Genomic DNA, 46,818 nt, shown 5'->3' on the forward strand with positions numbered 1-46,818 from the left:
AGCGCATGCAGTCGGCCATCGATGGCCTGCGTTTCGTCTTCGACCAACTGTTCGACATCGCCCGGCTGGACGCCGGCAAGCAGCCACCGCGCCCGCAAGCCCTGTCGGTGGACGCCGTGCTGTCGGCATTGAGTGACGAAATGGCGCCTCTGTGCGAGGCCAAGGGCTTGCGCTGGCAATGCCTGCCCGCCGCCGGCATGGGGTGCATGGCCGACCCGGTCTACCTGCAGCGCAGCCTGCGCAACCTGCTGGACAACGCGCTGCGCTACACCGCCCAGGGCGGCGTCCTGCTGCGCGCCCGGCGCCGTGGGCCGCATGTCGTGCTCCAGGTATGGGACACCGGGCCCGGGATCGCGCGCGACTGGCGGGCCCGCATCTTCGACGACCACGTCCAGGGGCACAACGCGCAGCGGCTGCGCAGCGAAGGGCTGGGCCTGGGCCTGGCAGTGGTGCGCCGTATGGCCGAGGCGGGCGGCTACCGCATCGACGTGCGTTCTCGCCCCGGCCGGGGCAGTTGCTTCGCGCTGTGGCTGCCGGCGTGTCCGCCCCCCAAGCCGGCCCCTGGGCCCGCGTGGGGCTCGCTGACTGACTCAGCGGGCGGGCCGACACCGGATGCACCGCCCATCGTGGTGATTGTCGAAGACGACCCCGACGTTCGCGACGCACTCGCCCGGCTGTTGCCCCTGGCTGGCTGGGCCGTGGCGGCCGGCGCCACGTGCGAAGAGGCGGTCGAGGCCGTGGCCGCGCTGGGTCGCATGCCGCACGTGGCGCTGTGCGACCACCGCCTGGCAGGGCCGGACGATGGGCTGGCGGTCATCGCGCGTTTGCGGCACGAGTTCGGCCGCGCCTTGCCCGCGGGCCTGCTGACCGGCGACCTGGACGCGGGCCTGCCCGCCCGCTGTGCGGCCGAGGAGGTGGTGCTGGCTCGCAAGCCCCTGCGGGACGACGCACTGCTGAGCTTGCTGCGCACGCTCATCACACCGCGCTGACCTCCCCAGGTGTACTAGTGGCGCCTCCCCGGCGGGGGAATGGTCAGTCCCGCGACACGGTGGCACGATGAAAGGCCTCTCTGTGTCCCCGCCCCATGCCCCTGCCCCCGCCTCGCCCCTCCCGCTCTCTGCCTCCGGCTCGTGCATGGCTGGCGTGGGTGACGATGGCATGCGTCGCTGCCGTGCTGCTGGGGCTGGCCAGTTGGCTGGGTGCCGGCCGACCGGACACGTGGTGGCAGCGTGCCGGCCCGGAGGCGGGGCTCGGCCTGCTGGCGATCGGGTTGGTGGCCACCGCACGCTTGCTGCGCATGCAGCGCCGCTCCCGCTGAGCGCCGACCCTGGCAAACTGTCGCGGGCTCGCCCCCTCGTTATCAGTGTTTCCCCGGGGATGGCGCCGCCGATCCTCCTCGCGCAGCATGGGTGTCCCGATCATCGCGGACTGCCGTTCCACCCATGCCGTCGACCCCACCCGTGAACACCACCACCCTCGCTCCCGACCGTGCTGCCACGCCCGCCACCATCGGCCTGGGCCGCTGGCTATCAGCCGCACTGCGCACCGCCCCCGACCTGCCCATCCTGGTGCCAGGCATCCTGAAGCTGGCGCTCACCAGACCTCACCACACAGGCTCGATCGGCCTGACCTTCGAGCGCCGCACCGCCCGTCAGCCTCAAGCAGCCGCCCTGCGCTTCGAAGACCGCAGCTGGACGTACGCCGAACTCAACGCCTGGGCCAACCGGGTCGCTCACCGCCTGAAAGAAGCGGGCGTGAAGCCCGGCGATGCCGTCGGGCTGCTGATGGAGAACCGCGCCGAACTGCTCGCCTACACGCTGGGCATCGTCAAGCTCGGCGCCATCACCACACTGCTCAACCACAACCTGCGGGGCGAGTCACTGGCGCACAGCCTGCGCATCACCGGTCCGCGCATCGTGATCGCTGGTGTGGAATGCGAGGCTGCCGTCCGTTCACTGGACGAGGGCCACTCGCCCGGTTACACGCCGACCTGGTGGTGGGACGGCGATGGCCCGGTGCCGGAGGGCGGACTGGACATGCGGGCCTTGCTGCATGGCGCGCCCGAAGCCAATCTGCCCGAAACCGGCCAGATCCTGCTCAAGCAGCCGTGTTTTCACATCTTCACATCGGGTACGACGGGCATGCCCAAGGCCTCGGTGATGTCCCACTACCGCTGGCACCGCTGCATGTATGGCCTGGGCGTGCTCGGCCTGCGCCTGAGGGCCGACGACGTGCTGTATTGCGCCCTGCCCCTGTACCACAACAACGCGCTGACGGTGTCGTGGGGCGCCGCCGTGGGCTCGGGTGCCTGCCTGGCCCTGGCCCGAAAGTTCAGCGCGTCCGGCTTCTGGACCGACGTCCGACGCCATCGCGCCACGGCTTTCACCTACATCGGCGAGCTGTGCCGTTACCTGCTCAACCAGCCGCCCAAACCCGATGATGCCCAGCATGGCGTGCGCGCCATCATCGGCAACGGCCTGCGACCCGACATCTGGGAGGCGTTCCAGCAGCGCTTCGCCATCCAGCACATTGCCGAGTTCTACGCGGCCAGCGAGTGCAACCTGGCCTTTGTCAATGCGCTGAACATGAGCGGCAGTGCCGGCATGTGCCCGCTGTCGTTCGCCATCGTGGGCTTCGATGTGGGCACCGAGCAGCCCATGCGCGACCCGGGTGACGGCCTGATGCGCAAAGTTGACAAGGGCGGCGTCGGGCTGCTGATCACCGAGATCACCGACCGCGCCCCGCTGGATGGCTACACGGATGCCAAGGCCACGGAAGCCAAGGTCTTCCGCAACGTGTTCAAGGCCGGAGACGCCTGGTTCAACACCGGTGATCTGGTGCGCGACCAGGGCTTTGGCCACATCCAGTTCATCGACCGCGTGGGCGACACCTTCCGCTGGAAGGGCGAGAACGTGGCCACCACCGAGGTCGAGGCTGCGCTGTGCCAGCAGGCGGGCATCCAGGAGGCCGTGGTCTACGGCGTGCAGGTCCCTGGTGCCGACGGCCGCGCGGGCATGGCTGCCATCCAACTCGCCGAAGGGGTGAACACCATCGACGGGCCCGCACTGATGACCGGCTTGCGCGAGGCCCTACCCCGCTACGCCATCCCGCTGTTCCTGCGCCTGCGCGATGCGCACGAGGTCACGGCCACATTCAAGCACCGCAAGGTCGAGCTCAAGCGCGAGGGCTTTGACCCCGCTCAGGTGAGTGAGGCCCTGTGGGTGCTGACGCCTGAAGGCTACACCCCCTTGACGCCCAGCCATCTGCAGGCCATCCGGGCCGGTCAGTTCCGTTTCGAATGAGGCGCGCCGCGCCATACCCCCACACGAGGAGACATCCATGAGCAACATCGTCCGCATGGGCTTGCGCACCCTGCGCAAGGTCGCCGCATCGCCACAGCTGGACAAGGCTGGGCTGCGCAGCCCCACCGAGCGCCTGATCTACGAAGGCACCAAGCTGGGCTTCAAGTCCATCGCCACTGCCAGTCGCGGCTTCAAGCTGGTGCAGAGCATGGGCAGCGCACAGCGTCCGCAGCGCAAGGCCGCCACCGATTTGTTCGACCTGCGCCCCGATGACGAGCAGACCATGATGATGGAGGCCATGCGCGTGTTCGCTGACGAACAGCTGCGCCCGGCCGCGCAACAGGCGGATGCCGACAGCGCGATGCCCGCTGCCCTGGCCCAGGCCTTTGCCGAGCTGGGTGTGGCCTCATTGGCGGTGCCCGATGAGCTGGGCGGCTCGGGCTCGTCGTACGCGGTGATGACGCAGGTGCTGATCGCCGAGCAACTGGCCCATGGCGACCTGGCCATGGCCTGGGCCTGCCTGGCACCAGCGGCCGTGAGCCTGAGCCTGCTGCGCTGGGGCAGCGCCCAGCAGCAGGCCACCTACCTGGGCGCCTTCGCAGGCGAACAGCCTCCACCGGCCGCCCTGGCCATCGTCGAGCCCACACCGCTGTTTGATCCGTTTGCGCTGCGCACCGTGGCCCGTCCCGCGCCGGGTGGTGGCTACGTGCTGCAGGGGGAGAAGAGCCTGGTGCCCGGGGTGGACCGTGCCGAGCTGTTCATCGTGGCTGCCGATCTGGAAGGCCAGGGCCCACGCCTGTTCGTGGTCGAGGCCGGCACCGCCGGCCTGAGCAGCGCGGCCGAGCCGGCCATGGGCCTGCGGGCCGCCGCCACCGGCCGTCTCAAGCTCAATGACGTGGCCGTGCCGGCCCATGCCCTGCTGGGCGCCGACCAGCCGAGCGCTTACCGCGAATGCATCCAGCTCGCTCGCCTGGGCTGGTGCGCGCTGAGCATCGGCTGCGCCCAGGCCGTGCTCGACTACCTCATCCCGTATGTGAACGAACGCGTGGCCTTTGGCGAGCCCATCAGCCACCGTCAGTCGGTGGCGTTCGCGGTGTCCAACGTCGCCATTGAGCTTCAGGGCATGCGCCTGCTGACCTGGCGCGCGGCCGAGCTGGCCGACACCTTGGGCGCCGACGACCCGGCCGTGGCCGAGGCCATCACCCTGGCACGCCGCCAGTGCATCGACAAAGGCATGGCCATTGGCAGCGATGGCGTGCAGCTGCTGGGCGGCCACGGCTTCGTGAAGGAACACCCGGCCGAGCGCTGGTACCGCGACCTGCGTGCCTTGGCCGTGATGGAGGGCGGGATGCTGCTGTGAGCCCCAGCCATACCTCCCCCGCTCATCCACCCATTCAGGACACCCGATCATGATCCACCTCGACACCCCCAAGCGCTTTGCGCCGCTGGTCAACCAGGCCCGTGAAGTGGCCCGCCAGGTGCTGCGCCCCATCTCCCGCCAGTACGACCGCGCCGAACATGAGCGGCCGGTTGAACTCGACATGCTGGCCGCCGCCATCAATGGCATGAACGATGCCATGGGCGAAATGGGCGCCGGCGCCACCGGCGTGCGCCGCACCGCACCGCGCAACCCCGACGAGAACACCAACGGCAGCAACCTGTCGACCTGCCTGAGCATCATGGAGCTGTGCTGGGGCGACGTCGGCCTGCTGCTGGCCATGCCTGGCCAGGGCCTGGGCAACGCAGCGATCGCCTCGGTGGCCAACGAAGAACAGCTGGCGCGCTTCAAGGGCCGCTGGGCGGCCATGGCCATCACCGAGCCGGGCTGCGGTTCCGACTCGGCCGCCATCCGCACCACCGCCCGCCTGGACGGCGACCACTACGTGCTCAATGGCGAGAAGATCTACGTGACCTCGGGCGACCGGGCCGATCTGGTCGTGGTCTGGGCCACGCTGGACAAGAGCCTGGGCCGTGCCGCCATCAAGTCCTTCGTGGTCGAGAAAGGCACGCCCGGCTTCGAGCTGGCCCGTCTGGAGCACAAGCTGGGCATCCGCGCCAGCGACACGGCGGCCTTCATCCTGAAAGACTGCCGCGTGCCCAAGGCCAACCTGCTGGGCGACCCCGAGATCCAGGCCGAAAAGAGCTTTGCCGGGGTCATGCAGACCTTCGACAACACCCGCCCGCTGGTGGCCGCCATGGCCGTGGGGCTGGCCAAAGCCTGCCTGGACGAGATCACGCCGCTGATGGCCGAGGCGGGCCTGACACTGGACGCCGACCGCCCCCTGCACCGCCAGCCCCACGCGGAGGCCGAGCTGGTGCGCCTGCGCGCCGACTACGAGGCCGCACGCCTGCTGACCCTGCAGGCCGCCTGGATGGCCGACAACGGCCGCCCCAATTCGCTGGAGGCCTCGATGGCCAAGGCCAAGGCTGGCCGCACCTGTGTGGACATCGCGCTCAAATGCGTGGAGCTGGCGGGCGCCGTGGGCTACAGCGAGGTGTCGCTGCTGGAGAAATGGGCCCGCGATGCCAAGATCCTCGACATCTTCGAAGGCACGCAGCAGATCCAGTTGCTGATCATCGCGCGGCGGTTGCTGGGCAAGTCGTCGGCAGAACTGAAGTAACGCCGTCAACGCGCGTCGGCTCACCGTCGACGCGCGATCTCCTGCACATCAGCTTGCCAGCGTGACAGCCGGCTGGCCGCGCGTTCACGCTGCGCGGGTGTGGTCTGAGCCTGGAAGCGCGACGCAAACCCGCAGCCGGCCTGCACCCACCGGCTCATCTGCGCCTTGCGCGTGGGCTCCTGCGGGTCGATGCCATCCAGCACCAGCGCCTGCAGGCGATGGCTCACCTCGGCGGTCGTCAGCCCGCGCGCTCGCGTCTCTGACAGCAAGGCGACATACCCCACCTGAAAACGTTCGAACTCGGACAGAACCGTGCGCGCGCTGAACGGCAAGGTCTGCACGTCCTGCGCAAGGCGCTCGCGCTGAGCGGCGGTGAAGTCCCCATAGATCCACGAGCCCCATTTCTCCATGAAGGCCACTGCCAGACGGGCCTGCTCATCGGGCGCCTCGGCCACGTAGCTTTCACGGAACTCGTCGTTGATCTCGGCGAAGAAGACTTGCACCCGCCGCTGCTGAGTTGGCCCGAGGTGCACCATCACGGAAGCGGCCAGCGGCGCGGCCCAGGCCACGCCTTGCCTGGCCAGCACGAGATAGGCGTCGCGGCGCTCGCAGGCCAGTGCAGGGCTGACTTCACCCCGCACATCGACGGCCGCTTGGGCCAGCAGTTCGGCCACTCGGGGCATCTGCTCACGTCGATGCTGGGCAAACCACCGTCCGATGGCCGTCTTGGCCATGTCGTACTGGGAAGCAGTGAAATGGTGGGCCACGTTGGTCCGCCACTGCAGGTAGCGGGGTGCCTGCTCGTAAAGCGTCTGCAACAGACTGCAGGCAGAAAACAGCAGCGCCGTCATGACGATGACGACTCGCTGAAGCAAATGAGTTGACGCGCGCTTGGCGCCGCCCGATGCGCATGGCCGATTCATGGTCGGACCCTAGCGCAGTCCAGCCACCATGTCATCCGGGATGTATCTGTCAACCAGCCGGGAGGTCGGTTCGATAAGGCAAAAGCCCCCCACCCACGCAGGGCGGGGGGATCAAACAGGCAACGAAAAAAGAACGAGGCAGGCGATCAGTCGGCTTGCTTGCGCAGGAAGGCCGGGATCTCGATCTCGTCCATGCCATTGCTGGCCAGGGCGTCGACCTTGGCTGCAGCCTGTGTGCGGCCCGAGCGCCAGACGCTCGGGGTGTTCAGGCCGCTGAAGTCGTTGCCGCCCATGGCGCGACCCATGCCCATCGGGGCAGCATGGCCCACCGGCTCGTTCAGCACGGGGATGTTGTCGGTGCCGGTGCGGGCAAAGACCTGCGGGGCGCTGTGCACCACGGTCATCGGTGCCTGCTGGCGACGGGCACCGCTCAGGCCGGTGGCGATCACCGTCACACGCAGCGCGTCGCCCAGGCTTTCGTCGTAGGCGGTGCCGTAGATCACGTGGGCGTCTTCGGCGGCATAGCGACGGATGGTGTTCATCGCGTTGCGCGATTCACTCAGCTTGAAGTTGGCCTTGCCGGCCGCGATCAGCACCAGCACGCCACGCGCACCCGACAGATCAATGCCCTCCAGCAGCGGACAGGCCACGGCGGCCTCGGCGGCCTTGGTGGCACGGTCCGGGCCGGTGGCGGTGGCCGTGCCCATCATGGCCTTGCCCGGCTCGCTCATCACGGTCTTGACGTCTTCGAAGTCGACGTTCACCAGGCCGGGGATGTGGATGATGTCCGAGATGCCGCCCACGGCGTTCTTCAGCACGTCGTTGGCCTTGGCAAAGGCCTCTTCCTGGGTGATGTCATCGCCCAGCACTTCGAGCAGCTTCTCGTTGAGCACGACGATCAGCGAGTCGACATTGGCCTCCAGCTCGGCCAAGCCCTGATCAGCCTGCTTGAGGCGACGGTTGCCTTCGAACTCGAAGGGCTTGGTCACGACGCCCACTGTCAGGATGCCCATCTCCTTGGCCACGCGCGCGATCACCGGTGCTGCACCCGTGCCGGTGCCGCCACCCATGCCGGCGGTGATGAACACCATGTGCGCGCCATCCAGCGAGTTGCGGATTTCGTCAATGGCCTCTTCGGCTGCCGCACGGCCGGCCTCAGGCTTGGCCCCGGCGCCCAGGCCGGAGTTACCCAGCTGCAGGTGCATTTCGGCGCTCGAGCGGTTCAGCGCCTGCGAGTCGGTGTTCGCGCAGATGAACTGCACGCCCTGCACCCCCTGCTGAATCATGTGCTCGACCGCGTTGCCGCCGCCGCCACCGACGCCGATCACCTTGATCTGCGTGCCCATGTCGAAGTTTTCGATCATCTCGATTGCCATGTCGTGCCTCTCTTTTCTCAAGCAGTTGCCAGTCAAAAACGTGTGTGGTCTCAGAAATTGCCAACGAACCAGTCGCGTACGCGTCCAAACAGGGTCTGCACCGACCCGGCCTGTTGCGCCGCCTTGATCCCGCGCGTGCGCGCGAGTCTTGCCTCTTCGAGCAAGCCCATGACGGTGGCCGAGCGCGGGCTGGCCACCATGTCGTACAGCGGGCCCGAGTACAAGGGCGTCCCCTTGCGCACGGGCTTGAGGAAGATGTCTTCGGCCAGCTCCACCATGCCAGGCATGACGGCCGAACCACCCGTCAGGACGATGCCCGACGACAGCAACTCCTCGTAACCGGACTCGCGGATCACCTGGTGAACCAGCGAGAAGATTTCTTCCACGCGCGGCTCGATCACGCCGGCCAGCGCCTGTCGTGAGAGCATGCGCGGTGCGCGGTCGCCCAGTCCGGGCACCTCGACGTGTTCGTTCGGATCGGCCAGCAGCTGCTTGGCCACGCCGTGGTCGACCTTGATGTCTTCGGCGTCCTTGGTGGGCGTGCGCAGCGCCATCGCAATGTCGCTGGTGATCAGGTCCCCAGCGATCGGGATGACCGCCGTGTGGCGCACCGAGCCGTCGGTGAAGATGGACACGTCGGTCGTGCCGGCGCCAATGTCGACCAGGGCCACGCCGAGCGACTTCTCGTCGTCGGTCAGCACGGCGGCGCTGGAAGCGCTGGGGTTGAGAATGAGCTGCTCGACCTCGAGACCGCAGCGGCGGACGCACTTGACGATGTTCTCGGCGGCGCTTTGCGCACCGGTCACGATGTGGACCTTGACCTCCAGGCGGCCGCCACTCATGCCGATGGGCTCTTTGACTTCATGACCGTCAATGATGAACTCCTGCGGCTCAACCAGCAAGAGGCGTTGGTCATTGGGGATGTTGATGGCCTTGGCGGTTTCCACCACACGCTGCACGTCGATGGGCGAGACCTCCTTGTCTCGCACGATGACCATGCCCGTGCTGTTCTGGCCACGGATGTGGCTGCCGGTGATGCCGGTCCACACGCGGCTGATCTTGCAGTCGGCCATGAGCTCGGCTTCTTTCAGCGCCTGCTGGATGGACTGCACGGTGGCATCGATGTTGACCACCACGCCTCGCTTGAGGCCGTGACTGGGCGCCACGCCGAGACCGGCGAGACGCAGGTCACCACCGGGCAAGACCTCGGCCACGACCGCCATCACTTTGGCGGTGCCGATGTCCAGCCCGACGACCAGATCCTTGTATTCCTTGGCCATGGTGTGTGAGGGTTAACGGGTTGAAGGAGCAGAAGGTTGAACAGAGGGCGCAGGACGCCAGGGCCGGCGGGGCTGTCCAGGCGTGGGCTCAGGCATGGTGTGCAGCCCCTGCAGCTTGATGGCGTAGCCTTCCGGATAGCGCAGATCGGCGTACAGCAGCGGGGCGGCGTACGTCCGCGCCAGCATGGGGTAGCTGCGTACGAAGCGCTCGGTTCGTGCCACGACGTCGTCAGCGGCGCCACGGCCCAGCTCCAGACGAGCCTCGTTGTCCAGCCAGGCCGTCCAGCCGCCGCGGTCATTCAGGCGCAGCGTGCGTACCTCGCCCAGCGGCGCCAACACAGGCACGAGACGGCGCAGCATGTCCAGCATCCAGGCCGCCTGGGCCGATCCTGCCTGGGGGCCACCGGCCTGCGATGGCGCATGCAACGTCGGCAAGCCTTCGTCTTCCACATCGCCCAGGTTGGCTTCGAACACCTCACCAAAGGAGTTCACCAGCTCATCGTCGCGTGCATCGTGGTGCCAATAGGCCACGGGCTTGTGCTCTTCCAGGCGCACACGCAGGGTGTCGGGCCATACCCGCCGGACCACCGCCTTGCGCACCCAGGGCAGCGCCTCGAAGGCCGCGCGCGCATCGGCCAAGTTCACACTGAAGTAGCCGCCCTGCAGCCGCGGCACCGCGTTGGCGCGCACCGTCATCAGGTTGTGGCGCTGAAAATCGCCCTCGATCTCGATGTGACGCAGATCGAAGTAAGGCAGGCGCGCCATCGACACGGCGCCCCAGGTCAGCACCATGGCTGCCGCCACCAGCGCGAGCGCGACCGTGGCCAGGTTCATCCAGCGGATGTCCTGGGGCACGTCGTGCGCGACGGGTGCGTGGAGGGCGGCAGCGGCCAGCATGGCGGGCGTCGTTCCAGTCAGCGTTGCAACGCGTCCAGGCTGGCCGAGGCCAGCAACTGCACGCACAGTTGTTCATAGCTCAAGCCAGCCACCTTGGCTGACATGGGCACCAGGGAGTGACCGGTCATGCCCGGCGAGGTGTTGATCTCAAGCAGGAAGGGTTGGCGGTCGCTCTTGCGGATCATCACGTCGGCCCGGGCCCAGCCGCGGCAGCCCAGCGTGCGGAAGGCCCGCACGACCAGACGCTGGATCTCGGTTTCTTCGTCGGCATTCAGGCCGCTCGGACACAGGTACTGCACGACATCGGTGAAGTACTTGTTCTGGTAGTCGTAGTTGCCACCGGGGGCGACGATGCGGATCACCGGCAAGGCCTGCGCCTCGCCATCGACAATCAGCACCGGGCAGGTGGTTTCCTCGCCTTCGATGAACTGCTCGCACAACACTTCGGGGTCGTGCTGGGCGGCCGCGGCATAGGCTGCTGCACACTGCGCGGCATCGGTCACCTTGGTCAGGCCGATGGACGACCCCTCGCGCGCCGGCTTGACGATCATGGGCGCCCCCAGCGCCACCAGCGCCTGCTCGCACTCTGCCGCGCTGGCGACCAGGCGCCAGTCCGGCGTGGGCAGCCCCTCAAATCGCCAAATGCGCTTGGTCATGACCTTGTCCATCGCAATCGACGAGGCCATGACACCCGAGCCGGTGTAAGGGATCTTCAACAGCTCAAGTGCACCCTGCACGGTGCCATCTTCTCCGCCCCGGCCATGCAGCGCGATGAAGCAGCGATCAACGCCTTCTGTCTGCAGTTCCTGCAACGGACGCTGCGCCGGATCGAAGGCGAAGGCGTCGACGCCCTGGGACTGCAAGGCCTGGAGCACACCGGTGCCTGACATGATGGACACATCGCGCTCGGCCGACGAGCCGCCGAACAGCACGGCGACCTTGCCCAGGGAGGCCGGGTTCACCACGGGGGGGTGCAACTGGATGCGGCTCATGTGCCCGCTCCCTTCAACAAATCGGCGGTCTTGCCCGCCACAGCGCCGATCGAGCCGGCGCCCATGCAGATCACCACATCGCCACCGCGTGCGTTGTCTGCGATGGCTTGCGGCAAATCGTTGACGTCGTCCACAAACACCGGCTCCACCTTGCCCTGTACGCGCAGGGCGCGGGTCAGGGCGCGGCCATCCGCCGCCACGATGGGCGCCTCGCCCGCGGCATACACCTCGGTCAGCAGCACCGCATCGGCCGTGCCCATGACCTTGACAAAATCTTCGAAGCAGTCGCGCGTGCGGGTATAGCGGTGGGGTTGGAAGGCCAGCACGATGCGCTGTCCGGGGAAAGCGCCGCGCGCGGCGCTGATCACGGCCGCCATCTCGACCGGATGATGGCCGTAGTCGTCGATCAGCGTCACGCGGCCACCGTCGGCCGTGGGGTGGTCGCCGTAGCGCTGAAATCGACGCCCCACGCCGGTGAACGCTGCCAGCGCCGCGATGATGGGCTCGTCCGGCAGCTCGATCTCGGTGGCCACCGCGATGGCGGCCAGTGCGTTGAGCACGTTGTGGCGCCCTGGCTGGTTCAGCGTCACCTGCATGTCAGGCATCACGGCGCCATTGCGGCGCTGCACGGTGAAGCGCATCTGCCCGCCCGGCAGCGCCTCGATGTCGACCGCACGCACCTGCGCGTCTTCACCGAAGCCATAAGTGACCACCGGACGCGAGATCAGCGGCACGATGCTGCGCACGCCTGGATCGTCGATGCACAGGATGGCCGCGCCGTAGAACGGCATGCGGTGCAGAAAGTCCACAAAGGCCTGCTTGAGCCGCGCGAAGTCGTGGCCGTAGGTGTCCATGTGGTCGGCGTCGATGTTGGTGACGACAGCCAGAATGGGCAACAGGTTCAGGAAGGAGGCGTCCGATTCATCGGCCTCGACCACGATGTACTCGCCCTTGCCCAGAGCCGAATTGGCCCCGGCGCTGTTGAGCTTGCCACCGATCACGAAGGTCGGGTCGACACCGGCTTCGGCCAGAATGCAGGTCACCAGCGAGGTGGTCGTGGTCTTGCCGTGGGTGCCGGCGATCGCGATGCCGCGGCGCAGGCGCATCAGCTCGGCCAGCATCACGGCGCGGGGCACCACGGGCACGCGACGCGCACGCGCCGCGATGACCTCGGGATTGTCGCCCTTGACTGCGGTGGAGACCACCACGGCTTCGGCGCCCTCAATGTGGGCGGCATCGTGGCCGATGTGCACCGTGATGCCCAGCGAGGCCAGACGCCGCGCCGTGGCGCCGTCGGCCTGGTCGGAGCCCGACACGGTGTAGCCCAGGTTGTGCAGGATCTCGGCGATGCCGCTCATGCCGGCGCCGCCGATGCCTACGAAATGGATGTGTTTGACGGCGTGCTTCATGTGGACGCCTTCTTGAGGTTGCGGTTCACGAGTTGTTCCAGCGCGTCGGCCACGGCTGCGGCAGATTGCGGACGGGCGAGCGCGCGGGCCTTTTGGGCCATGGCGAGCAGTTGCGGGCGGCTCAGGCCCTGCAGCGTAGCGGCCAGACGTTCGGCGCTCAGTTCGCTTTGGGGCAGGTGGAGCGCGGCGCCGTGCTGGGCCATGTACTGCGCGTTGTCGCGCTGGTGCGCGGTGGTCGACACCACCAACGGCACGAGCAGACTGGCCACGCCGGCCGCGCACAGCTCGCTCACGGTGATGGCCCCCGCGCGGCACAGGATCACATCGCAATCGGCCAGTCGCTGGGCCATGTTGTTGATGAAGGGCAGCAGCTCGACGTCGCTGCTGGCGTTCAGACCAGCCTTGGCGTAATCGGCCTTGACCGACTCGAGGTTGGCCATACCGGTCTGGTGGGTGATGCGCGGGCGCTGATCCGTGGGGATGCGCGCCAGCGCCTGAGGAATCAGCTCATTGAGCGCACGGGCACCCAGACTGCCGCCCACCACCATGATGCGCAGCGGGCCTTCGCGGCCGGCAAAACGGGCATCGGGTTGCGCAATGGCCTCGATCTCGGCCCGCACGGGGTTGCCGGTCACGCGGGCGACCTTGTGCTGGGCTGCGGGGCCGTCAAAGCCGCAGGCCAGCACGTCGGTGATGGGCAGCAAGGCGCGGTTGCTGAGCAGCATCGCGGCGTCGGCGTTGACCATGACCAGCGGCAGGCCGCGCGCGGCGCTCATCACGCCGCCCGGGAAGCACACATAGCCGCCCATGCCCAGCACCGCATTGGCCTGGCGACGCTTGAGGATGCCGTAGCAATCGGCAAAGGCCTTGAGCAGGCGCACACCGCCAAAGACGGTGTCCTTGAGGCCCTTGCCCCGCAGACCGTTGAAGGCAATGGTGTCCATGGGGATGCCGGTGGGCGGCACCAGCCGGTTTTCCATGCCCGTGGCCGTGCCCAGCCAGCTGACCGTCCAGCCACGGCGCTTCATCTCATCGGCGACAGCCAGGCCGGGCATGATGTGCCCGCCGGTGCCCGCAGCCATGATCACGAGGTGGCGGCTCATGCGCGCCCTCCGCGCATCAACTGCCTGTTTTCAATGTCCACGCGCAGGCAGATGGCCAGGGCGATGCAGTTGAGCAAGATGCCCGAGCCGCCGAAGCTCATCAGCGGCAGGGTCAGGCCTTTGGTGGGCAACACGCCCAGGTTCACGCCCATGTTGATGAAGGACTGGCCGGCCATCCACACGGCCACGCCCTGGGCCACCAGCCCGGAGAACACGCGGTCGAGCGCGATGGCCTGACGGCCGATGTTGAACAGGCGCACCACCAGCCAGAAGAAGGCGATGACCACGGCGGCCACGCCGATGAAGCCCAGCTCTTCGCCGATCACCGCCAGCAGGAAGTCGGTATGGGCCTCGGGCAGGTAGTGCAGTTTCTCGACGCTGGCGCCCAGGCCTTCGCCAAAGATCTCGCCGCGACCGAAGGCGATGAGGGAGTGCGTCAACTGATAGGCCTTGCCCAGGGCGTTCTCTTCGCTCCACGGGTCGAGGTAGGCAAAGATGCGCTCGCGGCGCCATGGGCTGGCCGTGATCATGGTGACGAAGGCACCCAACAACACCGCGGTGATCAGGAAGAACATGCGCCCGTTCACGCCGCCCAGGAACAAGATGGCCATCGCGATCACCGCGATCACCATGAAAGCCCCCATGTCGGGCTCGGCCAGCAGGAGCACGCCGACCAGGCCCACCGCCACTGCCATCGGCGCCACGGCGCGGAAGAAATGCTCCTTGACGTCCATCTTGCGGACCATGTAGTCGGAGGCATACAGCACGATGCCCAGCTTGGCCAGCTCAGAGGGCTGAAAGTTCATCACGCCCAACGGGATCCAGCGGCGCGCACCGTAGACCTCCTTGCCAATCATGGGAATCAGCACGAGCACCAGCAGCACGATCGAGAAGAGGAAGGTCCAGCCTGCGATGCGCTCCCAGGTGGCCATGGGGACCTGAGTCACCACGGCGGCGGCGGCCAACGCAATCACGATGGCCATGGCATGGCGGACCACGAAGTGCGTCGGCGCGTACTTCGCAAAGCGCGGATTGTCCGGCAGGGCGATGGTGGCGGAATAGACCATGACCAGGCCCATGGCGATCAGGCCCAGCACCACCCAGACGAGGGTCTGGTCGAAGCCCATGATGCGGGTGGGCTGCGACGAGGTCACGTTGACGTAGTCACGCACGGGCAGCGCCGCGGCGGCATCGGGGTCACGCCGCCAGGGCATGCGCACGCTGGCCAGCCAGTGGCGCCAGGCGGGGGTGCGGGCCTGTTCGGCGCTCATGCCACCTCTCCCCGGTCAGCGGCAATGGCCTGCACGGTCTCGACAAAGACCTCGGCGCGATGCGCGTAGTTGCGGAACATGTCGAGGCTGGCGCAAGCCGGGCTTAGCAGCACCGCATCGCCAGCATGGGCCTGCTCGAAGCACCAGCGGGTGGCCTCGGGCAGGGAGCTGAAGCGGGCGTGCAGCAGCGCTTCGCCGTCCGAACGCCGCAGTGGCTGCACCACCGCCTCGATCGCAGGGGCATCCTGCCCGATCAGCGCCACGGCGCGGGCATGGCGGGCCAGCGGCTCGGCCAGCGGCGCGAAGTCCTGGCCTTTGCCATCACCGCCCAGAATGACCACCAGCTTGCCAGGCGACAGATCGGCGCCCAGGCCGGCCAGCGCAGCCACGGTGGCGCCCACGTTCGTGCCCTTGCTGTCGTCGATGGCGTCGACGCCAGCAACCGTGGCCACCAGCTCGACGCGGTGGGGCTCGCCGCGGTACTCACGCAGGCCATGCAGCATGGGCGCCAGCGGACAGCCGATGGCTGTTGCCAGCGCCAGTGCCGCCAGGGCGTTCGACGCATTGTGGCGGCCGCGGATGCGCAGCGCATCCGCCGGCATCAGGCGCTGCAGGATGATCTCTTCTTCCTCGTCCTTGCGGCGCTTGACCGTGGGGTCAGCCTCCAGCGCGCGCACGAGCCAAGCCATGCCCGATTCGGTCACCAGACCGAAATCGCCCGGTGCACGGGGGGCATCCAGCCCGAAGCGCACCACGCGGCGATGCACGGTGCGCGCAGCACGACCGCGCACGCCCGATTTGATCACCTGTGGCGGTGGCACCATGGCCTCGACCAGGGGCTCGTCGCGGTTGATCACCATGATGGTGTCGTGTCGGCCATAGATGCGCGACTTGGCCTCGGCATACGCCGCCATGGTGCCGTGCCAGTCGAGGTGGTCCTGCGAGAGGTTGAGCACCACGGCCGCATCCGGCTCGAAGTTGCTCACACCGTCGAGCTGGAAGCTCGACAACTCCAGCACCCACACCTCGGGCAACACGCTGAAAGTGGGTGCAGCCGGCGGAGGCGGTGTCAACACCACAGGCGGCGCGTCGGCGTCGTCGGTTGTCAGCGGCGCGCTCACCGCCTCGGGCAGCGCCTCGTCGGCATCGGGCTGGTCGTCGCCGTCTCCGGCACGCGCTTCGGCCCAATCCTCCGGCAGGTCTGCTGCTGGCTCGCTCACGGCCGCCGCATCCGGCGCACCGTTGCTCGGGGTCAAGGGGGCATCCTGCGGCGGCTCGGCGTCCAGCGCCGTGGCCAGCGTGTCCAGCAGCGTCGGCCCGATGTTGCCCGCCATGGCCACGCGCAGCCCCGCGCGCTCGACCAGCCGCGCCGTCAGCGAGGTCGTCGTGGTCTTGCCGTTGGTGCCGGTGATGGCCAGCACCTTCGGGGCATAGCCCATGTCCGCTTTCAGATCGGCCAGTGCGGACGCAAACAACGACAGTTCTCCGCGTACAGCGATGCCGCGGGCATCGGCCTCGGCCAGCAGGGCCGCCATGTCCGTGGCGTTCGGCGCCAGGCCCGGGCTCTTGAGCACCAGTTGCACACCGTCAAGCAATGCAGGAGCCAGGCCGTGATGCAGCGTGGCGTGCGGCACCTCGCGGGTCAGCGTGGCCGCCTGGGGCGGCGCGCTACGGGTGTCGGTCACGCGCACGGTCGCGCCACACCGGGCGCACCAGCGCGCCATGGCCAGCCCGGAGTCGCCCAGACCCAGGATCAGCACGGTGAGGTTGCGGAGGTGGTGCATGCCGGCTCGCCGATCAACGCAGTTTGAGGGTAGACAGGCCCAGCAGGCACAGCAGCATGGTGATGATCCAGAAGCGGACCACGACCTGCGTCTCTTTCCAGCCAGACTTTTCGAAGTGGTGGTGCAGCGGCGCCATCAGCAGGATGCGACGGCCTTCGCCGTACTTGCGCTTGGTGTACTTGAAGTAGCTGACCTGCACCATGACCGACAGGGCCTCCAGCACGAAGATGCCGCCCATCACGGCCAGCACGATTTCCTGGCGCACGATGACGGCGATGGTGCCGAGCGCGCCACCCAGCGCCAGCGCTCCGACATCGCCCATGAACACCTGCGCCGGGTAGGCGTTGAACCACAGGAAGGCCAGGCCCGCGCCAGACATGGCCGCGCAGAACACCAGCAACTCGCCTGCGCCCGGAATGTGGGGCAACAACAGGTAGCGTGAGAACACGGCATTGCCGGTGACATAAGCGAAGATGCCCAACGCCGCGCCCACCATCACCACCGGCATGATGGCCAGGCCGTCCAGCCCGTCGGTCAGGTTCACTGCGTTGCTGGAGCCCACGATCACGACATAGGTCAGGAAGATGAAGCCCCACACGCCCAGCGGGTAGCTCACGCTCTTGAAGAAAGGCACGATGAGGTCGGCCGCAGGCGGCAACTCTTTCGTGAAGCCCGACGCCACCCAATCGGTGAACAGCTGCATGACCTGCGCGTTGCTGCTGCCTGAAACGGCAAAGGCCAGGAAGAAGGCTGCGACCAGCCCGATCAGCGACTGCCAGAAGTACTTCTCGCGAGATGGCATGCCCTCGGGGTCCTTGAGCACGACCTTGCGCCAGTCATCGACCCAGCCGATGGCCCCGAAACCCAGCGTGACGATTAGCACGATCCACACGAAGCGGTTCGTCCAGTCGAACCACAGCAGTGTCGACAGGCCGATGGACAGCAGGATCAGCGCGCCCCCCATGGTGGGCGTGCCTTTCTTGGCCAGGTGGGTCTGCATGCCGTACTCACGGATGGGCTGGCCGATCTTGAGTTCGGTCAGCCTGCGGATCACCAGCGGGCCCAGGATCAGACCGATCAGCACGGCCGTCATCGCGGCCATGACGGCACGGAAGGTGAGGTACTGGAACACCCGCAGAAAGCTCAGGTCCGCGCTGAGCCCTTGCAGCCACATGGCCAGACTAAGCAGCATGGACCCCTCCTTGCAAGGCGTGAACAACCTGTTCCATCTTCATGAAGCGAGAACCTTTGACCAGGACGGACGCCACCGACGGCGCCCCGGAGGAAGCAGACAAGGCCGAGACGATCTCGGCCGCGTTGGCAAAGTGGCGCGCGCCGCTGCCAAAAGCCTGGGCGGCGTGGGCGCACAGTTCGCCGGCCGTCCAGACATGCGCGATGCCACGTTCGCGGGCATAGGCGCCCACCTCTGCGTGGAAGGCCGGGCCTTGTGAGCCCACCTCGCCCATGTCACCCAGAACCAGCCAGTGCGGCCCGGGTAAGCCCGCCAGCATGTCGATGGCGGCGCGCACGGAGTCGGGATTGGCGTTGTAGCTGTCGTCCACCAGCGTGAGCGTGCGGCCCTCTTGCCGCACGGCGTGCAGTTGCGAGCGGCCCTTGACCGGCTCGAACGCCGACAGGCCCTGCGCCACGGTGGCCAAGGGCACGCCCGCGCCCAGCGCTGCGGCCGTGGCCGCCAGCGCATTGCGCACGTTGTGGGCACCGGCCATGTTCAGGTTGACCTCGGCTTGCTCGCCACGCGCGCGGATGGCGATCCGCCAGTGCGGCCGCGGCGCGGCGTGCCAGCTGGCTTCGCCCGTGACAGCGGCCTCGCCGTCGGTGGCGAAATCGAGCTTGTCGTAGCCATTGGCCAGCTCGCGCCAGATGGGCGCATGGGCATCGTCTGCGGGGTAAACGGCCACGCCGCGGCGTGTCAGCGCCTGCAGCACGCTGCCGTTCTCGCGCGCCACCGCCTCGACGGTGTGCATGAACTCCTGGTGCTCGCGCTGGGCGTTGTTGACCAGGCCCACGGTGGGCGCGGCAATGGCGGCCAGCTGCGCGATCTCGCCTGGGTGGTTCATGCCCAGTTCGACCACGGCGCAGCGGTGCAGGCCCTCACGCAGGCGCAGCAGCGTGAGCGGCACACCGATGTCGTTGTTGAAATTGCCCGCCGTGGCCAGGGCGGCCTCGGCATCCCCCTGCCCGGCCATCCAGGCGCGCAGGATGGCAGCCACCATCTGCGTGACCGTCGTCTTGCCATTGCTGCCGGTCACCGCGATCAGCGGGATGTCGAAGCGCGCACGCCAGCCTGCCGCCAGCATGGCCAGCGCAGCACGCGTGTCGGGCACGGTCAGGCCAGGCAGGCCACAGGTGTCGACCCCGCGCTGGGCGATCACGGCCACGGCGCCGGCCTGTGCGGCCTGGGGCAGGAAGTCGTGCGCATCGAAGCGCTCGCCACGCAGCGCGACAAACAGGTCACCCGACTGCAGCGTGCGCGTGTCGGTGTGCACGCGCAGGACGGGCGTGGCAGGGTCACCGGTCAGCACCGAGCCGGGCAGCAGGCTGTGCGCCAGCCCGAGCGTCATCATCGGCCGCGATGTCATGCTGCCCCTCCACGCCACTGCGCCAGCGCCGCGCGCGCCTCGTCCACGTCCGAGAACAGCGTGCGCACGCCAGCCACTTCCTGGTAGGTTTCGTGGCCCTTGCCGGCGATCAGTACCACGTCCTGCACTGCGGCGTCGCCCACTGCGCGCGCAATGGCGTCGCGCCTGTCAGGCACCACGGCGGCGCGCGCTGGCTCGCTCAGGCCTGCGCGAATTTGCTGGAGGATGGCAAGCGGGTCTTCGCTGCGCGGGTTGTCGCTGGTCAGCAGCACGCGATCGGCCCGCTGCTCGGCAGCCCGGCCCATCAGTGGACGCTTGACCGGATCGCGGTCACCCCCGCAGCCGAACACGCACACCAGCCGACCTGAGCGGGCCTGCGCCACCGGTTGGAGCGCCTCCAGCGCCTTCTCCAGCGCATCAGGGGTGTGCGCGTAATCGACCACGACCAGCGGGGTCTGACCCGCGGCGTCGGGCGAGTCGACGGTCTGCATGCGGCCGGGCACCGCGTGCAGGCCCGCGCAGGCACGCACCGCCGTGGCCAGATCGTGGCCCAGTGCACGCAGCGCCCCCAACACCGCCAGCAGGTTCGACACGTTGAAGCTGCCGATCACGGGCGCAGCCAGTTCGGCCTGGGCCAGCACCCTCAGGTCAGCATCACGCTCGACCACCGTGAAGGCAATGCCGCGCGAGCGATGGTGCAACTCACAGGCCTGCAGGCGCACATCCGGCCGCAAACCGTACGTCCAGACAGACAACCCTTGCGCAGCCAGCTCGGCGGCCAGCGGCAGGCCCTGTGGATCATCGGCGTTGAGAACCGCCGCCCGCAGGCCCGGCCAATTGAACAGCGCCCGCTTGGCCCGCCAATAGGCGTCCATCGTGCCGTGGTAGTCGAGGTGGTCCTGCGTGAAGTTGGTGAACTGGGCCACGGCGATGCGCGTGGCGTGCAGCCGCAGCTCCTCGATCCCGATGGACGATGCCTCGATGGCTGCTGCACGCAAGCCTTCTCGCACGAAGCGCTGAAAGGTCGCCTGCAGGGTAACCGGGTCTGGCGTGGTGAAGCCAGTGGCCTCGAAGCCGGTATGGCCGGCACGGCCCACACCCAGCGTGCCAACGACCCCGCAGGGCGTGTCGACAGCATCCAGCGCCTGCGCCGTCCACCAGGACGTCGACGTCTTGCCGTTGGTGCCAGTGACAGCCACCACGTCCAGGTGTGCGCTGGGCTCCCCGTAGAAGCCGTGCGCAATCTCGGCACAGCGGCGCTTCAGACCGGGCACGGCCGCCACACGCGGATCATCCGACGCATGGACCTCAGCCCCTTCAGCCTCGACGAGACAGGCCGTCGCGCCCGCGGCCAACGCCGCACCAACAAAGGCGCGGCCATCCTGCGCCGCGCCCGGCCAGGCCACAAAGGCCTGCTGCGCCCCGTCGCGCACGCGACGGCTGTCGACCACCAGGTCGCGCACGCCCCGGCTGGCCAGCCAGCGCAGCACCTCGGCTGTGTCGTGGAGGAGGTGAAGCGCGGCCATCAGAAGCTCTCCACCTCGGCCGGAACCAGCCGCTCAGATGCGACGATGCGCGGCTCGACAGCCTGGTCCGGCAGCACGTTCAAGCGGCTCAGCGTCTGCTGTACCACCTGGCTGAAAACGGGCGCAGCCACCGCGCCGCCGTAGTACTTGCCGTTGCTGGGCTCATCGACCATCACGGCGACGACGATGCGCGGCTGGCTGATGGGCGCAATGCCGACAAACCACGAGCGGTACTTGTTGCTGGCATAGCCGCGCCCTTCCTGCTTGCGCGCCGTGCCCGACTTGCCCCCCACGCTGTAGCCAACTGTCTGGGCCAGCGGCGCGGTGCCGCCGGGGCCAGCAGCCATCTGCAGCATCTGACGCACCGCCCGGGCCGATTCAGGCGAAATGACCCGGGCACTGCGGCTGACATGGCCCGCCCGCTGCACGGGGTCATGGGCCAGCAGGCTCATGGGCACGTACTCGCCATCGGTGGCGAAGATGGTGTACGACTGCGCAATCTGGAACAGGCTGGCCGACAGGCCATAGCCATAGCTCATTGTGGCCTGCTCGATGCGCCGCCAGCTCTTGTATGGACGCAGGCGACCAGTCACCGCACCGGGGAAATCGATCTGCGGCTTCTGGCCCAGCCCCACGGCAGAGAACAGCTCCCACATTTCGCGGGGCTGCATCTGCATGGCCAGCTTGACCGTGCCAACGTTGCTCGACTTCTGGATGACCTCGGCCACCGTCAGGTCCCCATGAGCATGGGCGTCGTTGATGGTCGAGCCATCCAGCGTCATGCGCCCGGGCGCCGTGGAAATGATGGTGTCGGGCCGCACCCGGCCGGTCTCCAGCGCCCACGCCGCAATGATGGGCTTCATGGTCGATCCCGGCTCGAAGGTGTCGGTCAGCGCGCGGTTACGCAGCTGTGCGCCGGTCAGATTGCGCCGGTCATCCGGCCGGTAGGTGGGCACATTGGCCAGCGCAAGGATCTCGCCGGTCTGCACGTCGAGCACCACCACGCTACCGGCCTTGGCCTTGTGCTCGGCCACGGCATCGCGGATGCGCTGATAGGCGTAGAACTGCACCTTGGCGTCGATGGACAAGCGCACGGATTCGCCGTCCACGGCGGGCACCAGATCGCCCACGGCCTCGACCACACGCCCCAGTCGATCCTTGATGACACGGCGTGTGCCATCCCGCCCGGACAGGCGCTCCTGGTAGGCCAGTTCGACGCCTTCCTGGCCCTTGTCCTCGATGTTGGTGAAGCCCACAACGTGCGCGGCGGCCTCGCCTTCGGGATAGTGGCGTTTGGCCTCGCGCAACTGGTGCACGCCCTTGATGCCGAGTGCCACCACGGCTTCGGCCACGTCGTCGTCAACCTTGCGGCGCAACCAGACGAAGTTCGGGCTGCCAGCCAGGCGCTTGTCGAGCTCAGGCACCGTCATGCCCAGCAGTTTGGCCAGCTCACGGCGCTGCTGCGGCGTGGCCTGCAGATCCTTGGGGATAGCCCATAGCGAAGGCGCGGGCACGCTGGAGGCCAGCAGCTCGCCGTTGCGATCCAGGATGCGCCCGCGCGTGGCCTCCAGCGCGATGCGCCGCTCGTAGCGGCTGGCACCCTGCTCGAGGTAGAAATCGTTTTCGATGATCTGGATCCAGGCGGCGCGCCCGATCAGCACAGCAAAGCCCAGCCCGATGGCCCCGATCATGAACTTGACACGCCAGGGCGGCGTGCGCGAGGCCAGCAGCGGGCTGCTCGCGTAACGCACGGACGGCATGGCGCTGGGTTTCTGGCGACGCGGCTGCCCCCGCAGGCGACGCCACAGACCGGACAGGCGGCTCATCGCGCACCTCCCGTGGCAGGCACCGATGCGACCGGGGGCGCAGGCGCGACCCAGGCGCCGGAGGGCGCCACATAGTGCGTGACGGCCGGAGTGGTGGCAACCATCTTCAGCTTGTCGCGCGCCAGCTTTTCGACGCGCAGGGGCGTGGCCTGCACGCGCTTTTCCAGTTGCAGACGCTCGTAGTCGATCTGCAGCTCGCGCGCCGCGCGCTGTGCGCGCTCTAGCTCGACGAAGAGGCGACGCGATTCGTAGCTGGAGCGCACCAGCCAGAAACAACTGGCCAGCAGCACCACCGCCAGCACCAGGTTCACGCGCACGCTCATCGCGCCCCCCTGGTCTTGCGACCCGGCGCCGCCGAAACCGTGGGCTGCCACGGGGTGTCGGTGCGCTCGGCCACACGCAACACGGCAGACCGCGCACGCGGGTTGGCTGCCACCTCGGCCTCCGAGGGCTTGATGCGCGCCACAGCGCGCAGCATCAACGGACGCGGCGCCGCGAACGGCGCGCGGCGATCAACCTCATCGCGGCTGTGCTGCGCAATAAAGGTCTTGACGATGCGGTCTTCCAGCGAATGGAAGCTGATGACCGACAGGCGCCCGCCCGGCGCCAACATCTTCAGGGCCGCGTCCAGCGCAGCCTGGAGCTCGTCGAGTTCACCGTTGACGTGAATCCGAAGAGCCTGAAAGGTGCGGGTTGCGGGATCCTGCCCTGCTTCCCGTGTCTTGACCGCACGAGCCACGAGCGCGGCCAGTTCGCCGGTGGTTCGCACTGGCTGGCCTTCGTCGCGGCGCGTGACAAGCGCCTTTGCAATGGCGCGAGCAAACCGTTCTTCGCCATAGGTCTGGATCACATGGGTGAGTTCGTCCACCGAGGCGCGGGCCAGGTAATCGGCCGCGCTCTCGCCCTGGGTCGTGTCCATGCGCATGTCCAGTGGCGCATCGAAACGGAAGCTGAAACCCCGCTCGGGGTTGTCGATCTGCGGCGACGACACGCCGATGTCCATCAGCAGGCCGTCGACCCGGTCCCAGCCTTTGGACGCTGCCACATCGGCCCAGGACGAGAACGGCGCGTGCGCGATCTCGAAGCGCGGGTCGTCAATGGCCCCATCACCCTGCGTGGCATGCGCAATGGCATCGGGGTCGCGGTCCAGCGACAGCAGGCGCGCCTGTGGACCCAGGCGCGACAGGATGAGGCGGGAGTGGCCGCCGCGCCCGAAGGTGGCATCCACATAGCGCCCCTCAGGGCGCGGACCGACGGCCGCATCCCACAAGGCTTCCACAGCCTCGTGCAGCAGAACAGTCTGGTGCTGCCAAGGGGTCACGGCGGCCTGCATCGCGGTCAGAAGGTGAAATCCTGCAGGGCCTGGGGCATGGGCTCGGCCATCACGGCGGCCTCGTGGGCAGCGTAGCGTTCGGCGTCCCACAGCTCGAAATGGCTGCCCATGCCGAGCAGCATCACGTCCTTCTGAAGGCCGGCCGCCACCCGCAGCTCGGGCGCCACCAGCACGCGCGCGGCGCTGTCGATCTCCACATCCTGGGCGTTACCCAGAAAGATGCGCTTCCAGCCAGCCGCCGACATGGGCAGCGCGGCGATCTTGTCGCGGAAGGCCTCCCACGCAGGGCGCGGGAAGATCATCAGACAGCCGTCAGGGTTCTTGGTGATGGTGAGTTGACCCTCGCACAGGGCCTGCAGCGCGTCGCGATGACGCACAGGGACGGCCAGCCGCCCCTTTGCATCCATCGACAGCGCCGAAGCACCTTGGAAGACCAGACTCACACAAAACCCCACGAATTTGCACTAAATCCCACTTTAACCGAGGTCCGGGGTCGAAACAAGGTCAAACACAAAAAAAATGCAATGAAATCAAAGACTTACAAGCGATTCCGGCGCGTTTTTGCTCAAAAAAAGTCCTTATGAATCAAGGACCTGGAAAGGGGTCTGGAAGTGGAAGATGAGAAACACCCCGCCATCAGGGGTTGCCCGCATGTGCCCCGGGCCGCCCCCCCATGCGGGTGTGGTCCGCCCCCTTGTGCCGGGGATGGCCTGCGTCGGCACCGCTGCCTACACTGACCTCAAAGCGATTCAAATTCAGGTCTTCATCCAGGTTTTGCCATGCGCCCGCTGTTTGCGATCACCCCGCTGCTGGGCCTGCTGCTGTGGTTCGGGGAGCCCGTGACCGACACGGGTGCGAGCCCAGACACGCCCCTTCTCAGCCATCACGCTCCTCTGGCCGCCTCGTCCGTGGCGGAGCACTCGGTCCGCACCGCCCCGGCTGGCGAAGCCGCACGCGGCGCGCTGAGCGCCCACACGCTGCAGACGGTCTGGCGCGCCAACCGCTGACCCGCGCCCTGCGCGCGCGCCGCTGAGGCGCGTCTTGTCCCTGTTTGCGATCCGGCCACGCAGCGCGCTACACTGCGCACTGCTCCGGGGTGTGCCCCGCGTGCCTGGCACGCGACGGCGCTGAGATGGTCTGACCAAACCCGCTGAACTTGATCCGGTTCATACCGGCGGAAGAAGAGCTGTCCTGCCTGAGGCCCGCAAGGGGCCCGTCGCGGGCACACCTTGGAGCACACCTTTTGTGTCGCCCCAAGGAGCCCGCCGATGAACGCCCCCGAACAGATTGTTGCGCTCGACGCGCTGCAAGACCTCACCCGCCTGACCCGCGAACCTCTGCCTGCCTCGCGCAAGGTCTATGTGCCTGGCAGCCATGAGGGCGTGCGCGTGCCCATGCGCGAGGTCAGCCTCACCAACGGCGAGACGGTCACGCTGTACGACTGCTCAGGCCCCTACACCGACCCACAAGCCGAGATCGACGTGACCCGCGGCCTGGCGCCCGTGCGCGAGGCCGCCATCCTGGCCCGCGGCGACACCGAGACCTACGAAGGCCGCACCATCCAGGCGGTGGACGACGGCTTGAAGGCCGGCGAGCGCCACGACGAGCGCATGGCCGCGCTGCGCGAGGCGGCTCAGGGCCTGCAGCGCACGCCCCGCCGGGCGCGCGGCGGCATCGGCGCCGGGGGCAATGTCACGCAAATGCATTACGCCCGCCGCGGCATCATCACGCCCGAGATGGAGTTCATCGCGCTGCGCGAGAACCAACGCCGCACCGAGCTGGCCGATGACTGGCGCAGCAAATACGGCGTGGATGCCGAGCGAGAGAGCCGCCTGCGCGGCAACCCGATGGGCGCCCTGATCCCGCGCGAGATCACGCCCGAGTTCGTGCGCGACGAAGTGGCGCGCGGCCGCGCCGTGATCCCGGCGAACATCAACCACACCGAACTGGAGCCGATGATCATCGGTCGCAACTTCCTGGTGAAGGTCAATGCCAACATCGGCAACTCGGCAGTGACCTCGTCGATCGAGGAAGAAGTCGAGAAACTGGTGTGGTCGATCCGCTGGGGTGCCGACACGGTGATGGACCTGTCCACCGGCAAGCACATCCACACCACACGCGACTGGATCATCCGCAACAGCCCCGTGCCCATCGGCACCGTGCCCATCTACCAGGCGCTCGAAAAGGTCGGCGGCGTGGCCGAAGACCTCACCTGGGCCATCTTCCGCGACACGCTGATCGAGCAGGCCGAGCAAGGGGTGGATTACTTCACCATCCACGCCGGCGTGCGCCTGCCCTTCATTCACCTGACGGCCAACCGGCGCACGGGCATCGTCTCGCGCGGCGGCTCGATCCTGGCGAAGTGGTGCATCGCGCATCACAAAGAGAACTTCCTGTACACGCACTTCGACGAGATCTGCGAAATCATGAAGGCGTACGACGTGACCTTCTCGCTGGGCGACGGCCTGCGACCCGGCTCCCTGTCCGACGCCAACGACGAGGCACAGTTCGCCGAGCTGCGCACGCTGGGCGAGTTGACCCAGATCGCCTGGAAGCACGACGTGCAGACGATGATCGAAGGCCCCGGCCACGTGCCCATGCACCTGATCCAGGCCAACATGGATGAGCAGCTCAAGCACTGCCACGAGGCGCCCTTCTACACCCTGGGCCCGCTGACCATCGACATCGCGCCCGGCTACGACCACATCGCCTCGGCGATCGGTGCGGCCATGATCGGCTGGATGGGCACGGCCATGCTGTGCTACGTGACGCCCAAGGAGCACCTGGGTCTGCCCAACCGCGACGACGTGAAGCAGGGCCTGATCGCCTACAAGATCGCCGCGCACGCAGCCGACATCGCCAAGGGACACCCCGGCGCGCGGGCGCGTGACGACGCGCTTTCGCAAGCGCGCTTCGACTTCCGCTGGCAGGATCAGTTCAACCTCGGCCTCGACCCCGAAACCGCCCGCGACTTCCACGACGAGACGCTGCCCAAGGACGCCGCCAAGGTGGCGCACTTCTGCTCGATGTGCGGGCCGAAGTTCTGCTCGATGAAGATCACGCAGGAGGTGCGTGAGTTTGCTGCGGCGCAAGGTGTGGCCGAAGCCGAAGCCCTGGCGCAAGGCATGGCTGCCAAGTCCGAAGAGTTCAAGCAGGTCGGCGGCGAGCTCTACATCCCCATCCGGCCCGTCACGGCGCAACAGGGCTAAGCCATGTGCACCGCAACCGTGGGAGCCGACCCGCTGACGGCACCCGAGGCACCGCGCCTGCGCATCGGCATCGCGGGGGCGGGCCTGCTGGGCCGGCTGCTGGCGTGGACGCTCAGCCAGGCCGGGCATCAGGTCTCGGTCTTTGACCCGGCGCCCGGCCCGGGGCCGCAGTTCGACGGCCATCAGGCTGCGGGCTTCACGGCCGCGGGCATGCTGAGCCCGCTGGCCGAACTGGAGCACGCCGACCCCGAGGTGGCTCACCTGGGTTGGCGCGCGCTGGGCCGCTGGCGCGACATCGTGGCCGCGCTGGGCCAGGCCGGCCCCCACCAGCCGCACTTCCGCGAGGCCGGCAGCCTGCTGGTGGCCCACGGGCCGGATCTGGGCAGCGCCCGGCGCGTGCTCGACCGGCTGAACCATGCACGGCAGGCCGACTGGGCGGCACCCGAACCCCTCGCCCCCGATGCGCTGGCAGACCTCGAACCGTCTCTGCACAGCGCAGGCGGCCCCTTGCACGCCTGGCTTCTGCCCGGCGAGGGCCAGATCGACACCGTGGCCACCCTGCAGGCCCTGCACGACCGCGCCTTCGCGGCAGAGTGGCACTGGGGACAGACGGTGACCGCCGTGGCGCCCGGCGAGCTCACGCTGGCCGATGGCTCGCTCTGCGCGGTGGACTGGGCCATCGACGTGCGCGGCACAGGCGCGCGGGATGCGCTGCCGGTGCGCGGCGTGCGGGGCGAACTGGTCTGGCTGCATGCGCCCGGGCTGGTGCTGCACCGGCCCATCCGGCTGCTGCACCCGCGCCACCGCGTCTACATCGTTCCCCGCCCGGGTGACCGCGTGCTCGTGGGCGCCAGCGAACTGGAAAGCGAAGACCGGTCACCCATGTCGCTGCGCAGCGCCGTCGAGCTGATGGCGGCAGCCCACAGCATCCTGCCGGATCTGGCCGAGGCCCGCATCCTGCGCATGGACACCAACCTGCGCCCGGCCCTGCCCGATCACCGCCCGCGCACCCACGTCGAACCGGGGCTCTTGCGCATCAACGGCCTGTACCGCCATGGCTGGCTGATGGCGCCCGCGCTGGTCGATGACGCCCTGGTCCAGATGCAGGCTCTGTGCCGCCTGGCCACCTCACCATGAACCCGACCGCTACCACCCTCACCGTCCACACCGATGCCGGCCCACTGGCCTTGCCAGCTGGCGCCACCCTGGCCGATGCCGTCCACGCCTTGTGGCCCGCGCCGGACGCCGACACGCGCAGCGTAGCCACCGCCGTCAACGGCTGCTTCGTGCCGCGCGAGGCCCGCGCCACCCATCTGCTGCACGAGGGCGACCACGTGCTGTGCTTTTCACCGATCACCGGAGGCTGACACCATGGCCCCTACCTTCGCTACCGATGACCGCTGGCGCATCGGCGACACCGTGTTGCGCAGTCGCTTTCTGCTTGGCACGGCCGGCTACCCTTCGCCCGAGGTGCTGCGCGAAGCCATTCTTTCGTCGGGCACTGAGGTGCTGACGCTGGGTCTCAAACGCACCCTGGGCACCACCGGCCAGGACAACGGCCACGTGCAGATGATCCGCGACACCGCGCACCAGCAAGGCGCACACCTGTTGCCCAACACCGCGGGCTGCCGCAGCGCACGCGAGGCCATCACCCTGGCCCACATGGCGCGCGAGCTGTTGGGCACGCACTGGATCAAGCTGGAGGTGGTCGGCGACGAGCAGACCCTGCAGCCTGACCCGGTCGAGCTGGTCGCGGCCGCACGCCAGCTCGTGGCCGATGGCTTCGAGGTGCTGCCCTACTGCACGGACGACCTGGTCAGCGCTCATCGCCTGGTCGATGCGGGCTGCCGCATCCTGATGCCCTGGGCTGCGCCCATCGGCTCCGGACTGGGCCTGCTCAACCCCTGGGCGCTGCGCACGCTGCGCGCGCGGCTGCCGCAGGTCACGCTCATCGTCGACGCAGGCCTTGGCGCGCCCTCGCATGCGGCCACAGCGATGGAGCTGGGCATGGATGCCGTGTTGCTGAACTCGGCCGTGTCTCAGGCGCGCGAGCCCGTGCGCATGGCGGCGGCCTTCCGCGATGCCGTTCAGGGGGGCCGAGCCGGCTACCTTGCCGGCCTGATGTCGACCAGCGATGTGGCCGTGGCCACCACGCCGGTCAGTGGCCAACCCTTTGTCTTGCTGTGATGCACGCCAATCCCATCCAACCCCCCGTGGTCTGGCACATCGCCGGCCTGGACACCGCTGGCGGCGCTGGCCTGAGCGCTGACCAGCGCGCCAGTGACGCCATGGGCGTGCATGGCTGCCCGGTGGCGGCAGCCCTCACGGCCCAGAACTCCCACACCGTCACCCATGTGGCGCCCGTGGATGCGGCGACGCTGAACGCCCAGCTTGCGGCGCTGGCCGACGACCTGCCGCCCGCGGCCATCAAGACGGGCTTGCTGGGCAGCGTGGCCACCATCGAGCTGGTAGCCCGGTGGGTGGACCAGTTGCGGCGAGACGCCCAGCCGGTGGCCCTGGTCGTGGATCCGGTGCTCAAGGCCTCCGCTGGCGGGGTGCCCTTTGCCGATGCCGCCGTGCGCCAGGCCCTGCGCGCCGAATTGCTGCCGCGTGCCACGGTCATCACGCCCAACCGCGCCGAGGCCTACGCGCTGGTACATGGCGAGCCGCCCTCTTCATCGATTCCCCGTGAGCACGTGCCTGCTCTGGCACGGGCCCTCCAAGCGATGGGGGCGCAAGCCGTGGTGGTCACCGGCGGCGACAGCGCCGATGGCATGCACTGCCTGGACTGGCTGCAGACGCCCCACGCCAGTGGCTGGCTGGCTGCGCCGCGCGTGCCCACGCTGCACCACCACGGCACCGGTTGCACCTTTGCCTCGGCCGTGGCAGCCGGGCTGGCGCTGGGCCATGTGGCTGCCGACGCCGTGGTGCTGGCCCGCATGCTCACCCACCATGCGCTGATGCACGCCCACGCTGCCGGGGCCGGTCCCGGCCCGGTGATGGCCCGGCCCGGCTTCGCGCATGGGCCACAGGCCGGCGGGGCACCGCTACCTTGGCTCGGCCTGGGCGAGGCACTGCCCTGGCAACTCACCGTTCCCAACGACGCCGCCAGGCCCCATCTGTTCCGACCCTACACGCCGCCCAGCGACCGGCTGTACGGGATCGTCGCCGACGGACCGCAGTTGCGCGCCGTGTTGCATGCGGGGCTGCGCTGCGTCCAACTGCGTCACAAAGCCGTCGAGGGCCTGGGAGGCCATCTGCGCCTGGCGATCGAGGCCGCTGCCGACACAGGCGCGCAGCTGTTCATCAACGACCACTGGCGCGCGGCACTCGATGCCGAGCCGCCCACACAGACCGCCGATGGCTATCGCCTGGGCCTGCATCTCGGCCAGGAAGATCTGTTGGCGCTGGACGAAGCCGCGGTCGCCACGTTGCTGGCGCGGCGAGACGAGGTGATGCTGGGCTTGAGCTCGCACAGCGTGTGGGAACTGGCGCGCGCCGCCGGCTGTGGCGCCAGCTACATTGCCTGCGGCCCGCTGCTGCCAACCACGACCAAAGACATGCCCTGGCGCCCGCAGGGCGTTGGCAACCTGCGCTGGTGGGTGGCGCACAGCCCCGTGCCGGTGGTAGGCATCGGTGGCCTGCTGACGCCCGACGACCTGCGGGCCCATGCCACAGGCGGCGCGGCGGCGCTGTGCGTGGTGCGGGCACTGCACGGCGCAGGCGCGGCGCTGCAAGCCCGCGTTCAGGACCTGCAGCACGCCGTGGCAGACGGCGCCCATGCATTGACAGGATGTCCGCCACTGCCCCATCCGGTGCGCTGAAACCGGCAAGCGACGCGTGCCCGGGAAGTGATCCCCCCTTGTTTCAGGGGCCTGGCGACGTGAGATTCGCACGCGCCGGGCGGGGCGCCACGGGATAACCCGTTTCGCCCATTTAATGCCCCGCATTCATACTGGACGCAGGCCTGAAGCCGCCCACTCTGTCCCATGAATGCCCCGCCCGCCGCCAACCAGAACTGGACGCGCCATGTCCACGCTGCGCGGACGCGCATGCTGTTCTCGCATCTGCCTTTTGCCGCGCCCATGGGCGCTGGATTGGCAGTTCTGCTGCTGGTCTATGTTCACGCGCTCTATCCCTCGGTGCTGACGCCGTGGTCCATCGCATGGGGCGCCACGACCTTCCTCATCGAATGCGGTGCGGGCCTGCATGCCGTGATGTACCTCCGCTCCCGCAAGCGCCATGCGCGTGCGTGGCGCGAGCGGCTCATCCTGATCACGGGGCTCACCGGCGTGATCTGGGCGCTGGCGGTCTGGGCCCTGCCCCTGCACCAACACCTCGAACTGCGCGCCACGCTGGTGGGCGCCACGCTGGGCGTGGCCGCTTGCGGCGCGTTCATGTTCACCGCTGACCGTCTGCTCGCCCGGCTGTTCTTCGTGCCCATCGGGCTGTCGCTGGCCATGTTCTGCATCTCGCTGGGTGATGTGCGCGGGCTGTTCGGGCTGGTCATCGTGACGGGCTTCATGGGCGTGTTCTGGGTGGCCGCCAACCGCTCGCACCGCCGCATCGGCGAGCTGCTGCGGCTGCGTTATGAAAGCGAGCACCTCGCCACGCTGCGCGCCGCGGCGCTCGACGAGGCGGGGCAGCTGGCCAAGGCCAAGGACATGTTCCTGGCCACCATGAGCCACGAGATGCGCACCCCCCTGCACGGCATCCTCGGCCTGTCGCGCATGCTGCACCAGCAGGCCAACGACGCCACCACCCGGGAGCAGCTGGGCCTGATCCAGTCGGCCGGCACGCATCTGCTCGGCGTGATCAATGACGTGCTGGACCTGTCTCGTCTTCAGGCGCGCCGCCTGGCGCTTCAGACTGGGCCCGTGGACCTGCCTGCACTCGCGCACGAGGTCACCGCCCTTGCTGGTGCGCAGGCCGCCTCGCGCAGCAGCGCCCTGGATATCCGGTGCGAGATCGGGCCCGAGGTGCCGCAGTGGGTCACGGCCGATGCACACCGCCTGCGTCAGGTGCTGATCAACCTGATGGGCAACGCGGTCAAGTTCACCCCGCGCGGCAGCATCTGCCTGCGCATCACAGCCGACACCCCACCACCCCGCCAGGGCCAGGTCGCGCTGCACTTTCAGGTCATCGACACCGGCATCGGCATCCCGGCCAGCGAGCAGGCCCGGATCTTCGAGCCCTTCCACCAACTCAACGCCGAAGGCCAGCCCCACGCGGGAACAGGCCTGGGCCTGAGCATCTCATCGCAGATCGCCCAGGCCATGGGCGGCACGCTGACCTGCCAGAGCGAGCCCGGACAGGGCAGCACCTTCAGCCTGTGGGTGGCGCTGCCTCAGGCCCATGCGCCGGCCGACGTCACGCCGACTTCCACCCCGCCGACGCGGGTCACGGCTGCTGCCGCGCATGTGCTGCTGGTGGAAGACAACCCGATCAACACCATCGTGGCCAAAGCGGCACTGGAGCAGCTGGGCCTGGGCGTGACCGCACTGGAAAACGGTCGCCAGGCCGTCGAGTGGCTGGCCATGCACCAGGCCGACCTCGTGCTCATGGACTGCTTCATGCCCGAGATGAACGGCCTGGAGGCCACCCGGCGCATCCGCGAGCGAGAGCAGCGGTTGCAGGTGTCCCAGCCGGTGCCCATCATCGCGCTGACGGCCAGCACCGAACCGGCCGACCGCACGGCCTGCGCGCAGGCCGGCATGAACGGGTTCCTGGCCAAGCCCTTTACCAGCGAAGAGTTGACGCAGGTGCTCTCGCACCACCTGGGGCAGGCGCTGCCCTGCGAGCCCAGCCTGAGTTGAGTCAGTTGAGGCTGGCGCCGCCCAGCCCGCCCTCGTCCAGCCACTGGCGCAGCGTGCGCACCATGTCGCGGTCGTTGTGCAGCCAGGCGTTGTGCCGGTAGTCGTTGTAGTAGGCCTCTTCGGCGGTCTGCTCAGCCAGGGCCTCGTAGACAAAGCGCAGCACCATCTGGCCCGGCTGCGGCTCCTCGATGTTCAGCGTCAGCCGGATCGGCGCCGTGTCGCCATGCGCCTGCGGCGTGAACACCAGCCGCTGCTCAAACTGGGCATGCACCTCGTCTTGCAACACATGCGGCCCGAAGTAAAGGGTACGACGGTAAACACCAGGCGCCGCCTCGAACCAGTCACAGCGCTCCGGCCCCATCGGGAAACGCTGCGGGTTGTGCACCCGCTGCATCAGCCCGGCCCACAGTTGCGCGCGGCTGAAAGCCGGTGCCATCAGGTCGATGGCGGTTTGCGGAGCGTTGATTTCGATGACGTGTTCGAAGCGCATGGGTGCAAGCTTAACGTGACGCAATGCGCCGCGCACGTCAACCTGATTCGCATAAGGTCAGCACGGTCACGCGCGTGGCGCACTAAACTCACGCCATCGCGCTCACAAGGCCCCCAGACATGTCCCAGTGCTCCACACCCGCCCAGACCGCCGCCCCCGCTGCCCAGCCCATCCAGCTGGTGAAGAAGCCGGTGCTCAACAGCCATGGCTGTGGCGGCGACTGCACCGACCCCGATTTCGCCAACGGTCGCTGGCCGCGCGCCAAGGTGCTCGAACTGTTCAATCTGCCGTTCAACGACCTGCTGTGGCAGGCCCAGCAGGTTCACCGCGCGCACTGGGATGCCAATGAGATCGAACACGCCACGCTGTTGTCGGTGAAAACCGGCGGCTGCCCGGAAGACTGCGGCTACTGCCCCCAATCGGCCAGCTACGACACGGGTGTCGAGGCCAGCAAGCTGATGTCGCCCGAGCAGGTGCGCGAGGCCGTGATCGCGGCCCGCGATGCCGGTGCGAGCCGCTTCTGCATGGGGGCGGCCTGGCGCGCACCCAAGGACCGCGACATCGAGAAGGTGGCCGAGTTGATCGGCGTGATCAAGCAGGAGGGCCTGGAGGCCTGCTGCACCCTGGGCATGCTGACCGACACGCAGGCGCAGTCACTCAAGGCCGCCGGCCTGGACTACTACAACCACAACCTCGACACCGCACCCGAGCTGTACGGCGACATCATCACCACGCGCGACCTGCAAGACCGGCTTGACACGCTGGAGCACGTCCGCAAGGCCAACCTGAAGGTGTGCAGCGGCGGCATCGTCGGCATGGGCGAGACACGTGAGGGCCGCGCCGGCTTGATCGCCCAGTTGGCCAACCTGCCCACCTACCCTGAATCCGTGCCCATCAACGACCTGGTGCGCGTGCCCGGCACACCCCTGGCCGACACCCCGCAGCTCGATCCGCTGGAGTTCGTGCGCACCATTGCCGTGGCCCGCATCACCATGCCCAAGGCCCGCGTGCGCCTGTCGGCTGGTCGCCAGCAGATGAGCGAGGCCGTGCAGGCGATGTGCTTCCTGGCAGGTGCCAACTCGATCTTCTACGGCGACAAGCTGCTGACCACCGGCAACCCCGAGTTCGATGCCGATCAGGCGCTGATGGCCAAGCTCGGCCTGCGCAGCGGCAAGGCCGTCACCGCCCGGGCCGACGCGGCCTGATCAGGCGCGCTTCTTTGGCACCCAGGCCCAGATCATCTCGGCCTGGATGGGCTGCTCGCCCGAGTCGTCGGTGATGGTCACCGGCACGGTCACCTCGCCCTTGTCCTGCGTGAGCAGGGCCTCGATCTGCTGCGGGCGCAGCTCGGCCACGGCGCGCATGTCGCCCACCGAGCGGCGCACGTAGTCGATCTTCATCGTCTTGATCAGCGGCAACTTGTCATCGGGCAGGTTCATGCCCACGCAAAAGCCCGTGGCGGTTTCCGCCAGCAGGGCCATGGCCGCAGCGTGCACACCTTTGATGTGGTTCTGCACCTTGCGCCGGTTGCGGATGGAGACCACCACGCGCTCGGTCGAGATCGACTCGTAGCGCAACCCTGCGGTGCCCACAAAGGGCACGACCCGTCCCAGCGCAAAGCTCGTGGCCCACTGGCCGATCAGCGGCAGGCCCTGCAATTTGGCGACGGTGCGGGCGAGTTGGTTGGGACGACGCGACATGGGAACTCCGGTGTGTGACGTTGGGGGCGCATGTTAGCGGGCGAACGCGCCACAAAAGCCGATCAGTTTGCGCATTCATTGAATTGTCACGCAAGGTGCTCAGGCGTAGGCTGGAGGGCTTGTGTTCAACCGAGGGATGTCTTTCATGGCCCAGACCGCCACCCGACGCGCCGCCATCCAGCGTGCGTCCAAGCCCACGTCCAAAGCCACCGCCAACGCCGCCGCCAACGCCGCCGCCAAACGCACCACCACGACGACACCGCGTCGCACCGCGGCAGGCGATGTCGCGCCCAGCCGCCAGCCCGGACGCATCGAGCGCCACGCGGTCGACCAGGTGACGCAGGCGCGGCAGTACGCGCAGGTGGCCGCGCTGGAAGACATCGTCACGCGCACGGCGCCGGACGAGCTGGCCCGCGTGCTGGGCACCGTGCTCAAGGGCGCCTCGCCCGACGATGCGGCCGTGCTGCGCGCCGCCCTGCGTGGCTCGCTGGACACCGGCGACACGGCCATGCCGCTCGACCCGGATGAGGTGCTGACCCCGCACTGGCGCGACGCGACCACCTACCCGTATCGCAACTTGATGTCGCGCAAGAGCTACGAGAAGCAGAAGTACCGTCTGCAGGTCGAGCTGCTCAAGCTGCAGGCCTGGGTCAAGGCCACGGGCCAGAAGGTGGTGATCCTGTTCGAAGGCCGCGACGCCGCCGGCAAGGGCGGCACCATCAAACGCTTCATGGAGCACCTCAATCCGCGGGGCGCACGCGTGGTGGCACTCGAAAAGCCCAGCGAGGTCGAACGCGGCCAGTGGTACTTCCAGCGCTATGTGCAGCACCTGCCCACCGCGGGCGAGATCGTCCTGTTCGACCGCAGCTGGTACAACCGCGCCGGCGTCGAGCATGTGATGGGTTTTTGCAGCCCCGAGGAGTACCAGGAGTTCATGCGCCAGGCGCCCGAGTTCGAGCGCAACCTGGTGCGCGCGGGCGTACATGTCATCAAGTTCTGGTTCTCGGTCAGCCAGGCAGAGCAGCGCCGCCGCTTCAAGGAGCGCGAGACCCACCCGCTCAAACAGTGGAAGCTCTCGCCCATCGACATGGCCTCGCTCGACAAGTGGGACGACTACACCCGCGCGAAAGAGGCCATGTTCTTCCACACCGACACGGCCGACGCCCCCTGGACGGTGATCAAGAGCGATTGCAAGAAACGCGCACGGCTCAACGCGATGCGCTATGTCTTGCACAAGCTGCCGTATGCGAGCAAGGACCTGAGCCACGTGCCGCAGCCCGACCCCTTGCTGGTGGGCCGCGCCAACGTGGTGTACGAGCGGGGCGAGCACCCCGTCGCACTTGGCCAGGAGTGAGGTCGCCCTTGCGCCCGTTCAGGCTGCTTGCTGCAGGTTCAGGCGCGCGCGCAAGGTGCGGGCGGCCTCGACCATGTTGGCCAGGGCCGCGCGCGTCTCGGGCCAGCCGCGGGTTTTCAGGCCGCAGTCCGGGTTGACCCAGAGCCGCTGCGCCGGGATCACCTCGCAGGCGCGCTCCAGCAGGCGCACCATGGCGTCGACCGATGGCACCCGCGGCGAGTGGATATCGTACACGCCTGGCCCGATCTCGTTGGGGTAATCGAAGGCGCCGAAGCCATCGAGCAGCTCCATGGCCGAGCGCGAGGTCTCGATGGTGATGACATCGGCGTCCATGGCGGCAATCGCCGGCAGGATGTCGTTGAACTCCGAGTAGCACATGTGGGTGTGGATCTGCGTGGTGTCGGCCACGCCGCAGGCGGCCAGCTTGAACGCCCGCACGGCCCACGCCAGGTACGCATCCCAGTCGCTGCGGCGCAGCGGCAGCCCCTCGCGGAAGGCCGGCTCGTCGATCTGGATGACCTGGATGCCCGCCTTCTCCAGATCCTGCACCTCTTCGCGGATCGCCAGGGCCAGCTGCAGGGCCGTGGTCTCGCGCGGTTGATCGTCGCGCACGAACGACCACTGCAGCATCGTCACCGGCCCGGTCAGCATGCCCTTCATGGGCCGGTCGGTCAGTGACTGCGCGTAGCGCGTGGTCTCGACCGTCATGGGCTCGGGGCGGAACACATCGCCATACAGAATGGGCGGCTTCACGCAGCGCGAGCCATAGCTCTGGACCCAGCCGTGCTCGGTGAAGGCGTAGCCCCACAGTTGCTCGCCGAAGTACTCGACCATGTCGTTGCGCTCGGCCTCGCCATGGACGAGCACGTCGATGTCCAGCGCCTCCTGCTCGCGCACGGCCTGCTCGATCTCGGCGCGCATGCGGGCGAGGTAATCCATCGCGCTCAGTTCGCCGCGCTTGTAGGCAGCACGGGCCTGACGGATCTCGGGCGTCTGGGGGAAGGAGCCGATCGTGGTGGTGGGCAGCAGGGGCAGACCGAGCGCCGCCTGCTGGGCCTGGATGCGCTGCGCAAATGGCGCGCGCCGCTGGGCCATGTCCGTGCTGATGCGTTGCAGGCGCTGCTGCACGGTCGGATGGGTCACGCGGCGCGAGGCGCGGCGCGCGGCCACGGCCGCATCACTGTCGGCCAGCGCGGCGTGCACCGTCACCACACCCTCGTTCAGCGCACGGCCCAGCGTCTGCAGCTCGTCGAGCTTCTCGCTGGCAAAGGCCAGCCAGCTGCGGATCTCGGCATCCAGCCGCTGCTCGCTGGCCAGGCTCACCGGGACATGCAGCAGCGAACAAGACGGCGCCACCCACAGGCGGTCACCCAGCTCGTCGTGCAGCTCCTGCAACAGCGGCAGGGCCTTGCGCAGGTCGGTGCGCCAGATGTTGCGCCCGTCGATCACCCCCACCGACAGCACGGCATCAGGCGGCAGCACCTGGCGCCAGGCGGCCAATTGCTGCGGCGCGCGCACCAGGTCGATGTGAAAGCCATGGACGGGCAGGCGCGCGGCCAGCACCGCATGGCCCGCGGCGGATTCGAAGTAGCTGGCCAGCAGCAGCTTCACCCCGGTGTCGGCCAGCTCGGCATAAGCCGGCTCGAAGGCCGCACGCCAGGCGGCATCCAGCTCGAGCGCCAGCACGGGCTCGTCCACCTGCACCCAGCTCACGCCCAGACGGGCCAGACCCGTCAGCACGCGCCGGTAGCCGGCCACCAACCGAGGCAGCAGGCTCAGGCGGTCAAAGCCCTCGGCCGCGCCATGGGCCTTGGCCAGCCAGAGCCAGCTCACCGGGCCCAGCAACGCCACCTTCACGGGGTGCCCCTGGGCCTGCGCTTCGGCCACCTCGTCAAACAGCCAATCCACGCCGCCGTCAAAGGTCGTGCGCTCGTTCACCTCGGGCACGAGATAGTGGTAGTTGGTGTCGAACCACTTGGTCATCTCCATCGCCGGCTGCGCCGCGTTGCCTCGGGCCAGCGCGAAGTACTGTGCCAGCGTGAGCTGCGCGGGGTCAAAGCCGAAGCGCTCGGGCACGGCACCCAGCGTGGCCGTCAGGCTCAAGGTGGTGTCGTACCAGGCGAAATCGCCCACCGTCACGAAGTCGAGCCCCGCCTCGCGCTGACGCGCCCAGTGGGCGGCGCGCAGTCCTGCGCCGACCTGCCGCAGCTGCGATTCGGCGGTGGCCGCCGCATCGGCGCCAGCGCGCCAGAACGCCTCTTGCGCAAACTTGAGTTCACGGTGTGCGCCGATGCGCGGATAGCCGAGGATGTGGGTGCGTGCCATAGCTTGATTCGGTTGTGCGGTGTCTGCAATGGCCTGCAGTGTGTGAGCCGCACCCACATGAATCAAGCGACATTTTTTCAATCAGACATGAATCAGATTCAACCATGCCCAGCGGGCGAGGGTGGGCCATCCGACTCGATCCGCCCGTCCACCAGCTCGATCACGCGGTCACAGCGTGCGGCCAGGCGTGGGTCATGCGTGACCACCAGAAAGGTGGTGCCCGCATCCTGGTGGATGCGGCGCATCAGCGCGAACACCTCGCTCGATGAGGCCGTGTCGAGGTTGCCAGTCGGCTCATCGGCCAGGACGAGTGCTGGCTCCAGCATCAAGGCCCGCGCAATGGCCACGCGCTGCTGCATGCCGCCTGACAACTGCGCCGGCTTGCGGTCCATCGCGGCGGCCAGCCCCACGGCATCCAGCAGCGCCCGCGCCCGCTCGCGATCGCGCGCGGCCACCCGCCCGTCACGCATCAACACCGGCAGACTCACGTTCTCCAGCGCAGTGAACGCTGGCAGCAGGTGATGAAACTGGAATACAAAGCCCAGCGCGTCGCGCCGCATGCGGGTCAGGCCATCGTCGTCCAGGTCCTGCACGCGCTCGCCCAGCAGCGTGTAGCTGCCGCCGCTGCTGCGCTCGAGCAGGCCCAGCACATTGAGCAGCGTGCTCTTGCCCGAGCCCGAGGGGCCGATCAGCGCGGCAAACTCGCCGCGGTCAATGCGCAGGTCCAGCCCGTGCAGCACCTCGATCTCGTTGGGCTGGCCCACGTTGTAGGCCTTGTGCAGCGTGGACAACAGCACCAGCTCGCTCATGCCGGCCTCACATGCGTATGGCTTGCGCCGGGTCCAGCCGGGCGGCGCGCCGGGCGGGGGCCACCGCCGCCAGAATGCCCGCCACAAAGGCCAGGCCCACGATCTGCAGCGCCATCACCGGCGGCAAGGTGATCGAAAACAGCGGCAGCCCATCGGCCCCGCGCACGAAGGTGGTGAACAGCTTGATCAACCCCATGGCGAGGAACACCCCCACCACCGAGCCCACGGCCCCCACCAGCGCGCCTTGCAAGAGGAACACCCGCAGGATCTGCCCGCGCGTGGCGCCCATGGCGCGCAGGATGCCAATCTCGCGCTGCTTCTGCACCACCGACACCACCAGCACGCTGGCAATGCCCAGGATCACGACCACCATGACGACGGTGCGAATCAGCCGCGTGCTGATGGTCTGCGCGTTGAGCGCCGACACCAGCTGCGCGTTGGTGTCCTGCCAGCTCTCGACCTCGTTGGGCAGCTCGCGGGCGAGTGTGGCGGCCAGGGTGTTGGCAGCCCACACATCGTCGACCCGCAGGTCGATCTGCGTGACGCCTCCGGCCAGGTCCAGCAGGCTTTGCGCGCTGCGCAGCGGCACCAGCACGATGCGCCGGTTCAGGTCCCGCACACCGAGATCTACCAGCGCCGTCAACCGCAAGGTCTCGCTGCGTCCGTCCGTCAACACCGTGATGCGGTCGCCCACGCGCACGCCCAGATCCTGCGCCAGCGTCTGGCCGATGATGGCTTCGCCCGGCCCCAGCTGCATGCGCCCGGCCACCACCTTGTCGCGCAGGTTGACGATGCGGTCATAGCGCTCGATCTCGACACCGCTGAGGGCGACCGCCCGCGTGGCCTCGCCACGGCGCGCCAGGGCGGCACCGGCCGCCATGGGCGACACCGCCGCCACACCCGGGCGCTGCGCCAGCGAAGCGGCCACCGCGGGCCAGTTGGCGATGGTGCGCAGGCGCTGCGACCGGGCCTGCGTGTCCGTCCACCGCAGTTCGCCAGGGCCACTGGCAGGCGGCAAGGCCGGTGTCACGCGCTCGTCCAGCGGCGATACCACCACATGGGCCTGCGCGCCCAGCGTCTTGTTGAGCGTGTTGCGCTGCAGCCCTGTGACCAGTGCCGAGATGTAAGCCACCACGGCCACACCAGCCGCCACCCCCACGATGATCAGCACGCTCTGAAACCGCCCCTCCCGCAGAAAGCGCAGCGCCACCTGCCATTCGAAGCCGATTCCGCGCTTGAGCATCAGGCCGCCCTGCCCATCAGTCCTGACGAGCGCGCACGCGCGTGCCCTCGGCCACGGTGGGGTCGCGCAACACGGTGTCGCCGTCCTCCAGCCCACCAAGCACCTCGATCTGATCGAGCGTGCGCAGGCCGAGCTTCACGTTGCGCAGCCGGGCCCGGCCGTCTTCCACCACCATGACCGTGCCCTGCTCACCCCCGGGCACAGCACGCACATCGCGCACCGCCTCCAGAGGCAGCACCTGCACGCCACGGCGCACACCCGTGACCACCTCGATCGACAGCGTCATGTCCTCGCGCAGAAAAGCCGGCACGGGCGGCACGACGGCCAGCGTCACCTCCACCGCGCCGGATTGCGCGTTCACCGCAGGCGCCAGCCGGTCGACCCGCGCGTCGAAGGGCTGCTGCGGAAACGCATCGGCCACCACCTTGGCCGCCTGCCCCACCTGCAGCTGAGACAAGAACCGTTCATCCACCGAAGCCACCAGCTCGGTCGGCCCGGCCACCGACACCGTCATCAAGGCCTTGCCGGCCTGCACGATCTGGCCCGGCTCCACCGCCCGCAGCAACACCGCCCCATCGGCCGGCGCCCGCACGGTGGTCTGATCCAGGCGCGCCCGCGCAACCTGCACGGCGGCCTCGGCGGCCAGGGCCTGCGCCCGCGCCGCCGCCTGCTCGGCGCCCTGCCCGGCGTTCGCCTTCCACTGCGCACGCGCCGCATCGCGCTGGGCCTGGGCCACCTCCGCCGCGCGCCGGGCCTCATCCAGCCGGGACTGGCTGAAGAAGCCCTGCGCCACCAAGGCCTCGGTGCGCTTGAGTTCGGCCTGCGCCGCCTGCAGCGTGGCCTCGGCCTGGGCCTGCGCCGCCTGCGCCGAAGGCAAGGCCAGCGACTGCTGGCTGCTCAGCCGCGCGCGTGATTGCGCCAGATTGGCCTCGGCCTGCGCCAGGGCGGCGCGCGCCTCGTCCTGCTCCAGCACGATCAGCGACTGCCCCCGCCGCACGGCCTCGCCCTCACGCACCTTCACCTCCAGCACGCGACCCGTCTGGGTCACGCCCAACTCGACCCGGTTGCGCGTTTCAACCCGGGCGGTGAACTGCAGGGTGCGGGTCAGGTCGCTGCGCTGGACCACCACGCCCGGCATGCTGGCTGGCATGGCCCACCACGCCAGCCCCGCGACCAGCAGCACACCGGCCACACCCACAGGCAGCCAGCGTCGCCAGGACGCCGTGCGGGCGCGGGCAGAAATCGGATCGGTCGACATCACACACTTCCGGATGAACAGACGCCCAAGTGTGCCGCATGCCCGGCAGCCGCGTGCACAATGCCGCCCGCTCATGCTCCAACTCGACACGATCATTGTTGGCGCCGGCCTAGCCGGTATCGGCGCCGCCGTCCATCTCATGCGCCAGTTCCCCGGTCAACGCCTGGCCATCCTCGAGGCCCGCGGCACGCTGGGCGGCACCTGGGACCTGTTCCGCTATCCTGGCGTGCGCTCGGATTCAGACATGCACACGCTGGGCTACCGCTTCGCGCCCTGGCCCCATCCCGACACCGTGGCCGAGGGCGAGGCCATCCGGCAGTACATCCACGATGTGGCCCACCAGCATGGCGTCTGGCCCCTGGTGCGCCTGCATCACCGCGTCACAGCCGCAGCCTGGTGCAGCCAGCAGTGCCGCTGGACCTTGTCGGTCGACCGGGGCGAGGCCGGCCCGCCGTTGACCCTGCATTGCCGCTTCCTGCTGCTGTGCACCGGCTACTTCCGCTACGACGCTGGGCACCAACCCGCCCTGCCGGGCGCCGACCAGTTCCAGGGCCGCATCGTTCACCCGCAACACTGGCCACAGGGGCTCCACACCGCAGGCCAGCGCGTGGTCGTCATCGGCTCGGGCGCCACGGCCATCACCCTCGTGCCCGCCCTGGCCGAACAGGTCGGACAGGACGGACACGTCACCCTGTTGCAGCGCTCGCCCAGCTACATCGTGGGCCTGCCCCGACGCGACCGCCCGGCCGCATGGCTGCAGCAGGCTCTGCCCGCACCCGCCGCCGCCCGGCTCACGCGCTGGAAGAACATCCTGCGCAGCCACTGGGGCTACCAGGCTGCGCGGCGCTTCCCCGCGGTCACACGGCGCCGCATGCTGCAGGGCGTACACCGTGCCATGGGCGGCCTTGACGACCAGCAGGCCGGTCATTTCGCGCCCCGCTACGCGCCCTGGGATCAGCGCGTGTGCTTCACGCCGGACGACGCCTTCTTTGCTGCCCTGCGCGGCGGCCGCGCCAGCATCCGCACCGACCAGATCAAGCAGCTGACACCCAACGGCATCGCACTGACATCGGGCGCCCACCTGCGGGCAGACCTCATCGTGACCGCCACCGGCCTGAACCTGCTCGCCCTGGGCGGCATCGCACTCAGCGTGGACGGCGAGGCTGTGGACGTGGGCCGGCGCTTCAGCTACCGTGGGATGATGCTGGCCGGTGTGCCCAACTTGGCTTACACCTTCGGCTACACCCACACCTCCTGGACCTTGAAGGCCGAGCTGACGGCGCAACGCGTGTGCGCCATCCTGCAGCACATGGACCGCACCGGCGCGCGGCAGTGCACGCCCCAGCCACCAGCCGGCTTGCGTCGGGGCCCTTACCGTGGCCTCACCGCGGGCTATGTGTTGCGGGCCGCGCGGCAGTTTCCGCCGGGGGGCGACCAGGGGCCCTGGCGCAGCACCCACAGCTACCTGGCCGACGCGTTCGCATCGCTTGAGCCGGTCGACGACGGCGCCCTGCGTTTCACCCCGGCGCCGCGTTGATCCGGTGCGGGGATCAGCCCAGTTGCGCCTGCCAGAAAGCCGCCATGCGCGACCAGGCCTGCTCCGCGCACGCCGCGTCATACACCTCGGGCCGGCTGTGGTTGAAAAACGCGTGCTGCGCCGGGTAACGGTAGACCTCGACCGGCGTGGCCTTGCCCGCCGTGGCCTGCACCAGTTGATCGACCGTCGCCGGGGTGCACCAGTCATCCTGATCAGCGAAATGGCCCTGGAAGGCAATGGCGATCTGGCGCGGATCCGCGAACTCGGCCGGGGGAATGCCGTAGAAACACACACCGGCCTTCAGCCCCTTGACGTGCACGGCAGCCGCCACGGTCAGCGCGCCGCCCATGCAGAAGCCCATCACGCCCACCGGCGCGCCGCCGGCAGCCAGGTGATTCACAGCGCCTTGCAGATCCTGATGGGTCGCATCCGCAAAATCCAGCCCGGTCATCATGTGGTTGGCCTCGTCCGCCGAGGTCGTTGTGCGGCCGCGGTACAGATCCGGCGCCAGCACGGTGTAGCCCAGGGCGCTCAGCCGGTCGGCCACGCCCTTGATGTGGTCGTTGAGCCCCCACCACTCCTGAATCAGCACGATGCCGGGGCGGCCTGCGGGGCCTTCGGCCAGGTAAGCGGGGGTGGCCTGCCCGTCAGGGCGGGTGAAGGTGATCATCTGTCCCATCGCGGTCTCCTGCTAGATGAATGAAACTATGGAGATGCTTTCTCGCTCGCGTATAAAACGAAACGAAATCATGGCTGGACCTGTGCCGCGAGATACGTGGTGCTGATGATACGTCGGCGGCCGGCGATGTGAGGTAGCACGCTTGCAAAGCATGTGGCCCCAAGCCCTTAAAAGCACAGTCATGCGGCTCTACGCCGGAACAGCTTAGTAGCGGGTGTCTAGGAAATCTCCCCCTGGCATCTCAAATATCGAGATGCCTCCACCCGGGCGCTCGATGTCCCAGCCGAACAGAACACCATCTGGCTTGAGCCGGAACTTCAAGCGCAAGGCGCCACCCCTTGAACGAATTTCCCTCAAAACTTCGTCTGGTATGCGGGATGCAACAGGAATGGTGTAATCGCCCACCACACGACCAGCGTAGGTGTCCAGCCGGGGGTTGTCAGGTCTCCCGACAATCTTGTTGGAGTCATGCCATACCACCCTCACCTGCTCTGGCACCCTTCCACCTGGATAGGCCATGATCTCCCTGTTTCGCTGCACCAGCCGGGACTTCGCATAAAAAGGGCGCGTGTCGTTCTGATCGAAAAACTCCACCCCCAGCATCTCTGCCCCGGGGACAGCATCGGTCACCAGCACCAAACCAACCCCTTTGAATCGATCCGAGCGTGCACCTTGACCTGACCCAGACACCGCCGCACGGCAGCCCCCCAGCCAGACCAACACACCGCCCACGATCCAGCGCCGACTGAACAATCTCTGCATCACTGAACCCTCAAGTTACCCATCGTGTAGCCGTTTCTTCTCAACCAATCGAGATACCCGGCCATGTCCACCGTGCCCACCGAGGCATCTGCGGGCTTGGGGGCGTACTCCACCATGCCCGTATCGATGTTGTACTGGGTCTGCCCGCCAGCATTGAACTCGATGAAGCGCAAGGTGTCTTCGTGCGTCATCACCGTGCCAGTCATCCGCTTCTGCGTCGTGGTCTGGCCGTTCATGTATCGGACTTCGCGGTCTTCGTTCCATCCAGCTGGTCGTTCACCCACATCTCGGGCGTACTGGTTGTCGCTCTTGTCATGGATGATCGGGTTGGCGATGATGTCTTCGCGTGGATCATTCATTTGAAGCCCAGATAATTTGGCTTGCTCAACCATCCATGTCAGCGCCACCCGAGCGAGATCGTTCTTACCCTCTTCAAACCCGCCCCCGATGTCCGCATGAGCCCCCAAAAACCCACGCTCGACGCGCACACCGCCCTCGACAGGCTGCGGCGATCCGATGATGGACTCCAGCGGAAACGCCCCGGTTGATCCGTCGAGTTGCCTGAAGGTTTGGCCTCGGTGCTCATTGAGCGCCACCGCATGAGCAACGTAACTGAACTCCGCAGGAATCGCCAGTTGATAGGTGCCCCATGGCAGATCGGTACTGAGCACGGTGTCCCACAGGCCCATGAAGCGGAAGTTCACTTTCTGGCACTTGGTCTGGGCTTGCCCGTCACTGCCAGTCACGGTGTAGCTGTACCAACCATCGCGTGTGTTTGACACAATGCGATTGGCAAACTCGCGCGCCTGTGCCGCACCACGGCTGAACCCAATGATATCCACATCCATGACTTCATCATCCTGAGCCAACTCCGCCTCGTCATTGAAGTACTGCTCCATGCGCTCAATGCGAGAACGCCCAGTGAAGTTTCCTCCCATGTCCAGGGTAGACGTGTTGCCCCAGGTTAGGTGTATGTCGCCATACTGGCTGTCGAAGTGACGAGTGCCGACACCGGAAATGTATCGAGCGTTGCCACTGTCATAAAGCTGCCGGAAGCGCCACACATTTGACAGTCCATTACCGAGTTCATTCAATGTGTCTTGATGATTGCTGTTCCCCGTCCCATCAAACGCAAACAAGATGAGCCCAGTAGGGTCGGCGTAGGTGATGGGGTTGTGGTTGGCGTAGGCGTAGGGCTGGGTGAGCACTTGCCGTGAGCGCCAGTTGGGCAGGGGGCCCAGCGGGTCGGGCTCGAGGTACTGGGCACGCTGCGGGTCATAGGTGCGCAGCACGTTGTCGTGCCAGCCGGTCTCCGCGTCGAAGTACTGCCCGGGCAGGCGCAGGTTGAGCGTGAAGTCTTTGGGCGTGTGTTGGGTGTGGGCGGCGTGGGCGG

Annotated in this window: 40 protein-coding genes and 1 riboswitch (1 of these 41 only partly in view); of the genes, 15 read left to right on the plus strand and 25 right to left on the minus strand. The window is 68.0% G+C overall.

Features of this window, described 5'->3' with window-relative positions; all coding sequences use genetic code 11:
• The 5 genes from GTZ97_RS09185 to GTZ97_RS09205 form a co-directional block, all read left to right on the plus strand.
• Window positions 1–989 carry the 3' portion of an ATP-binding protein gene (locus GTZ97_RS09185; RefSeq protein WP_161650280.1) on the plus strand. Its footprint begins 817 nt before the window's first position, so only the last 989 of its 1,806 coding nucleotides appear in the window; the start codon falls outside the window, past its left edge; its stop codon occupies window positions 987–989.
• Window positions 990–1,153: 164 nt separating this feature from the next.
• Complete coding sequence (locus GTZ97_RS09190) at window positions 1,154–1,318, plus strand: hypothetical protein (protein WP_161650281.1); 165 nt, start codon at window positions 1,154–1,156, stop codon at window positions 1,316–1,318.
• Between the two features lie 142 nt (window positions 1,319–1,460).
• Window positions 1,461–3,302 carry a long-chain-acyl-CoA synthetase gene (locus tag GTZ97_RS09195; RefSeq protein WP_201748224.1) on the plus strand — a complete coding sequence of 614 codons (1,842 nt, stop codon included), beginning with the start codon at window positions 1,461–1,463 and terminating at the stop codon, window positions 3,300–3,302.
• 37 nt (window positions 3,303–3,339) lie between these two features.
• Window positions 3,340–4,662: an acyl-CoA dehydrogenase family protein gene (locus tag GTZ97_RS09200; RefSeq protein ID WP_161650283.1), complete on the plus strand. Its 1,323-nt coding sequence runs from the start codon at window positions 3,340–3,342 to the stop codon at window positions 4,660–4,662.
• Between the two features lie 49 nt (window positions 4,663–4,711).
• The gene (locus tag GTZ97_RS09205; RefSeq protein ID WP_161650284.1) at window positions 4,712–5,923 is read left to right on the plus strand and encodes an acyl-CoA dehydrogenase family protein; all 1,212 of its coding nucleotides are present in this window, start codon (window positions 4,712–4,714) and stop codon (window positions 5,921–5,923) included.
• 20 nt (window positions 5,924–5,943) lie between these two features.
• Here the strand turns inward: GTZ97_RS09205 and GTZ97_RS09210 are convergent, their stop codons facing one another.
• From GTZ97_RS09210 to mraZ, 16 genes are all read right to left on the minus strand, one after another.
• Window positions 5,944–6,774 carry a hypothetical protein gene (locus GTZ97_RS09210; protein ID WP_161650285.1) on the minus strand — a complete coding sequence of 277 codons (831 nt, stop codon included), beginning with the start codon at window positions 6,772–6,774 and terminating at the stop codon, window positions 5,944–5,946.
• 218 nt (window positions 6,775–6,992) lie between these two features.
• Window positions 6,993–8,222: a cell division protein FtsZ gene (ftsZ, locus tag GTZ97_RS09215; protein ID WP_161650286.1), complete on the minus strand. Its 1,230-nt coding sequence runs from the start codon at window positions 8,220–8,222 to the stop codon at window positions 6,993–6,995.
• Window positions 8,223–8,272: 50 nt separating this feature from the next.
• On the minus strand, window positions 8,273–9,502 hold the full coding sequence (ftsA, locus tag GTZ97_RS09220; protein ID WP_161650287.1) for a cell division protein FtsA: 1,230 nt from the start codon (window positions 9,500–9,502) through the stop codon (window positions 8,273–8,275).
• A 12-nt stretch (window positions 9,503–9,514) separates the two neighbouring features.
• Window positions 9,515–10,399 carry a cell division protein FtsQ/DivIB gene (locus GTZ97_RS09225; protein WP_161650288.1) on the minus strand — a complete coding sequence of 295 codons (885 nt, stop codon included), beginning with the start codon at window positions 10,397–10,399 and terminating at the stop codon, window positions 9,515–9,517.
• A gap of 17 nt (window positions 10,400–10,416) precedes the next feature.
• A complete protein-coding gene (locus GTZ97_RS09230; RefSeq protein ID WP_161650289.1) occupies window positions 10,417–11,391 on the minus strand; it encodes a D-alanine--D-alanine ligase in 975 nt (324 codons plus the stop codon).
• A complete protein-coding gene (gene murC, locus GTZ97_RS09235; protein WP_161650290.1) occupies window positions 11,388–12,800 on the minus strand; it encodes a UDP-N-acetylmuramate--L-alanine ligase in 1,413 nt (470 codons plus the stop codon). Before murC ends, GTZ97_RS09230 begins: the two co-directional genes overlap by 4 nt.
• Window positions 12,797–13,903: an undecaprenyldiphospho-muramoylpentapeptide beta-N-acetylglucosaminyltransferase gene (gene murG / locus GTZ97_RS09240; protein WP_161650291.1), complete on the minus strand. Its 1,107-nt coding sequence runs from the start codon at window positions 13,901–13,903 to the stop codon at window positions 12,797–12,799. The genes murC and murG overlap by 4 nt, the downstream gene beginning before the upstream one ends.
• Window positions 13,900–15,117 (minus strand): putative lipid II flippase FtsW, encoded by a 1,218-nt coding sequence (gene ftsW, locus GTZ97_RS09245; protein ID WP_407926738.1) that lies wholly within the window; start codon window positions 15,115–15,117, stop codon window positions 13,900–13,902. The genes murG and ftsW overlap by 4 nt, the downstream gene beginning before the upstream one ends.
• A 53-nt stretch (window positions 15,118–15,170) precedes the next feature.
• On the minus strand, window positions 15,171–16,958 hold the full coding sequence (gene murD, locus GTZ97_RS09250; RefSeq protein ID WP_161650293.1) for a UDP-N-acetylmuramoyl-L-alanine--D-glutamate ligase: 1,788 nt from the start codon (window positions 16,956–16,958) through the stop codon (window positions 15,171–15,173).
• Window positions 16,959–16,971: 13 nt separating this feature from the next.
• On the minus strand, window positions 16,972–18,150 hold the full coding sequence (gene mraY, locus GTZ97_RS09255) for a phospho-N-acetylmuramoyl-pentapeptide-transferase (RefSeq protein WP_161650294.1): 1,179 nt from the start codon (window positions 18,148–18,150) through the stop codon (window positions 16,972–16,974).
• A complete protein-coding gene (locus tag GTZ97_RS09260) occupies window positions 18,140–19,558 on the minus strand; it encodes a UDP-N-acetylmuramoyl-tripeptide--D-alanyl-D-alanine ligase (protein WP_236651100.1) in 1,419 nt (472 codons plus the stop codon). The genes mraY and GTZ97_RS09260 overlap by 11 nt, the downstream gene beginning before the upstream one ends.
• Entirely contained in the window at window positions 19,555–21,084 is a 1,530-nt protein-coding gene (locus tag GTZ97_RS09265; RefSeq protein WP_161650295.1) for a UDP-N-acetylmuramoyl-L-alanyl-D-glutamate--2,6-diaminopimelate ligase, read from the minus strand. Before GTZ97_RS09265 ends, GTZ97_RS09260 begins: the two co-directional genes overlap by 4 nt.
• Window positions 21,084–22,910, minus strand: coding sequence for a peptidoglycan D,D-transpeptidase FtsI family protein (locus GTZ97_RS09270; protein ID WP_161650296.1), 1,827 nt, complete (start codon window positions 22,908–22,910; stop codon window positions 21,084–21,086). Before GTZ97_RS09270 ends, GTZ97_RS09265 begins: the two co-directional genes overlap by 1 nt.
• Complete coding sequence (ftsL, locus tag GTZ97_RS09275; RefSeq protein WP_161650297.1) at window positions 22,907–23,233, minus strand: cell division protein FtsL; 327 nt, start codon at window positions 23,231–23,233, stop codon at window positions 22,907–22,909. The genes GTZ97_RS09270 and ftsL overlap by 4 nt, the downstream gene beginning before the upstream one ends.
• Complete coding sequence (gene rsmH / locus GTZ97_RS09280; RefSeq protein WP_161650298.1) at window positions 23,230–24,243, minus strand: 16S rRNA (cytosine(1402)-N(4))-methyltransferase RsmH; 1,014 nt, start codon at window positions 24,241–24,243, stop codon at window positions 23,230–23,232. Before rsmH ends, ftsL begins: the two co-directional genes overlap by 4 nt.
• A 5-nt stretch (window positions 24,244–24,248) precedes the next feature.
• A complete protein-coding gene (gene mraZ / locus GTZ97_RS09285; RefSeq protein ID WP_161650334.1) occupies window positions 24,249–24,680 on the minus strand; it encodes a division/cell wall cluster transcriptional repressor MraZ in 432 nt (143 codons plus the stop codon).
• Between the two features lie 342 nt (window positions 24,681–25,022).
• Between mraZ and GTZ97_RS09290 the strand changes: the two genes are divergently transcribed.
• The 7 genes from GTZ97_RS09290 (at window position 25,023) to GTZ97_RS09320 (ending at window position 33,268) form a co-directional block, all read left to right on the plus strand.
• Window positions 25,023–25,250 (plus strand): hypothetical protein, encoded by a 228-nt coding sequence (locus GTZ97_RS09290; protein WP_161650299.1) that lies wholly within the window; start codon window positions 25,023–25,025, stop codon window positions 25,248–25,250.
• 75 nt (window positions 25,251–25,325) lie between these two features.
• Window positions 25,326–25,443, plus strand: a riboswitch (TPP riboswitch).
• Between the two features lie 68 nt (window positions 25,444–25,511).
• Window positions 25,512–27,452, plus strand: a complete 1,941-nt coding sequence (gene thiC / locus GTZ97_RS09295) for a phosphomethylpyrimidine synthase ThiC (RefSeq protein ID WP_161650300.1) — start codon at window positions 25,512–25,514, stop codon at window positions 27,450–27,452.
• 3 nt (window positions 27,453–27,455) lie between these two features.
• Window positions 27,456–28,589 (plus strand): FAD-dependent oxidoreductase, encoded by a 1,134-nt coding sequence (locus GTZ97_RS09300; RefSeq protein ID WP_201748225.1) that lies wholly within the window; start codon window positions 27,456–27,458, stop codon window positions 28,587–28,589.
• A complete protein-coding gene (gene thiS, locus GTZ97_RS09305) occupies window positions 28,586–28,819 on the plus strand; it encodes a sulfur carrier protein ThiS (RefSeq protein WP_161650301.1) in 234 nt (77 codons plus the stop codon). The genes GTZ97_RS09300 and thiS overlap by 4 nt, the downstream gene beginning before the upstream one ends.
• A gap of 4 nt (window positions 28,820–28,823) precedes the next feature.
• The gene (locus GTZ97_RS09310; protein WP_161650302.1) at window positions 28,824–29,639 is read left to right on the plus strand and encodes a thiazole synthase; all 816 of its coding nucleotides are present in this window, start codon (window positions 28,824–28,826) and stop codon (window positions 29,637–29,639) included.
• A complete protein-coding gene (locus tag GTZ97_RS09315) occupies window positions 29,639–31,276 on the plus strand; it encodes a bifunctional hydroxymethylpyrimidine kinase/phosphomethylpyrimidine kinase (RefSeq protein WP_161650303.1) in 1,638 nt (545 codons plus the stop codon). Before GTZ97_RS09310 ends, GTZ97_RS09315 begins: the two co-directional genes overlap by 1 nt.
• Before the next feature lie 165 nt (window positions 31,277–31,441).
• Window positions 31,442–33,268 (plus strand): response regulator, encoded by a 1,827-nt coding sequence (locus GTZ97_RS09320; protein WP_161650304.1) that lies wholly within the window; start codon window positions 31,442–31,444, stop codon window positions 33,266–33,268.
• Between the two features lies 1 nt (window position 33,269).
• On the opposite strand, the gene GTZ97_RS09325 is transcribed toward GTZ97_RS09320, so the two are convergent.
• Complete coding sequence (locus GTZ97_RS09325; protein ID WP_161650305.1) at window positions 33,270–33,758, minus strand: AtaL-like protein; 489 nt, start codon at window positions 33,756–33,758, stop codon at window positions 33,270–33,272.
• A 119-nt stretch (window positions 33,759–33,877) separates the two neighbouring features.
• Here GTZ97_RS09325 and bioB point away from each other — a divergent pair, with 119 nt between their 5' ends.
• A complete protein-coding gene (gene bioB, locus GTZ97_RS09330; protein ID WP_161650306.1) occupies window positions 33,878–34,963 on the plus strand; it encodes a biotin synthase BioB in 1,086 nt (361 codons plus the stop codon).
• On the opposite strand, the gene GTZ97_RS09335 is transcribed toward bioB, so the two are convergent.
• Entirely contained in the window at window positions 34,964–35,458 is a 495-nt protein-coding gene (locus tag GTZ97_RS09335; RefSeq protein ID WP_161650307.1) for a DUF4442 domain-containing protein, read from the minus strand. It lies immediately after the preceding gene.
• 145 nt (window positions 35,459–35,603) lie between these two features.
• Between GTZ97_RS09335 and ppk2 the strand changes: the two genes are divergently transcribed.
• Window positions 35,604–36,812: a polyphosphate kinase 2 gene (gene ppk2 / locus GTZ97_RS09340; protein ID WP_161650308.1), complete on the plus strand. Its 1,209-nt coding sequence runs from the start codon at window positions 35,604–35,606 to the stop codon at window positions 36,810–36,812.
• Window positions 36,813–36,830: 18 nt separating this feature from the next.
• Here the strand turns inward: ppk2 and metE are convergent, their stop codons facing one another.
• The 4 genes from metE to GTZ97_RS09360 all read right to left on the minus strand — a co-directional run bounded on the left by metE (window position 36,831) and on the right by GTZ97_RS09360 (window position 42,447).
• Entirely contained in the window at window positions 36,831–39,137 is a 2,307-nt protein-coding gene (gene metE, locus GTZ97_RS09345; protein WP_161650309.1) for a 5-methyltetrahydropteroyltriglutamate--homocysteine S-methyltransferase, read from the minus strand.
• Window positions 39,138–39,235: 98 nt separating this feature from the next.
• Window positions 39,236–39,946, minus strand: coding sequence for an ABC transporter ATP-binding protein (locus GTZ97_RS09350; protein ID WP_161650310.1), 711 nt, complete (start codon window positions 39,944–39,946; stop codon window positions 39,236–39,238).
• A 7-nt stretch (window positions 39,947–39,953) separates the two neighbouring features.
• Window positions 39,954–41,189 (minus strand): ABC transporter permease, encoded by a 1,236-nt coding sequence (locus tag GTZ97_RS09355; RefSeq protein WP_161650311.1) that lies wholly within the window; start codon window positions 41,187–41,189, stop codon window positions 39,954–39,956.
• A gap of 16 nt (window positions 41,190–41,205) precedes the next feature.
• Window positions 41,206–42,447, minus strand: a complete 1,242-nt coding sequence (locus GTZ97_RS09360) for an efflux RND transporter periplasmic adaptor subunit (RefSeq protein WP_161650312.1) — start codon at window positions 42,445–42,447, stop codon at window positions 41,206–41,208.
• A gap of 73 nt (window positions 42,448–42,520) precedes the next feature.
• On the opposite strand from GTZ97_RS09360, the gene GTZ97_RS09365 reads away from it, so the two are divergent.
• Entirely contained in the window at window positions 42,521–43,984 is a 1,464-nt protein-coding gene (locus GTZ97_RS09365) for a flavin-containing monooxygenase (RefSeq protein WP_161650313.1), read from the plus strand.
• A 13-nt stretch (window positions 43,985–43,997) separates the two neighbouring features.
• On the opposite strand, the gene GTZ97_RS09370 is transcribed toward GTZ97_RS09365, so the two are convergent.
• The 3 genes from GTZ97_RS09370 to GTZ97_RS09380 form a co-directional block, all read right to left on the minus strand.
• A complete protein-coding gene (locus GTZ97_RS09370; RefSeq protein WP_161650314.1) occupies window positions 43,998–44,663 on the minus strand; it encodes a dienelactone hydrolase family protein in 666 nt (221 codons plus the stop codon).
• Between the two features lie 204 nt (window positions 44,664–44,867).
• Window positions 44,868–45,299, minus strand: a complete 432-nt coding sequence (locus GTZ97_RS09375; protein ID WP_161650315.1) for a hypothetical protein — start codon at window positions 45,297–45,299, stop codon at window positions 44,868–44,870.
• A gap of 125 nt (window positions 45,300–45,424) precedes the next feature.
• Window positions 45,425–46,818, minus strand: a 1,394-nt coding sequence (locus GTZ97_RS09380; protein WP_201748226.1) for a phospholipase effector Tle1 domain-containing protein, incomplete at its 5' end; no start/stop codon positions are given.

Origin of the sequence: Aquabacterium fontiphilum, from assembly GCF_009909205.1 — a bacterium.
Taxonomy (GTDB): domain Bacteria; phylum Pseudomonadota; class Gammaproteobacteria; order Burkholderiales; family Burkholderiaceae_C; genus Aquabacterium; species Aquabacterium fontiphilum.

Coding starts and splice junctions, on each gene's coding strand:
- GTZ97_RS09190 (WP_161650281.1), top strand. CDS start 1,154: ATGGCATGCGTCGCTGCCGTGCTGCTGGGGCTGGCCAGTTGGCTGGGT.
- GTZ97_RS09200 (WP_161650283.1), top strand. CDS start 3,340: ATGAGCAACATCGTCCGCATGGGCTTGCGCACCCTGCGCAAGGTCGCC.
- GTZ97_RS09205 (WP_161650284.1), top strand. CDS start 4,712: ATGATCCACCTCGACACCCCCAAGCGCTTTGCGCCGCTGGTCAACCAG.
- GTZ97_RS09210 (WP_161650285.1), bottom strand. CDS start 6,774: ATGACGGCGCTGCTGTTTTCTGCCTGCAGTCTGTTGCAGACGCTTTAC.
- ftsZ (WP_161650286.1), bottom strand. CDS start 8,222: ATGGCAATCGAGATGATCGAAAACTTCGACATGGGCACGCAGATCAAG.
- ftsA (WP_161650287.1), bottom strand. CDS start 9,502: ATGGCCAAGGAATACAAGGATCTGGTCGTCGGGCTGGACATCGGCACC.
- GTZ97_RS09225 (WP_161650288.1), bottom strand. CDS start 10,399: ATGCTGGCCGCTGCCGCCCTCCACGCACCCGTCGCGCACGACGTGCCC.
- GTZ97_RS09230 (WP_161650289.1), bottom strand. CDS start 11,391: ATGAGCCGCATCCAGTTGCACCCCCCCGTGGTGAACCCGGCCTCCCTG.
- murC (WP_161650290.1), bottom strand. CDS start 12,800: ATGAAGCACGCCGTCAAACACATCCATTTCGTAGGCATCGGCGGCGCC.
- murG (WP_161650291.1), bottom strand. CDS start 13,903: ATGAGCCGCCACCTCGTGATCATGGCTGCGGGCACCGGCGGGCACATC.
- ftsW (WP_407926738.1), bottom strand. CDS start 15,117: ATGCCCTGGCGGCGTGACCCCGATGCCGCCGCGGCGCTGCCCGTGCGT.
- murD (WP_161650293.1), bottom strand. CDS start 16,958: ATGCACCACCTCCGCAACCTCACCGTGCTGATCCTGGGTCTGGGCGAC.
- mraY (WP_161650294.1), bottom strand. CDS start 18,150: ATGCTGCTTAGTCTGGCCATGTGGCTGCAAGGGCTCAGCGCGGACCTG.
- GTZ97_RS09260 (WP_236651100.1), bottom strand. CDS start 19,558: ATGACATCGCGGCCGATGATGACGCTCGGGCTGGCGCACAGCCTGCTG.
- GTZ97_RS09265 (WP_161650295.1), bottom strand. CDS start 21,084: ATGGCCGCGCTTCACCTCCTCCACGACACAGCCGAGGTGCTGCGCTGG.
- GTZ97_RS09270 (WP_161650296.1), bottom strand. CDS start 22,910: ATGAGCCGCCTGTCCGGTCTGTGGCGTCGCCTGCGGGGGCAGCCGCGT.
- ftsL (WP_161650297.1), bottom strand. CDS start 23,233: ATGAGCGTGCGCGTGAACCTGGTGCTGGCGGTGGTGCTGCTGGCCAGT.
- rsmH (WP_161650298.1), bottom strand. CDS start 24,243: ATGCAGGCCGCCGTGACCCCTTGGCAGCACCAGACTGTTCTGCTGCAC.
- GTZ97_RS09290 (WP_161650299.1), top strand. CDS start 25,023: ATGCGCCCGCTGTTTGCGATCACCCCGCTGCTGGGCCTGCTGCTGTGG.
- thiC (WP_161650300.1), top strand. CDS start 25,512: ATGAACGCCCCCGAACAGATTGTTGCGCTCGACGCGCTGCAAGACCTC.
- GTZ97_RS09300 (WP_201748225.1), top strand. CDS start 27,456: ATGTGCACCGCAACCGTGGGAGCCGACCCGCTGACGGCACCCGAGGCA.
- thiS (WP_161650301.1), top strand. CDS start 28,586: ATGAACCCGACCGCTACCACCCTCACCGTCCACACCGATGCCGGCCCA.
- GTZ97_RS09310 (WP_161650302.1), top strand. CDS start 28,824: ATGGCCCCTACCTTCGCTACCGATGACCGCTGGCGCATCGGCGACACC.
- GTZ97_RS09315 (WP_161650303.1), top strand. CDS start 29,639: ATGCACGCCAATCCCATCCAACCCCCCGTGGTCTGGCACATCGCCGGC.
- GTZ97_RS09320 (WP_161650304.1), top strand. CDS start 31,442: ATGAATGCCCCGCCCGCCGCCAACCAGAACTGGACGCGCCATGTCCAC.
- GTZ97_RS09325 (WP_161650305.1), bottom strand. CDS start 33,758: ATGCGCTTCGAACACGTCATCGAAATCAACGCTCCGCAAACCGCCATC.
- bioB (WP_161650306.1), top strand. CDS start 33,878: ATGTCCCAGTGCTCCACACCCGCCCAGACCGCCGCCCCCGCTGCCCAG.
- GTZ97_RS09335 (WP_161650307.1), bottom strand. CDS start 35,458: ATGTCGCGTCGTCCCAACCAACTCGCCCGCACCGTCGCCAAATTGCAG.
- ppk2 (WP_161650308.1), top strand. CDS start 35,604: ATGGCCCAGACCGCCACCCGACGCGCCGCCATCCAGCGTGCGTCCAAG.
- metE (WP_161650309.1), bottom strand. CDS start 39,137: ATGGCACGCACCCACATCCTCGGCTATCCGCGCATCGGCGCACACCGT.
- GTZ97_RS09350 (WP_161650310.1), bottom strand. CDS start 39,946: ATGAGCGAGCTGGTGCTGTTGTCCACGCTGCACAAGGCCTACAACGTG.
- GTZ97_RS09355 (WP_161650311.1), bottom strand. CDS start 41,189: ATGCTCAAGCGCGGAATCGGCTTCGAATGGCAGGTGGCGCTGCGCTTT.
- GTZ97_RS09360 (WP_161650312.1), bottom strand. CDS start 42,447: ATGTCGACCGATCCGATTTCTGCCCGCGCCCGCACGGCGTCCTGGCGA.
- GTZ97_RS09365 (WP_161650313.1), top strand. CDS start 42,521: ATGCTCCAACTCGACACGATCATTGTTGGCGCCGGCCTAGCCGGTATC.
- GTZ97_RS09370 (WP_161650314.1), bottom strand. CDS start 44,663: ATGGGACAGATGATCACCTTCACCCGCCCTGACGGGCAGGCCACCCCC.